The following is a 53,174-nucleotide window of genomic DNA, read 5'->3' on the forward strand; positions in this document are numbered from 1 at the left end:
GAGATCCTCTCCCTCCGCTTCGGCCAGGAACTGACCCAGGCCGAGATCGGCCGCCGCGTCCACCTCTCCCAGATGCACGTCTCCCGGATCCTCGCCCGCATCCTCGGCGAACTCAGGACCGGCCTCCTCACCGACGACACGACGGCCGAGGGCGCCGGGGCGGCGGCCGGGGCGGCCGACCGCTGAGGACCTCGGCCCGCCGGCCGCCCGGAGGGCGGTCCGGGGTCACGGGGCGGCGTCGGAGTCCCGGCAGGTCATGTCGGCGGCCGGGCGCTCGCCCGTCAGGAGGAAGCGGGTGACCGTCCGGTCGCCGCAGGCGTTGCCGTTGGCCAGGTACATGCCGTGGCCGCCGTGGTCGACGGAGACCAGCCGGGCGCGGTCGCCGAGGGCCGCGCGCATCTTCAGGCCCTCGGCGTGCGGGGTGGAGGGGTCGCGCAGGCCCTGGATCATCAGGATGCCGGACGGCCCGTCGCCGGTGATCCGGACCGGCTTCTCCGCCGGGCCGCCCTTCCAGAAGGAGCAGGGCGTGACGTTCGCCGGCATGCCCGCGGTCAGCGGGTGCGCGGCGCGGCCGGCGGCGACGGCCCGCTCGTAGGAGGGGACCGAACCGCGCCGGCGGACGTCGTTGCAGATGACGCCGATGGTGACGGCCGCGTCCTCGTCGGGCATCGGGCCGGTGAGGGCGGCCGGCAGCACGGGCGTCTCGCCGGGGGGTGCGGGCCTGCCGGATCAGCCGGGCCAGGTCCGCGAACTGCGCGTCGGAGTAGAGGGCGTTCTGGAGGGCCTGGCGCAGCAGGTTCCCGGTGAGCGGCACCCCGGGGGTGGTCGTCGGCTTCGGCGCGCGGTCCAGGCGGGCGGCGAGGCCGAGGACGAGCGGGCGGACGTCCTCGGGCCGTTCGGCGAGCCGCGGCCCCGCGTCCGCCCGGTCCGGCCGCGCCGCCCAGGCCGCGAAGTCGGGGAACCTGAGCTCCGTGCCGTACGCCATCGCCCGCAGCCAGCCCTGCGCGACCGTCCTCGGGTCCGGGTCGCCGCTGCTGTCGAGGACGACGCGGTCGGTGCGGTGCGGGAACTCCTGGGCGTACCGGGCGGTGACGTACGTGCCGTACGAGACGCCCCACACGGAGACCCGCTCCGCGCCGAGCGCCGCCCGCAGCCGGTCCATGTCCCGCACCTCGTTGGCGGTGGTCAGGCCGCGCAGCTCGGCGCCGCCGTGCGCGGCGCAGGCGGCGGCGACCCGGCGGGAACGCCCGACGTTCTCGCCGATGGAGCCGTCGCCGGCCGGCCAGGCGCGCAGGGTCACCAGGTGGCGGTCCTCGGCGGCGAGCCCGCAGCGCGCCTTCACGCTGCCGCCGACCCCGCGCGGGTCGAACGCCACCAGGTCGTACGTCCCGCCCAGTTGCCCGCCGAGCGCCTCGCCCTTCGCGGTCAGCCGCTGGACCCCGGAGCTGCCGGGCCCGCCGGGCACGACGAACAGCGTGCCGCGGCGCGCCTCGGGCGCGGTGCCACGGATCCGGGCCACGGCCAGCCGGACCTGTCGGCCGCCGGGCTCGGCGTGGTCGAGCGGAACGGTCAACCGCGCACTCCTGGCCGAGACCGGCGGGGCCGCAGGGGGACCACGGGGAGAGGGCGGAGGCGGAGGGAGAAGGGGAGGCGGAGGCGGGGACGGACACGGTCGCCGGGGCCGGAGGAGGGACCGGCGCCATGGGGGCGACGGAGGCGAGGGCGGTGAGGGCGAGCGCTGCCGAAGTCGTCATGCGTACAGCCTTGTTGACGGTGCGTCGGCTCTCCATCCGGGAGGCGGGCCGGTACGGGGTGGGGGCGGCCCCCGGCCCGGCCCGGCCGACGGAGGTCCGCCGGGCCGGGAACGTGCCGGTTCCGTCCGGGCGCACGCCGGGAGATCATCCTCGGCATGACCGCACACCACACCGACACCACCGCCGTCGGCGCCCCCTCCCCCACCGCCGAGGCGTCCGGGACCTGGACGCTCGGCGACCGGACCGTCCGCCGCATGGGCTTCGGCGCCATGCGGCTGCCGCAGACCGGCGAGGCCCTGGTCGAGCACGCCGTCCCGAGGGACCGCGACCAGGCGATCGCCGTGCTGCGCGGGGCCGTCGAGCTCGGCGTCAACCACATCGACACCGCCGCCTTCTACTTCTCGCCGCTGCGCTCCGCCAACGAGCTCATCAACAGCGCCCTCGCGCCCGGCGGCCGCTACCCCGACGACCTCGTCATCACCACCAAGGTCGGCCCCGCCCGCGACGCCTCCGGCGCGTGGGCCGCGCACGCCCGCACCCCGCGGGCGCTGCGCGCCCAGGTCGAGGAGAACCTGCGCCAGCTCGGCCGCGACCACCTCGACGTCGTCAACCTCCGGATCGTCGGCCCCGATCCGGTCGCCGAACGCTTCGGCGCCCTCGCCGAACTCCGCGAGGCCGGCCTCATCCGCCACCTCGGCCTGTCCAACGTCAGGCCCGAACACCTCGAAGAGGCACGGCGGATCGCGCCCGTGGTGTGCGTGCAGAACATGTACGGGATCGGAGTGCGGCCGGAGGACGAGGCGTTCGTGCGCCGCTGCGGCGAACTGGGCGTCGCCTTCGTGCCGTTCTACGCGATCGCCGCCGGCGGCCGGGAGAAGGGAGCGGCCTCCGCCGAGCCCGCGGAGGTCCTGACCGTCGCCCGCGCCCACGGCGCGAGCCCCTCGCAGGTCCGGCTCGCCTGGACCCTGCACCAGGGCCCCCACCTGCTGGCCATCCCCGGCACCGGCGACCCCGCCCACCTCGCGGCCAACGTCGCCGCGGGCGGTCTGCGGCTGTCCGCGGAGGACCTGGCCCTGCTCGACTCCGCCCACCGGGCCCCCGTCAGACGGGCGGCATCAGATCGCTCTCGCTGACGGTGTACGTCAGCGGGGGGTAGACGAAGTCCGTCTCGTCGTTCTCCCGGCGCCGCATCCGGTAGAACTCGCGGCTCTGCGCGTCGTCGGCCACCGTGAGGCGCGCGCCCCGCGGGAGGTACGCCCGTCCGTCACGGAACCGGACGAGGGTCTTCGACGTCCGGAACGTAACGCCCAGCCACGGGTTGTCCACGGCCCGGGCGGCCGGGTCCAGCACGATCTTGTGCCTGAGCCGCCGGTTCGCCGCGACGGAGAACACGACGACGCCGTGGTGGGCGAGGGGGATCTCGAACTTCTCGCCGCCCCACCCCTTCCGTTCGAAGACCAGCTTCCTCGGCGGGCCCGCTTCGGGATTCCGGTAGCAGGAGAAGACGGCGATGAACGAGTCGTCGGCCAGGTCGAGGGCCTGGTCGGAGTGGCTGCCCATGGTGGCGCAGGCGTTCGTGTAGTTCTCGATGAGGGCGTTGTCGAAGCCGGCCGGAAGCGCCGCGCGTTCCTCGATCCACCGCGCCAGCCGTTCGTGCACCGCCCGGAAGCGCTGCGCCGGCGCGGCGTAGCGGGTGGTGGTCCGTACGAGGGGCACGCCGCCGGTCTCGTCGACCTTGGTGAGCACGGCGCCGCGGCGGCCCTTGCCCGTGTCCTCCAGGAGGGCCGACGCGGACAGTTCCGCGAAGAGGTTCTCCTCGGCCGGCAGGGCGTACGAGAGGATCTCGTCCGGGATCCTAGATTCGGGGGGCACGGTAGTCTCCGGTGTTCATGCTGAAGAGGAAGTCGTCGCCGTAATCGACGAAGGACGAGGTCCGGTTCTCCTCGGCGTACAGCCTGCGCAGCTCGTCCATGCCGTCCTCCGTGGGCGGCCCCAACTCCACTCGCCCGCCCGCCGTTTCGAGGAACGTGCGGCCGTCCTTGTGGACGGCCTCGGTGCTCGAACAGCGCACCACGTACCCCAGGCGGGTCGGGATCAGCTCGGCGTCCAGCGCCGAGGGCCGGATCTCGTGGGTGTACAGGCGGTTGGTGGACAGCGGCATGAGGAACACGGAGCCGGGGTGGAGCGTCACGGTGAACCGGGCGGGAAGCCCGGCCCCGTCCCCTCCTCCGACCGGCCTCTTTTCCCCGGCCGGCTCCCCTTCCCCGAGCGGCTCCTTGAGGCGGAAGTGGAGCCTGGTCAGCCCGCTGACGCCCTTCACGCCGTAGTCGAAGGCGTCGTCGGCCAGGGGCTCCAGCCCGTCGAGCCGGTCGTAGAACGTGCAGAAGGCCATGATGCCGTTGACGGGCATGTCCTTGGTCTTGTCGGCGTGGGACGAGATCCTGGCCTTGGACTGCTTGCGTCCGGCCGTGGCGGCGGTGTTGTGGTAGATCTGCGCGAGGACGTGATTGAGCGGTGCCTGGTTCCGGAAGACGGCGGCGGCCTCGCGGTTCAGCTCCTCGACGATACGGGTGTCGGTCGGCCGGAAGTTCTCGGTCGGCCCGGAGAGGTTCGTGGAGCACCGGAGCAGGCGGAAGCGCAGCTCGTCGCCGTTCCGCGTGACGGGCGTCAGGTAGATGCCGCTGCGGTGGGCCGTTCCCGGCTTGGTGGACTCCGTCAGGGACTGGAACTCGTGCTCCGCACGGATCCGCCCGAAGAGGCCGTCGCCGAGTTCGAAGAAGCGGCGGTAGTACACGCCGGCGCCGTGCGCGCGGAGGGGAACGCGGCCGGGGCCGACGGAGGGCCAAGGCCCGTCACCGTCCCCGCGCCGGCCGTCCGACAGCTCACGGACCACGAACACCCGCTCGGCCGCTTCCAGTCGACGCTCACTGGCGCCGGAGGCGCCGCCCCACAGGTAGACGGTCCTCCCGGCGAGGTCGAGCGAACCGGAGGCCAGCTCCTCCGGCGTGATCACGGTCCCGAAGAAGTCCCTGACCGCGTCGTCGTCCTGCGACGCCGACGGCGCGACCAGGACGTTCCCCGCCTCCTCGACGCAGGCCTCTGCCGGCTCTGCCGCGTACATCAGACGGTACCCGCCCTTCGCAGTTCTCGATGGATCGCCCGAAACCGTGGACATGGCAACGGCCCGTCTCCTTTCGTCTCCGTCGTGAAGCGGAGACGAAAGGAGGCGGACCGCCGGACCGTGATGCTCTCACGGGGGCTCGACGACGGGCAACGGAGTTCCGGTGCCCCGCCCGTCACCGCGACACGTCGACGGGCAGGGGCTCGGCCCCGGCGGCTTCCGCGACGACCGGCCCGGCGTCCTCGCCTCGCGGCCTTGTGGGAGGGGTTCGGTGGCGGCGGCGTTGTCGGACCCCGGTGCTAGCTTCACCGCCATGGCAAACCGTTCGTATCTCTACTCCGCCGACTCGATGCCGACCGAGGCGGAGAACCCCCAGCGGATCCGCTGCATATCCGAGCACAACTGGGACATCCCGCTCGCGCACAAGCTCCTGGTGGGGCGCGGGACGACGATCGTCCCGTCCATGATCTGGAACCCTCCGATCGGCATCGCCGCGGACTACGCCGAGGGGGCGGCCCTGCTCCGCGACCTCCTGCGCGTGGTCGGCGAGGGGCTGGCGGACGACGCCGAGTTCGCCGACTGCGTCACCCGGACCACGGCCCACCTGGAGAAGCAGCGGGCGAAGTACTTCGTCCTCGAAACCGGCGAGATCGTCTCGATGACGGACGACGATCCGGCGGAGAGCGTGCGGCGCCTGGTGACCGGGGACATTCCCGACGCCGTCGCCGAGGCCGAGGCGGCGATCGCCGGTCAGAACGACGAGTGGCTCGCCTCGGTCCGAGCCGACTGGCAGCGGCACTTCGCGTCCTTCTACAGCGAGGCGCTCTACTTCTCCTTCCCCGACTGACGGGACCCGGGGCGTGGTTCCGGGCCGGGGATCGCCTCCGGCCCGGCGGGGAGGTCGTCCTCCGCCCCTGAGCGGCCGGCGCCCGCCGGTCAGGGGGAGGAGAAGTACCTGCGGAGGAGCTGGGGGAGGTAGTCCGCCGTCGGTCCCAGGGCGGCGGCCGTCGCCGGCGAGGCGACGAAAGCGAGCGCGTCGAGCTCCGGCCCCGTCCCGTGGCCGTCCTGCGCCGCGCCGGCCCGTGCCCCGCCGTCCCGTGCCGGGGAGAGAGCCGCGTGTCGCCGGCGGACGAGCTCGCCGGACGTGGTGGGGCACAGGAAGTGGAAGCCGAGGCTGCCGAACCGCCGTCCCCGGGTCAGGGCCCACGGCCTCAACTCCTCGGAGGGGACACGGAGTCCGGTCTCCTCCAGCAGCTCGCGGGCGGCCTGCCGGCGCAGCTCGGCCGCGTCCAGGGCACCGTCGGACGCGGGCGGTTCGACCGCTCCGCCGGGAAGCGTCCAGCAGCCGGGGTTCGCCGTGTCGGGCGAACCGCGCCCGACCACGAGCCCGCTCTCCGTCGGCACGAGCACGGTGACGTACAGGGAGCCGGGAACGCGGCCGGGCGGACGGAGACGCCGCAGCGCCCGGTACCGGTAGGGCATCGGCGCCCACCGCACCGACAGCGGCCCGGCGGGCGGCCGGTCGACCCCGAGAACGGCGGCGACCGGCCCGTCGAACACGGTCGGGTTGCGGGCCAGGCTCTCCTGCCAGGCGCGCTCCACCTCGCTCTGTTCCCACGAGGTGAGTTCCGGACGCGCCTCCTCGACGAATCCGACGCCGATGTCGCCGTCGCCGTCGAGGCCGGGGGCGATGTCGAGGAACTCGACGGCGTGCGGGTCCGACATGGGTTCCTTCACCTTCCGGTCGTCCGGCTCGGCGCCGGTCCGCTGCCCCGTACACGGGCGTGGACAGGAGCATCTCACGGCGCACCGGGAGGAACGCCTCACGCGGACGGACACCGGTGAGGATCCCGGCGACCTTCCCGGGGACGTCGGGCCAGGGTGTGGACGAGGTGCGCCATGTCCCGCATCGGGGAGCGCCAGGACACGGCCCACTCCAGCTCGACCGCCGCCGCGTACGCGTCCCGGTCGGGCGCCCAGTCCTCCGGGTGGTCGGTGAAGATCCTCACGCCCTGCCGGCGCAGCGGCGTCAGTCCGTGTCCGGCCGCCAGGCGGTCGAGGTCCTCGGCGGTGTCGCCGCGGGTCTCCAGGCCGAGGCGGCCCGGGCTGGCGGCGGCGTCGCTCTCGATGAGGCGGCGGGCCGCACCGTGGTCGCCGGTGAGGGCCTCACGCACTCCGATGGCACGGCGGTTCTTGGCCAGGACGCTCAACAGCCCGCCCGGTGCGACGAGTTCGGAGAGACGGGCGATCGCCGTGCCGGGTTCCGCCAGATACATGAGCACGCCGTGGCAGCAGACCGCGTCGAACTCCCCCTCGGCGAACGGGAGGTCCTCGACTCCCGCCTCGACCAGCCGTACGCGGTCGCGGAGTTCGGGTCGTTCGGCGAGGCGGTCGGCCGCGGCGGCCGGCATGCGGGGGGATGGGTCGGCGCCGGTCACACGGTGTCCGGCGGCGGCGAGGCGCAGCGTCATCTCGCCGGCCCCGCAGCCCGCGTCCAGGATCCGTACCGGGGTCGGGGGCAGTTCGGCGCGGAGGCGGCGCTCGACCAGGTCGTGGCGGAGCCGGCCGCGCGCGCCGGCGGAGTGGTCGGCATACGCGGCGCCGACCGCGGCGAAGTCGGTCATCGCCGCCGTCCCGTCCCGGCGCGGGGGCGGTCGACCACGTACGGGCCGTCCGGCGCCGGGCGGGGGGCCGGGGAGAGGAAAGGGGCGGGACGAGGGCGCATCACGGCTTCCGAACGGGCGGGGCGGACGGGCGGGGCGGACGGGCGGAGAGAGCAAGCGGGCCGGGCGGGGCGGGGCGGAAAGCTCAACGACGCGGTTCCCCGTGCCGAGCACATCCGATTCGGACAGCGTTCGAACCCCGGCAGCAGGCGAAAGCGAGTTCGTTCCGCGTGCATCGATCCGTGCGGGGCGCGGTTCGCGCCCGATGCTCGGGTGGCCGAAACGCCGACGCCCGACGAGCCGGCGGGGCACGACGGGGAGACGGCGGGGGTGCGGCGGTGCTCACCCCTGGGGGTGGAGCGGCGCCGTCCAGTAGGCGCAGTACGGCCCGTCGCGGGTCGGTCTCCTGACGCCGTGCCAGAAAGCTGTGGCCCCGCAGAGGATCCGACGGACGGAGTGGTCACGCATGTCCCTGAAAACCCCATGGCGCCGCGCCGGGCACGCCGGCGTGGTGAGCGCCGCGGCACTGGCGCTCGTCCTCGGCCTGCCCGCGGTGGCGACGGCCGCCCCCGGCGATCTGGACCCCGCCTTCGACGGCGACGGCAGGGTCGTCACGGACCTGGGCGGCTTCGCGGGCGCCCAGGACGTGCTCGTACAACCCGACGGGAAGATCGTCACCATCGGGGACAGCTACTCCTCCGAGACCTCCGGCGACTTCACGCTGACGCGGTACAACCCCGACGGCAGCCTGGACACGACGTTCGGCGGCGACGGCGTCGTCACCACCGATTTCGTCGGCGCCAACAACGACGAGGGCCGGGGCGTGGCCCTGCAGCCCGACGGGAAGATCGTCGCGGTCGGCGGCTCCACCGACTGGGGCGGCAACGGCGCGTGGGCGGCGGCCCGTTACCTGCCCGACGGCAGTCTCGACACGAGCTTCGGCGAGGGCGGCCGGGTGCTCACCGAGATCGACGTCGACGCGATCGAGACCGCCGAGGCGGTGGTGGTGCAGCCCGACGGGAAGATCGTCGCCGGCGGGTCGAGCAACGGCGTGTGGTCGCTGGTGCGCTGGGACTCCTCCGGCGTCCCGGACCCGGCCTTCAGCGGGGACGGCCGGGTCACCACCGCCCTCGGCCCCACCTGCTGCCACGGGGTCAACGACCTGGCGCTGCAGGCCGACGGAAAGATCGTCGCCGCCGGACGCGCCGCCGGTCTCACCGTGACCCGCTACAACCCCGACGGCGGCCTCGACACGACCTTCGACGGCGACGGCATCGTCACCACCGGCGCCGGGTCCGGCGAGGGCGTGGCCCTGCAGTCCGACGGCCGGATCGTCGTCGCAGGCAGGGACGGCAACGCCTTCCTGGTCTCGCGGTTCACCACCGGCGGCGCCCCGGACCCGAGCTTCGACGGCGACGGCCGGGTCATCACGTCCTTCGGTCCCGAGGACGGCGGCGCCTCGGGCGTGGCCCTGCAGTCCGACGGCCGGATCGTCGCGGCCGGCCACTACAACGGCGACTTCGCGCTGGCGCGGTACAACACCGGCGGCGGCCTGGACCCGGACTTCGGCGGCGACGGGCGGGTGACCACCGACTTCGGCGGACCCGACGACGCGGCCGCGCAGGTGGCGCTCCAGGCCGACGGCAAGATCGTCGCCGCCGGGCTCGCCGGCACCGTCGGCAGCTTCGAGGCCCACCGCGGGCTGGCCCGCTACCTGGGCGGGGGCGGCACCGAGCCGCCGGCCGGAGCGGACGTGTCGGTGACGAAGACCGGGCCGAGCGCGGTCAGCATCGGTGACACCGCCACGTACACCGTGCGCGTGACGAACAACAGCACCACGACCGCGGCGACGAGCGTCCAGCTCACCGACGTCCTGACGGGCACGGCCACCATCCTGTCGGCCACCACCGACCGGGGCACCTGCACCACGGTCCCGGGCCGGGTCACCTGTGCGATCGGCACGCTCAACCCCGTCGGTGGCCCCTCCGGCTCCGCCGCCACGGTGACGATCGTCGCCGAGCCCTCGCGCACCGGCACCCTCACGGACACGGCGACGGTCACCGCGGCCCAGACCGACCCGGCGACGGGCAACAACACCGCGAGCCGCACCACGACGGTGAACAACAACCGCGGGTGCACCCTCATCGGGACCAGCGGCGCCGACACCCTCAACGGCACGTACGGCGCCGACGTGATCTGCGCCCTCAGCGGCAACGACACCGTCAACGCGGGCTTCGGCAACGACACGGTCCACGCCGGGCCGGGCAACGACCGGGCGGACGGCAGCTACCACAACGACACGCTGATCGGGGGCCCGGGCGCCGACACGCTGCTCGGCAACTACGGCTACGACTCGCTCAACACCGTGGACGGCGTGGGCGGCAACGACACGGCGAACGGCGGGTACAACACGGACACCTGCACCACGGACTCCGGCGACGTCCGCGTCAGCTGCCCCTGACCGCGCGCCCGGCCACGCGCCCGAACGCGCCTGGTCGTGCCCCTGCCCCCTCGCCCGATCACGCTCCGGGCCGTCGCGGCGCACCGCGGCGGCCCGGCCGGCCGTGCGGCCGGTGGCCGATCCAGCGGTCAGGCCCCTCGGCCGCCGGATCCGCCGTGTCCGCCGGATCCGCCGTGGGGGCGGTCTTCCAGGAGGGCGCAGACGAAACGTTCCTCGACCGCGCGCAGGCGGGCGAGCAGGGCGGGGTCGAGGGGGACCTGGCTGGTGACGGAGACGGTCACGGTGCGCCGCCCGTCGCGGGTGGCGGCGGCGAACTGGGTGTACCCCGGGGTGTTGCCGGTGTGGCCGAGGACCGTGCCGCAGCGGGTGGCGTACCGGAAGAGGCCGAGGCCGACCGCGTTCTCGCCGGGTCCGGCCGGCTGGGACTCGCCGGGGACGAACCGGCGCTGCGCGTGCCGGGTGGGCGGGGAGAGCAGCGTGGGGCCGGTGTAGCCGCCGATGAAGGCGCTCAGGTCGGCCGGGGTGGAGACGATTCCGCCCGAGGCCCACGCGCCGGAGGCGCTGACCGCCTCGCTGACGTCCTCCGGTTCTTCGCCGGGGGCCGTGGCGTACCCGTGGAGGAAGGGGCGGGGCAGCCGGAAGCCGGAGGGGAGGCTGGTGTCGCGGAGGTCGAGCGGGCGGTACACCAGCTCGCGCAGGAGGTCCTCGTAGCGCCGTCCGGTGGCCTGTTCGGCCATCAGGGCGACGGCGATGTTGTCCGAGTTGGAGTAGGCGTAGCGGCTGCCGGGCGGGAAGGCGAGGCCCTGGTCCGCGACGAAGTCCAGCAGGCGCCGGGAGTCGAAGCGGTGCCGGGGGTCGGCGCGGACGATCGCCTGGAACCGCTCGCTGCGGCTGAAGTCGGGCAGACCGCTGGTGTGCTGGAGGAGCTGGCGCAGGGTCACGGCGTGCCAGGCCCTCGGCAGGCGCGGCAGGCGCTCGCCCAGGGTGTCGTCCAGTTCCAGCGCGCCCCGGTCCACCAGGCCGAGGGCCACGGCGCCGCTGAACGCCTTGGCGACGCTCGCGATCCGCATGTGGTCGTGGGCGCGGGGCGGGCGGGCGCTGCCGGTCTCGGCGGTGCCGGCGCGGTAGACGCGGGGCACGCCGTCCCTGGTCAGGACGGCGATCGCGCCGGGCGGCCCGCCGGGAGCGGCGACGAGATCGGCGAGGGCGCGCCGCAGTTCCCGCTCCGAGGTGCCGGTGCCGTACGGGGCGGCGGGGGCGGGCCCGGTGGCGTCGGCGCGCGGGGCGGGCCGCTCGCCGGCGGTGGCGTACGGGAGGACGGGGCCGGTCAGCGCGGCGGCGAGGAGCAGGGCGGTGACGGCGGCCCGGCGCGGCCGGTACGGGTGCGGGGCCGGGGCGGATCGGGGCATGCGGAACCTCCTGGACGGGCCGGCGAACGGACGCGCCGGCCCGTCCAGCTTCGGCGCGCGGCTCCCGGAGCGCCGGTCCGGAAGCCCGTTCCTGCGCCACCCGGCGTACCGGAACCCCCGGCGGGAAGGCTTCGGCGCTCCCGTCACCGCGCCGATCGGGGCGGCGACGGGGGCGGTGGGGCGAACGTCTAGCGTGGGCCGCATGAGCACGACGCGGATCTCCCTCCTCCCCGTACGGGCCCCGTCCGGGGGAGCCGCGCCGCTCGCCGACCTCCCTTCTCCTCTCCCCCGCCGCCTCCGCTCGCCCTGTCTCGCCAGAAGGACCCGTACCGTGCTCGTCGCCCGTTCCGTCGCCCTGTTCGCCGTCGCCGCCCTGTTCGAGATCGGAGGGGCCTGGCTGGTGTGGCAGGGGATCCGCGAGCACAAGGGCTGGATCTGGATCGGCGCCGGCGTCATCGCGCTCGGCCTGTACGGCGTGGTGGCCACCTTCCAGTCCGACGACGACTTCGGCCGCATCCTGGCCGCGTACGGCGGGGTCTTCGTCGCCGGGTCGATCGCCTGGGGCATGGTCGCCGACGGCTACCGCCCCGACCGCTTCGACGTCATCGGCGCTCTGGTCTGCCTCGCCGGCATGGCCGTCATCATGTACGCCCCGCGCGGTCACTGATCACCCCCGGGTCCGGCCCCCCTTCACTGGGACGGGTGATGTACGGGGTCCTGGCGCTACCTCTCGCGGCGGTGGGCCGTTGGGGTGCGGTGACGCCTTTGCAGTGACGGTTCTGCAACGGGGACCTGCGGGTTCCCGGCAGGATCCGGCGGCCCGCGGGCCGGCGTCGCGACGGTGAGGTCGATCCAACGGTGGGAGTGGCGCACGTGTGGGCAGCAGGCCAGGGTGACGGTGTCCGGTTCGCGGAGGCCGCCCACGGGCGCCGCGGACCGATCGAGCCGAGCGGGTCGATCGGTCCGGTCGACCCGGTCAGCCCGGTCAGCCCGACCAGTCCGACCGGAACGACCAGTCCGACCGGGACGACCGGGACGACCGGTCCGACCGGAACGACCGCTCCGGCCGTGTCTCCCGGTATGACCGAGCTGATCGGTCGGGAGTTCGAACTCGCGGCGCTGAGGGCGGCCCTGGCGGTGTGCCGGCTCGTCACCGTGACGGGCGCGGCCGGGGTCGGGAAGAGCCGGCTGGCGCTGGAGGCGGTCGCCTGCGCGCGGGGCGGTCCGCGGCAGGCCGCGGTGCGTGTCCGGTGGCACGACGGCGTCCCCGTGGGGCCCTGGGCGCCGGCGGCACGGATCGCCCGGGCGCTGGACGCGGCGACCGGCGCGACGGGCGGGCACGGGGCCCCGGACCTGGCGTCCGCCGTACGGTCCCTGCCGGGCGGCGGGCTGCTGCTCGTCCTGGACGACGTCGATCCCGTGCTCACCGAGTGCGCCGGGCTGGTCCGGTCGCTGCTGCGGGACGTACCGGCCCTGCGGGTCCTGGTCACGGCGCGCCGGCCGCTGGGGCTCGGCGGCGAGCACGTGCTGCGGCTCGGCCCGCTGGCGTCCGATGCCCCGCCGGGCGGCCGCTCGCCGGCGGCGGAGCTGTTCCACGCCCTGGCGGCCCGGCAGGGCCGGAGGGAGGAGCCGGACCACGGGGCGGTCGACCGGGTGTGCGCGCTGGTCGAGGGGGTGCCCCTGGCGCTCGAACTGGCCGTGGCACAGCTGGCGGACGTCAGCGTGGACGGGCTCGCCGACCGCCTGCGGGGCGGGCAGTGCTGGCTGTCGGCCCCCGGCACGCCCCTGAGGCGCCATCGTTCGGTCCGGGCGTCGATCGGCGCCGTGCACGCGCTGTGCGACCCGGCCGTCCGTACGGTCTGGCGGCGGCTGAGCGTGTTCGCGGGCGCCTTCACCGAACAGGCCGCGGTCTTCGTGTGCGAAGGGGCCGGGCTCTCCTCCGCGGACGTCCCTCCCGCCCTCGCCGAGCTGAGCGCGGTCGGTGTGCTCCGGGCCCTCGGCGAGACCGGCCCCGTCCCCGAGCCGCGCTATCTGATGGCCCGCGCCGCCCGTGACTTCGGGGCCGAGCGCCTCGCGGCGGCGGGCGAGTCCTCCGCGGGGCGGGCCCGGCACGCCCGGCACTGCCGGAGCACGGCGGTGGTCGCGGAGACGCTGTGGAACACCGGTCTCCAGCAGCAGGCCGTACGGCTCGTCCGCGACGCGCTCGACGGCGCCGGCGAACTCGCCGGCTTCCTCGGCCACGCCGTCCGGCACCCCGTCCACGCCGAGACGGCCGTGGAGACCGTCCTCCACCTCTGGTTCTGGTGGGCGGCGCAGAACCGCGGCGCGGAGGGCGCCGCCCGCCTCCTCGCCCTGCTCCCCCTCCTGCCCGAGGACAGTCCCCTGACGGCCCGCGGCCAGTGGCTGGCCGGCTGGCTCGCCGCCGACGCGGACTCCGCCACCGCCCGTCACCTCCTGGGCCTCGCCTGGCCCGCGGCCGTGCTCGCCGGGGACGACGCGCTCGTCGGCCGCATCGCGCACGCGCACGGCACGCTCGCCTGGAAGCGGCACGATCCGGCCGCGGCCGCCGCGTACTACCGGCAGGCCGCCGACACCGTCCCCGAGCACGCCCCGGGCGGCCCCGGTCCCATGGTCAGCCTCGCCGCCCTGGCCGTCGTCCAGGCGCACACCTCCCCCGCCCTGGCCGCCCGGACCGCGCGCCGGGCCCTCGCGCAGCCGGCCGGCTGCCACGACACCTGGGCCACGGCCCTCGCCCACTACGCCCGGGCCCTCGCGGACCACCGCGCCGGCCGGACCGGTCTCGCCCGCCGCCGGGCCCAGCGCGCCCTGGCGCACCTCGGGGCCCGGCTCGACGCCCCGCAGGCGCGCACCGCCCTGCGCCGCCTGCTCCACCACATCGACCACGGCCGCCCGGACCGCGCCACCCGGCCACCGGGCCCTCCGCGCGCGCTCCCGGCCGCGGCACCCGCGGTCCTCGGGACCTCGCGCGTCCGGTGAAGAGCGTGACGGTACCAGCGGCAAAACCGGTGGGCGAAGGGTTTCACGGACCGTCAGAGTGACCGGCGACGAGACGCCGACCCTTCCGAGCGGAGCACTGAACCATGTCCACCCTGCGCGTCACCGCCGAAGTCCTCACCGTCCATCCGCACCCGAACGCCGACGCCCTCGAACTGGCGCAGGTCGGGCTCTACCGGGCCGTGGTCGCCAAGGGCGCCTACCGCACCGGCGAGACCGCCGTGTACATCCCGGAGCAGGCCGTGCTGCCCGCCGCGCTCGTCGCGGAGCTGGGGCTCACGGGGCGACTGGCCGGGAAGGCGTCGGACCGGGTCAAGGCGGTGCGGCTGCGCGGGGAGCTGTCGCAGGGGATCGTCTGCCGGCCCGCCGCGCTCGCCGGCGTCGACCTCGACCGGGCCGCCGCCGACGGCACCGACTTCGCGGAGCGGCTCGGGATCACCAAGTGGGTGCCGCCGATACCGCCGACCATGAGCGGGGACGTCGAGGCCGCCCCCGACCTGCTCCCCTGGGTCGACATCGAGAACCTGCACCGCTACCCCGGCGTCTTCGAGCCCGGTGAGGAGGTCGTCCTGACGGAGAAGGTCCACGGCACGGCCTGCCTGCTCACCTACGTCGCCGACGGCGGACGGCTCCACGTCTCCTCCAAGGGCTTCGGCGCCAAGGGGCTCGCCCTGCGGGAGGACCCGCGCAACCTGTACTGGCGCGCCGTGCGCGGCCACGGGCTGCCCGCCGTCGCCGAGCGGCTCGCCGCCCGTCTCGGGGCCACCCGGATCGGCCTCTTCGGCGAGGTCTACGGCTCCGGCGTCCAGGACCTCGGGTACGGCGCCGACGCGCGCGGCGAGCGCGTCGGCTACGCCCTCTTCGACGTGTCGGCCGAGATCGACGGCCGGGTCCGCTGGCTGGACCCGGCCGAGGTCCTGGAGCCGGGCGAGGTGCCCCTCGTACCGCGGCTGTACGCGGGGCCGTACGACCTCGACACCGTCCTCGCGCACGCGAGCGGCGCCGAGACCGTGTCCGGGCGCTCCGCCCATCTGCGGGAGGGCGTGGTGGTCCGGCCGGCCGTCGAGCGGTACAGCCCGGTCACCGGCGGCCGCGCCGTCGCCAAGGCGGTCAGCCCGGCCTACCTCACCCGCAAGGGCGGCACCGAGTACGAGTGACCCGGCCGCCGGGCGCCCCCGACGGGGCGGCCGGCCGCTCCGGTCGCGTCCCGCCCGTGTCCTACCGCCAGGTCGCGGTGTCGGGGTCGACGCCGTGGGCGCGGGCGGCGGCGTCGATGACGCGGCGGAACCAGGCGGCGAGGCCGGGCCGGACGGCGTCGTAGTGGGCGGCGAAACCCGGATCGGTCTCGTACGTGCGGCCGAGGCAGACCTGCATCTCCCGGCTGAGGGGGAAGTACGAGGCGGTGAAGAGCGCGCGGTGCCGTTCGGCGAGCCGGTTCGCCTCGGGGCCGCCGGGGGCGGCGCCGGCGTCCATCGCGTCCGCGAGGGCGCGTTCGAGGCCGGTCATGGCGTCGGCGACGGCCCGCCACTCCTCCGGGCCCCGGGAGGCGGAGCGTTCGGCGTACTGCCGCCACTGCGGCGTGTCCCCGTAGCGCCGCCGGGCCCGGGCGGTCCACTCCGGGTCCCAGCGCGGGCCGAAGAGCGCGGCCTGCTGTTCGGCGGTCAGCAGCAGGCCGCGCTCGTGGGCGTCGATCATCCGGTCCAGTCCGGCGCCGAGCCGCTCCAGGCGCTCGATCCGTTCGGCGACCTGGGCGCGCTGGGCGCGCAGCGCGCCGGCCACGTCCGCGGCCGAGTCGTCCAGGACGGTCCGGATCCTGTCCAGGCCGAGGCCGAGCTCGCGGTAGACGACGATGCGGTGCAGGCGTTCCAGGTCGCCGGCGGTGTAGAGCCGGTACCCGCCGGACGTGCGCAGCGACGGCCGCGCCAGGCCGATCTCGTCCCAGTGGTGCAGGGCGCGGACGGTCACCGCCAGGCGGGCCGCGACCTGACCCACGGTCAGGCCAGCGCTGTCCGTCGTGCTGTCGTCGTCGGCGATATCAGTCATGCTTCCCATGGTCGCCGGATGCGCCGGCCGGCGGGGTGATCCCCATGGCCGCGAGGTTCCGCGCCTCCTGGCTGTCCGGGTCGAAGGGCTTCGCCGCGGTGACGACGATCCGGGCGTTCTCGGGGGTGATCACCTCCACGTCGCGGGTGTTCCAGGGGGTGTCCCGCGGGTCGCCGACCGCGTCCGGGCGCACCGCCCGGCAGGCGGCGACGAGCGGGTCGATCTCGCCGAGCACGCACGCGAAGGAGAAGCTCATCGCCGGCGGCTCCTCCGGCACGCTCTCCGCCGCGACGAGGAGCACGTCCTGGAACGCCCACCGGCGCAGGTGCACCAGCGTGCCAGGGATGCCGAACAGTTCGAAGAACCCGAGTCCGCGCGTCCAGAAGTCCACCGACTCCGCCAGGTCGCTCGTGGGGATCGTCACGAACGCGGGCATCCCGTAGATGCCGCGGAACGGCTCCGGGGGGACCGCGTCCGGGCCGGGGTCGGGGACGGGGCTGATCTCGAACGCGTCGTAGTGGTCGCTCATGGGCCCCACTCTTCAGCCTCACGCGGCGTGAGGGTCAAGTCCGTTCCCTGGCCGGTCCGCGCGGGCCCGCCGGCCTCCCCGCCCGAGGGCCGGGAGCCGTTTCCTCCCGGGCGGGCCCGCCGGCCTCCCGCGCCTCGCCCGGAGCGGCGCCGCGCCCGGCCGTCCGGTCCACCGACCGCCGCGGCACGCGCGGGGCGCCGTTCTCCGGCACCCCGCGGTGCGCGGCGAGCGCGGGGCCGTTCAGGCGGTGCGCTTCGCCCGGGCCGTCGTCCTCGTGCCGATCTCGTGCTCCCGCCGTGCGGCCTCCAGGAGCCTGGCCCAGGAGTGGACCGTGGGCCGGCGCTTCAGGAGGGCGCGACGCTCGCGTTCCGTCATGCCGCCCCACACGCCGTGCTCGATCCGGCGGTCGAGCGCGTACGCGAGGCACTCGGCGCGCACCGGGCAGCCGGTGCACAGCGTCTTGGCGCGGTTCTGGGCCGCTCCCTCGACGAACAGCTCGTCCGCACTCACCGTCCGGCACAACCCGGACGCCATCCAACTTCCTTCCACGAGCCCCCACTTTCCCCGCACGCCGCCCCTGTTCCGCCCGCGGCGTTCCACAGAGCAGGCACGCTACGGAGGCACGTGCCGCAGGTCTACAACTCGCACCGCGCTTCGCTCCATCGGGTGACACCGACCGTCGAAGGGCCGTGGCCGGAGAGCTGACGGCACTTCACGCGCGGGGCGGCCCGGGGGTGGTGGGCTGGTCTACGGTGGGAGCGGACGTCCGTTCAGAAGGCTCCGGCCGACCGGAAGGAGAGCCCGTCATGGGTGCCCTGCCCCGCTCCGACGAGCCCGGGATCCCCCGTACCGCCAACGCGATCGCGGCCGCCCTCACGCCGGGCCGGAAGGGGGCGTTCCTGGAGGAACTGCTCGCCGCCCAGGCGGGCGACGAGCAGTTGGCCGTGATGGAGCGCTGGCACCTGCGGGCGGTCGCGGACACCCGTCGCACGGACGCCGACCGCGCCCAGGCGGCCGCGCTGCGGACCGGCGACCGCGGCGGGGTGCGCGCCCTCGACGACGTCCTCGGCTCGCTGAGCGGGGCCTGGTGAGCCACGGCTTGACCGATCAGGCCGCCGCGGTCCTCTCGGCCATGTCCGCCAAGGCGCCCGAGACCTTCGCCGCCACCGTCCGGGTCCTGGCCGCCGTCGTGGCGGCGCACGGGCGGGGCACCGTGCCGCCCGGGGCGAGCCCCACCGACCGGTGGGGCGATGTGTACGACCTCGACGTCCCCGGTCACCCCGTGCTCGTCGAGTGGTTCACCGGGGACCCGGACGCGGTGACCGTCACCCGGGTCACGTGGTTGGAGGGCGTCCCGTAGCCCCGTCCGCCGAGGGGTTCCGGTACGTCCTCCGGCCCTCGCCGTCCCGGCCGGCGGCCGGGCGCGGCGCGGTCCGGCGAGGGCCCCGGGGCGGCGGGCGGGCCTGGACCCGCTGCCCCCGGCCGGGGCCGCGGCCCTCGGAACCCTCCTCGCCGGCCGGCTCGGCCGCCTCGAACCGCCGGCGCCGGGCCGGGACCGGCGGGATTGAAGCGAACGCGGCCGGGTAGCGGCGGTCTCGTACGGAAAGCGACCCACGCCGCTGCCGGAGACCGGGCGTGCCGGCGGTACGACAGCGGCCGGAAAGGGGTGTCCGCCATGACGGACGAGGCCATGGGCGACGAGGTGTACCAGCCGACGGACGGGAACGAGGAGCAGGAGGACGCGGCGGCCCTGGACCTCCAGAACACCCTGGACGAGAACGACTACGACGACGTGCTCGACCAGGGGTACTCGCCCCCGGAGAGGCCGCTCGGCGTGGAGAAGGCCGGGACGACCGCCGGGGAGCAGCGGGAGGGCGAGACCCTCGACGAGCGGCTCCGGGAGGAGGTGCCCGACGTCGGCGCCGGGGCCGGCGCGGACGCCGACGGTGTCGGCGACCTGCCGGGAGGCGACGGAGAGCCCCTCGACGGCGAGGTCGGCGACCGCAGGGCCGGGCGGCTCGTCGCCCCGGACGAGGGGGTGCGGGAGGACGTCGACCAGGCGCCCCTGGCCTCGGACGTCGGCATCGACGGCGGCGCGGCGGGAGCGGAGGAGGCGGCGGTGCACGTCGTACCCGATCCGGACGCGGCGGAGACCTGACGGCGCGCCGCGGACAACGGCGTACGGCCGCGTCGCGGGGCGCCCGCGCTTTTGCCGGATCGGCAACACGAGTGGCCCGGCGGGGAGGGGCTGCGTCACGGTGGGGCCATGCCTGACGACATCGCAGCAGCGCCCTTCCCGTCCGACCGTTCGCCGTCCGGCGGCTCCTCGTCCGACGAGGGCTTCACCGAGGGTTACGTCGGTGATCCCGCCGTGCGGGAGGAGTGGGACAACCGGTACGCCGAGCGGCAGCGGCTCTGGAGCGGGCAGCCCAACGGGGCGCTCGTGGCGGAGGTCGCCGGCCTCGCTCCCGGGCGGGTGCTCGACGTCGGCTGCGGCGAGGGGGCGGACGCCATCTGGCTCGCCCGCACCGGCTGGGACGTGACCGCCCTGGAGGTCTCGGGGGTGGCGCTGCGGCGGGCGGCCGCGCATGCCCGGGAGGCCGGCGTCGGCATCCGCTGGGTCCACGCCGGACTGGCCGAGGCGGCCCTCCCGCCCGCCTCCTTCGACCTGGTCTCCGCGCAGTACCCGGCCCTGCCGCGCACCCCCGGCTCCTCGGCCGAGCGGGCGCTGCTCGCGGCAGTCGCCCCCGGGGGCGTGCTGCTGCTCGTCCACCACGCGGGCATGGAGACCCGCTCCGCGTCCGACGGCGCCTTCGACCCCGCCGACTACGTCTGGCCCTCGATGGTCGCCGCGCTCCTCGACGACGACTGGCGGGTGGAGGTGGACGAGCAGCGGCCCCGCGTGGTTCCCGAGGGCGGCGCCGGCGCCCACCACGCCCACGACGTCGTCCTGCGGGCCCGCCGGCTGCGCTGACGCGGGCGGCACCGCCCGGGCCGTCGCCGTGACCGCGTCCGTGTCCGTGTCCGCGTCCGCGTCCTGTCAGCGGGGGAGGTCGCGCAGGTCCCGGACGTACCGGTCGAGCGCCGTGCCGCGCGCGGCGGGGGGCGGGACGGCGGGGGTGAATCCGGCCCGCCGGGCGACGGCCGCGGAGGCGGGGTTCGCCGGGTCGACCTGGATCACCGCCTCGTCGCCGCCCTCCGCGGCCGCGTACCGGACCGCCAGGAGGACCGCCCGGGTGGCCAGGCCCCGGCCCCTCCAGGCCGGGTAGAGGCCGTAGGCGACGTTCACCTGGCCGGGCGCCAGGCCGTCCGCCGCGAACCGCAGGTCGACCGTGCCCGCGAGGGTGCCGGCGGCGCCCGCCCTGATGCCGAAGGCGCGGAGCGGTCCGGCGGTCTCCCACTGCTCCCGGCAGTGCCGGAGGTACGCCTCGACGCCCTCGCGCGTCCCGGGGCCGCCGTTGAGCCAGCGGACCAGGGGCTCGTCCTCCCCCGCGAGGTGCGCCTCCGCGTCGTCCGGGCACAGCGGCGTCAGCGTGATCGTCCCGTCGGCCGGTGTCACTTCGCGCATCCGCCGATTCTCGGCGCCGGAGCGGCGGCGCGCCATCGGTTTCCGCCGGGCCGGGCCCGCCCTCCGGGCCGGTCCGCGGGACCGGGCGGACCGAAGCCCCGGCGGACTTCCTCCACACCTGCGACCACCACCGCCGCCCCACCGCAGCCGCGGGTCGACACACCTAGCGGGGGCCCACCCCCTGGACCTTCGGGGTCGGGGCGGGGCGGGCGCGGGAGAGCTTCGCGGCCGTGCCGCGGGCCGTTTCGAAGGCCGTGACCGGGTCGCCGTCCTTGCGCCAGGGCTGGGCGCCGCACCACGGTCCGATCAGGCGGAACTGCTCCAGGGCGGGCGCGTACAGCATCGCCCGGAGCATGTAGTGCGCCAGCAGGTGGCGCAGGGCCGGCAGGCGCTCGTCGTCGGGCGCGACGTGCTCGAACGAGGCGGCGACCCGCTTCAGGAAGATCCTCGTCAGGGGCGTAGCGGGCAGCGCGGGGGCGCCGGGGCGGTCGGTGAGCTCGTTCAGCGCGTGCAGGTAGATCCCGGCGAGCGGGCTGCCGGGCGGGGCCTTGCGGACCGCCCGGCGGGCGAAGCGCAGCATCCGCCGGTCGCTGCCGAACCACTTGGCGCACCAGTACTGGAGGGCCTGCCAGTGCCCCTCGTAGTGGTGGGGCGCGCGGGCCACGAGCTCTTCCCAGAGCGGCCTGAACCGCGCGCGGTCGTACTGCGCCCCGCGTGCCGCCGTGATCATGACGACCCAGGGGCCCGGGTTCGCGGGGTCGAGCAGTGCGGCCCGCCGCGCCTCCTCGATCGCGGCCGGGAGCATGGCGCGGAAGCGGTCCATGTCCGAGGACAGGACCTCGTGGGCGTACCCGCTCCCCCGGATCTCCCAGGCGCGGTGGACCATCATGCTCGCGTGGAGGGTGGCCGCGTCGCAGTTCCCGGGCTCGGCGGCGCGCCAGGCGTCGAGCCAGGCGTCGTCCTCCCGGGCGACGTGCTGCAGGAGTTCGAGCCGGTCCCAGCGCTCGTCCCAGTCCTCGCCGGCCGCCCGGACGTACCGCTCGGCCGGTTTCCAGTCCCCCGCCCACGCGGCGTCGGCGACGGCCTGCCGCTCCTCCGCGCGGTGCGCCGGCGCGGGCGGGCCAGCCCGCCGGGGGTCCAGCGCCTCGCGGGGCGGGAGGCCGTAGGCGGGGGCGACGAAGTGCTCTCCGACCCAGCGCTCGACGTTCCGGGGGGTGAGGAAGAGGCGGTAGAGCGCGTAGGAAAGCGCGCCGACCAGGGCAGCGAGGAAGAGGGTCACGGCGGGGAATCATCCCCCCTTCGGTCACTCTCCGCAATAGTTCAGGCCAACGAAAGGGGGAGGTCAGGGCACGGTTCGGGGGTCCGCTCGCCGGCCGACGCAGCGGTCGGTGACCGTCGGCGAACACCCCGGCGGCGGACACGGCCCCCGAACTCCCGCGCGTCCGTCCGGAGTTCGGGGACGGGCCGGGTCAGCCGGTCGTGCCGTCGAGCATCTCGCGCAGGATGTCGAGGTGGCCGTTGTGGCGGGCCGTCTCCTCGGTGAGGTGGAGGAGGATCCAGCGCAGGTCGACGCGGAGGCCGCCGCGGACGGTGCCCTCGGCCTTGGTGTCCAGGCTGTGGGCGGCGGCCAGTTCGCGGTACCGGACGCTCTGTTCGGCGTACTCGTCGAGGAGCCGCGCGAGCGGGAAGTCGACGGCGATCCGCATCTCCCGGTCGGGGTCCTCCTCGGTCCAGGGGCCCTGGTCCTCCTCGCCGAGGAAGACCACCTGGAACCAGTAGTACTCGACCCAGCGCAGGTGGTTGATCAGTCCGCTCAGGGTCATCAGCGGCGAGCCCGGCAGGAGCGCCTTGCGGGCGTTCTCCTCGGAGACGCCCGCGCACTTGGCGCGGGCGGTGTCGCGGGCGTAGTCGAGGAACGTGGTGAGCTGGGTGCGCTCGTCCCACGCGGGCGGCGTGTCGTCGATCTTGGTCGTCATCGCACGAAGCGTCCCCGATCCCGTGGCCGTTGTCGAGGCGTTTTACGGGGGCCGGGCGGTAGACGGCGACGGAGCCGGCCGGTGCGCCGCGCCGCTTCCGCCGGTGGTGAACAGCGGCCCGGACGGGCGCGGGCGGTGCTTACGGTCGGGGCATGACGACAGTGACGACACGCACGGTCACATATCCGGCCGACGGACTGACCATGGTCGGCCACCTCGCCCTCCCGGCCGGTGACGGCCGCCGGCCGGCGGTGCTGCTGGGGCCCGAGGGGCCGGGGCTGAACGACTTCCAGCGCAGCCGGGCCGACGCCCTGGCCGAGCGGGGGTACGTGGTGCTGGCCTTCGACATCAACGGCGGACGGTGGCTCGGCGACCCCCAGGAGATGCTGGCGTGGGCGACCCCCCTGCTCGCCGATCCGGACCGGATGCGGGCCATCGGGCACGCGGCGCTCGACGTGCTGCGCGCCGAGCCCCGGACCGACCCCGACCGGATCGCCGCCATCGGGTACGGCACCGGGGGCGCCATCGCGCTGGAACTCGGCCGGGACGGGGTCGACCTGCGGGCGATCGGGACGGTCAACGCGCTGACCACGGGCCGCCCGGGCGAGGCGGCCCGGATCCGCTGCCCCGTGTGGGCGGGGGTCGGGTCGGAGGACCCGATCATGCCGGACGCGCAGCGGGACGCGTTCATCGCCGAGCTGCGGGACGCCGGTGTCGACTGGCGGCTCGTGGTGTACGGCGGCGCCCAGCACGCCTTCCACCATCCGCCCGTCGACCACGCGACGCGCCCCGGCGTCGGCCACCATCCGCTCCAGGCCGAGCGGGCCTGGCGCGACGTCCTCGGCCTGCTCGCCGAGTGCCTGCCCCTGCCGGAAGCGGAGTGAGCCGCCGCCGGCGGTCCGCCGGCCCGCGCTGAGAGCGCGCCTGTCCGGCGGCCTCCCCGGGGGTGTCTCACGGTGCGCCGGGCGGGGTGTCCTCGCGGTCGCGGTGGTCTTCCGCCGCCGTCCGGCAGGCGCTCGGCCGCCGTCCCGTGTGGCGGACGAAGAGGGCGGTGAACGTGCCCGCGTCGCGGTAGCCGACGTCGGCGGCGATGGCGGCGACGGTCCGGTCGGTCGTCTCCAACAGGTGCCGGGCCCGGCGCACCCGCGCGGCGTGCAGGTACGCGAGGGGCGTCCGGCCGGTCTCGGCGCCGAAGCGGCGCAGCAGGGTCCTGGTGCTGACGCCGAACTCCCGGGCGAGGGCCGGCAGGTCGTAGCGGGCGGCGAGGTCCTGGTCGAGCCGGCGCATGACGCCGGCCGCGAAGCCGTGCCCCGCCGTCGGCAGGAGGTCCGTGTCGACGTACGGCGCCTGGGTGGACCTGGTGTCGTCCAGGAGGGCCAGGCGCGCGGTGCTCCGGGCGACCCCGGGGCCGTCGTGCTCGCGGACGAACCGCAGGGCGAAGTCGTACATGGCGGCGAACGCGGCCGTGGTCGTCACCCCGCGGTCGGTCACGACCAGTTCCTCGCGGCGCAGCCGCACGCCGGGGTAGCGGTGGGCGAGGCGGTCCGCGTACCGCCAGGAGGTCGTCGCGGCCCGGCCGTCGAGCAGTCCCGCCTCCGCGAGGAGGAAGGCGCCGACGCAGATCGACACCACGGCGGTGCCCGACGCGGCCCGGTCGCGGATCACGGCGATCTCGGGCCGGAGCTTCGCGAGGGCGGCGTCCGGGTCGAGGGCGGGGGGCGGTTCGAAGCCCGGCACGATCAGGACGTCGGCCGGGCGGACCGCCGTGACGTCGATGCGCGCGCCGCCGGAGGCGGTCACCCGGCGGCGCGGCGAGACCACGGACGTCGTGTACGAGGGCTCCGCCGCTCCCCGGGCCGCGGCGACGCGCGCGGCCATGGTGAGGACGTCGGGCACGCCGAAGACCTCGGAGGCGAAGCAGCCGGGATAGGCCAGCACGCTGACCCGCAGCGGGCTCATGGGACCTCCGGTGGCCAGTGGGGTGGCGGTATTCCCGGGAGACGTGGCGACATCGCCGGTTCTCCGGGGGTCCAGGGTCCCGTCATCCTTCCTGCCATGGCAACCACACGGCGGCAGTGCGACGACCCCCTGGACGACTTCGAGCGCAGGGAGGTCGAGGTGGAGGGCGTCGGGAAACGGGTGTACGTGACGGGGGCGGGGCCCGCGGTCGTCGTCATGCCGGAGATGCCGGGGATCAGTCCGGACGTGGCCCGGTTCGCGCGGTGGATCCGGGAGGCCGGGTTCTCGGTGTACGTGCCGTCGCTGTTCGGTGTCGACGGGGCCTATCCCCGCGCCGAGGCGGCCGCGACCGTCGTCCGGCGCGCCTGTGTCAGCGCCGAGTTCCGGGCGTTCGCCGGCGGGGGCACCAGTCCGGTGGTCGGCTGGCTGCGGGGGCTGGCGCGCGCTGCGCACGCCGAGCGGGGCGGGCCGGGCGTCGGGGCCGTCGGTCTGTGCTTCACCGGCAACTTCGCCCTCGCCATGGCGCTCGAACCCGCCGTCGTGGCGCCGGTGGTCAACCATCCGTCCCTGCCGCTCGACGACCCCGCCGGGCTCGAACTGGACGAGGCGGACGCCGCCGCCGTGGCCGAGCGGATCGGCCGGGACCGGCTGAAGGTGCTCGCCTACCGCTTCGAGAACGACCGGTGGTGCACGGGGCAGCGGTTCGCGGCGTACCGGGCGCTGCTCGGCGACGCCTTCGACGGCCGCGTGCTGCCCGACGGGGCGGCGAACACCGACCCCCCGCCCTTCTTCCGCGAGGTCGTCGGCTGCCCCCACAGCGTCGTGACGGCCCATCTCGTGGACGAGGCCGGCCACCCCACCGTGCGGGCCCGCGACGAGATCGTCGCCTTCCTGGCCGAACGGCTCAAGGGACCGGCGGCACGGTGAGGCCGGGGCGGCCCGGCCGTGCGGCGGCCGGAGGGCCCGGACGGTGCCGGAGGCGGGCTCCGCGTCGTGGACGCGGGGGTCCGCTCGGTGTCGCCGGGGACCTGGAACGACTCGGAGGACGGCGGCGGCGCGCCGGCCTGGCCGGCGGACTCGGAGGAGGCCAGGGAGCGGCTCACCGCGCGGGACGTCGCCGAGACCATCGGTTTCCTGGCGACGCCGCCGCGGGTGAACCTCCAGCAGGTCACCGTCATGCCCACCGGTCAGCCCTCCTGGCGGGAGGGGCCCCGCCCGCCCCGGGGAAGGGGCCGGCGGGCGGGGCCGTACGATCGCGGTGTGACGATCACGTACGAGTGGCGGGGCCCGTTCGACGACGCCTCCCTCGACGCCCTGCACGCCGACGGCTTCGGGCACCCGGTGACCGGGACCGACTGGCGGACGCAACTCGAACGGCACAGCCTCGGCTGGGTCTGCGCCCGGGAGGACGGCGCGCTGATCGGCTTCGTCAACGTCGTCTGGGACGGCGGGGTCCACGCCTTCCTCCTGGACACGGTGGTCGCCCGGCGGTGCCAGGGCGAAGGGGTGGGCGCCGCGCTCGTCACCACGGCCGTCGAACGGGCCCGCGCCGCGGGGTGCGCGTGGCTGCACGTCGACTTCGAGGACCACCTCCGCCCGTTCTACCTCGACGCCTGCGGCTTCGAGGAGACGACGGCCGGGCTGATCGCCCTCTAGGGACGCCCGCCTGTCCCCGCCCCCGGGGGCGGGGCGACCGGCCGCGCGGCGCCGTCCTCGCCGTGGGCCCGGCGCCGGCCGCGGGTCAGGAGACGAGGCGGGTCTCCACCTCCCTCAGCTTCACCGTGCACAGGCCGCCGCGCTCGGCCTTCACGTCCATGACCTCCAGCTGGGTGCCGGGGGCGAGGATGTACTCCTCCTCGCCGGTGAAGGCGGAGAAGCTGCGGATGCCCACCGCGCGGGCCGGGGTCACCTCGAACAGGGTCCGCCTGCCGCGGCCGCCGAGGAAGGCGCGGGCGACGCCGAGTTCGGAGGTGCAGGAGGAGACGCCCCACCAGGTGACCGTCGAGCCGACGGGGTACTGGCTCCGCAGGTCCAGCGCGACGCCCCGCCACAGGGGATCGGTCCGCACGGGCAGCGACTCGACCGCCGAGAACAGCAGCCGGAGGTACGGCAGGTAGGGCACCACGCGGTCGCGGTCCGGGGAGCGCAGGACCGCGTTGATGTTCCGGTAGAAGCCGGACTCGCAGGTGTAGAGGAAGAGCGCGGCGATGGCGTCGGCGGAGAGTCCGGCGCCGGCCTGCTCGTCGGCGCGCCGCTTGCCGAACTCGCGGGAGCGGTCGATGTGCCGGCCGAGGCCGCGCAGCACCTGGGTGACGGGGGCGACGGCGTCCTCGAAGGACATCAGCGGGGTGTCGAAGACGCCGGTGAGCGGCGGCAGGACGTGCCCCTCGTCGCGGACGCTGGTGAGCCGCTCCAGGTACAGCTGGTGGAGCTCCATCGTGGAGGCGATGAAGGCGCCCATGCGGCCGGCGACGTCGGCGTCCGGGCCTCCGCCCGTGGTGGTGCCGGTGCCGGCTGCGGCACCGGCCGGGGGCTTGTTCCAGCCCTTGCTGGGCAGCCAGTCGATCGCGTCGGCGCCGAGGGACAGCAGGGCGTCGTTGACGGTGGCGAGGTGGTCGCCGTCGCAGAAGACGTCGCCCTGCGCGGCCGGGTTGGCGTGGTCGATGTGGCGGACCTCGACGCCCGGGTAGTTCTTCTCCAGGCGCTGCACGGTCTTCTTCAGGCTGCGGGCGTGGGCGCCCCACCAGGCGAAGACGACGCCCCGGTCCTCCGGGTCCTCGGCGTCCTGCTTGGCGCGGAGGATCTCCTCGACGATCCGCTCGGCGACGGGCCGCCAGAAAGCGGTGTGCCGGTCGGTGGCCATGGCGCCGTCGGCGCTGGCGGTCAGCGAGGCGTTCAGGAGGAGGACGCCCTGGGTGAGCATGGCCTGGAACCACTCGGGCGGCTGGACCGCGTCCCGTTCCCTCAGCAGGGCGCGGACGTCGGCGATGGGGGTCTTCTTGACGATGCCGTACTTCCACATCGCCGCCGCCTTGATGAGGCAGCGGATGCTGACGACCCGTCCGAACTGGCTGTCCTTCCAGTCGTTGAAGGTGTTGTCGAACATGGCGATGCCGGTGGCGCTCTCCGGCCGCGGGTAGGGGTTCTGGCCGAAGACGACGACCTTCCACTTGTGCGGCGGGTGGGGCTTGAGCGCCTGGAAGGTGAGCTCGCGGACCGGGACGACCTGCGGGCTGCGGGTGGGCCCGATGAACCGGTCGGCGTCCGGGCGGGCCTCGATGACGGGCTTGAGGAGGGGCAGCCACGGTTCGCCGCCGCCGGTGAACAGTTCGGCGAGGGCGAGGGGGTCGTTCGGGTCGGGCTGGGTCGACGGCGCGGCGGCGTCGGTCATGGCGGGGGAGCTCCCGGTGGTCGCGGCTTCGGGCGTCTGGTGCGGGGTGGGCTGCTGGGCGGGGGCGGCCTGGTCAGCGGGGAGACCGGTCGGGCCGGCGGGCGTGCCGGCCTGGTCAGCGGCGAAAGGAACGCCCTTTGGCCGGTGCTCCTTTCGGCGGCGTGATCCGCACCCGCGTCGTGGGCGGGGTCTGGTCGATGCCGGCGAGCTGGGCGGTGATGGTGGCGCGCAGCTCGTCGTCGTCCTCGAACCAGTGGTCGTGGAAGAGCGTGTAGCCGGTCCACATCAGGTTGGCGCACACCCGGGCCGGCACCCGGCCGGTGCGCGCGCCCATCCCGACGAGCGCCACCGAGCGGATGCTGCCCGGGGCCTTCCGGTTCTGCCGGTGCACGGCCTGGAACGCGGCGGCGCAGGCCATGGCGACGTTGAGCGTCTCGCTCACGTTCTGCGAGGAGCCGACCATGGTCGGCGTCGAGATGACGAAGCGCGGCACGGTCGCCCCCGAGGGGACGCACACGGCGCTGCCAACCGGCATGCCGCCGGCGAACCGGTCGCGGATGGCCCGCTGGACCCGCATCTGGATCCCGGCGCCCAGGTGGCGCTTGATCGCGGCGTCCACGCCGCCGTCCATCCGCCCGGCCGCGTTGGTCGGCGTGACCCAGGCGTCCACGTCCTCGTCGAGGATCGAACCCCGCCGGATCTCGACGCCCGGCACGTCGGCGAAGGCCGCGCGCCACGCCTCCACCACCGCGGCGCTGACGTCCGTCAGCACCACCCGCAGCGCGGTCTGCACACGGTTGTCGGTCATCGAAGCCCCCTGTCGGAACGGTTCCTTGTGACGCCTCCGAAGCTAGTGGGCACCACTGACAACGGCCGTCGGCCGCGTCCGCCGGGCCCTTCTTCCGCCCCGCCCCGTCCTATGCCCCCGGCATCGTCTTCCGGCGAAAGCCCCTCGCGCCCCGCTCCTTTGGTGTCTAGTGGGAGAGTCCGCGATCACCACCCGGCCGTGCGCGCGGCGCCGGGCCGGGGCCCCGACGACCAAGGGAGCATGTACAGATGGCGAGTGTGGAGACGTCTCTCAAGGAGGCGATGACCTCGATCGAGGGGAGTGTGGGGGCCGCGCTGGTCGACTACACGAGCGGCATGGCCCTCGGGACACTGGGCGGGGGCAAGGACCTCGACCTGGCCGTCGCGGCGGCCGGCAACACCGATGTGGTCCGGGCGAAGATCCGGACCATGGAGATGCTGGGCATCAACGACGGCATCGAGGACGTCCTGATCACCATGGACACCCAGTACCACCTGATCCGGCTGCTCAAGGGCCGTGGCGGGAACGGCCTGTTCCTGTACATCGTCCTGGACAAGAGCAGGGCCAACCTGGCCATGGCCAGGCACCAGCTCAAGCGCATAGAGGCGGAGCTGGAGCTGTAGACCGTCCTCTCGTCCCCCGCCTCCGCACGCCCTCGACTTGAAGAACTCTTCAACTCGGCACATCTGAAAGTGATCAGTCGAGGGAGTCGGAACCCGGGAGGCGGGAGAATGGCCACAGCCGTGGATCGAGGAGCGGGCGGGTCCGGCCACCGGGGTCCGGACCCGCCGTCCCAGGGGGAGAGTCGTCGCATGCAGGTGCCGCTGTACCAGGCCAAGGCGGAGTTCTTCCGCATGCTCGGGCACCCCGTCCGGATCCGCGTGCTGGAGCTGCTGCAGCACGGCCCCCTCCCCGTGCGCGAACTGCTGAAGGACATCGAGGTCGAGCCGTCCAACCTCTCCCAGCAGCTCGCGGTGCTGCGCCGGTCGGGCATCGTGGTCTCCATCCGGGACGGCTCGACCGTCAGCTACGCCCTCGCCGGCGGCGACGTGGCGGACCTCCTGAGGGCCGCGCGGCGCATCCTCACCGAACTGCTGGCCGGCCAGAGCGAACTGCTCGCGGAGCTCCGCCACGCCGATACCGCGGCCTCCCCGCCGTCGGGGTGAGCGACGGCACGCCCGCCGCCCCCACGGGGCGTCCGTCCGGGAATGTCACCGTCCCCTTGTCGCCGAAGGGCGGCACGAGGGGTTCGCCGGGCGTACAGCGGGAAGTCACGGGACGGCCGTGGGGCGGTGGCTCCCGGGCGCTCTCCTTGGGGCGCCCCCGCGCCGGTCTCCGGCCACCGTCCGATTCCGTTCCCGTCCGCTCACCTTCCGGAGGACTGCTCCCCCATGGCCGATCTCGATCGCCGCCGGTTCCTTCAGCTCGCCGGCGGCGCCGTCGCGTTCAGCGCGCTGAACGCGTCCATCGCGCGTGCCGCCGCCATCCCCGCCCAGGGCTCCACCGGCACGCTCCAGGACGTCGAGCACATCGTCGTCCTCATGCAGGAGAATCGTTCGTTCGACCACTACTTCGGGGCGATGAAGGGCGTCCGGGGCTTCGGCGACCCGCGCCCGGTGACGCTGCCGAGCGGGAAGTCCGTGTGGAACCAGTCCGACGGCTCGAAGGTGACGCTGCCCTTCCGGCCGGAGAGCACCAAGCTCGGCATGGAGTTCCTCCAGGGGCTCAACCACGACTGGGCGGGCGGCCAGAAGGCGTTCAACAAGGGCCGCTACGACCAGTGGATACCCGCCAAGACCAAGGCGACGATGGCGTACCTGACCCGGGACGACATCCCCTTCCACTACACGCTCGCCGACGCGTTCACGATCTGTGACGCCTACCACTGCTCGTTCATCGGCTCGACCGACCCGAACCGCTACTACCTGTGGTCCGGTCACACCGGCAACGACGGGACCGGCGGCGGCCCGGTCCTCAACAACGCCGAGGCGGGGTACGGCTGGAAGACGTACCCGGAGCGGCTGGAGGCGGCCGGGATCTCCTGGAAGGTCTACCAGGACGTCGGCGACGGACTGGACGCGGCCGGCCACTGGGGCTGGATCAGCGACGCGTACCGCGGCAACTACGGCGACAACTCGCTGCTGTACTTCAACACGTACCGCGACGCCCGGCCCGGCGACCCGCTCTACGAGAAGGCCCGCACGGGCACGAACGCCAAGGCCGGCGAGGGGTTCTTCGACCGGCTCCGCGCCGACGTGCAGGCCGGCCGGCTGCCGCAGGTCTCCTGGATCGCGGCGCCCGAGGCGTTCTCCGAGCACTCCAACTGGCCGTCGAACTACGGCGCCTGGTACATCGCGCAGGTCCTGGACGCGCTGACGTCGAACCCGGACGTGTGGGCGCGCACGGCGCTGTTCGTCACCTACGACGAGAACGACGGCTTCTTCGACCACGTCGTCCCGCCGTACGTCCCCGCCTCGGCGGCGCAGGGCCTGTCGACCACCCCCACCGCCCTCGACCACTTCCCCGGGAAGACGGGGTACGTCGCCGGTCCCTACGGCCTCGGCCCCCGCGTCCCCATGATCGTCGTCTCGCCCTGGTCCACCGGTGGTTACACCTGCTCGGAGACGTTCGACCACACCTCGGTGATCCGGTTCGTCGAGCGCCGCTTCGGTGTCCAGGAGCCGCAGATCTCGCCCTGGCGGCGGGCCGTCTGCGGTGATCTGACCTCGGCCTTCGACTTCACGCGCTCCGAGCCGCAGCCCGTCGCGCTGCCGTCCACGGCCGGCTACTACCCGCCGGACCGCGACCGGCACCCCGACTTCCCGGCCACCGCGCCGGCGGTCGGCTCGATGCCCCGGCAGGAGCCCGGCGCCAAGCCCACCCGGCCGCTGAAGTACGCACCGTACGTGGACGGTTCCGCCGACGTCGCGGCCGGCACCTTCCGCCTCGTCCTCAGCGGCGGCCCGGCCGCGGGCGCCCAGTTCTACGTGACGTCGGCGAACCGCACCGACGCGCCCTGGACCTACACGGCGGAGGCCGGGAAGTCGATCGCGGACACCTGGAACACCCGGTACTCCAAGGGCGTCACCGACCTGACGGTGCACGGCCCCAACGGTTTCCTGCGCCGCTTCCGCTCCCCCGGGAAGACCGCCGTCCCCGAGGTCACCGCCCGCCACGACGCCGCCACGGGCGACCTGAACCTCGTCCTCACCAACGCGGGTCCGGCGACGACGGTGACCGTCACCCACGCCTACACGGGCACCTCGCGGACGCTGACGGTGGCCACGGGGGCGACCGTCACCCACACCGTCCCCCTGGCGGCCTCCGGCCGGTGGTACGACGTCACGATCACCTCCCCCGCCCACGCCGACTACCTGCGCCGCCTGGCGGGGCACGTGGAGACGGGCGCGGCGGGAGTGACGGACCCCGGCATCCTGACGTACTGACGCACCGGCGCGCGGAAGGAGGGGGCGGCGCCCGCACGCGGGTGCCGCCCCCTCCGGTGGTCCGTCAGTGACCGAGGGCGTCGATCCCGGCCTGGGCGAACTGCTCGTCCTGCAGGCCGCTGGGGGCGCCCGCGACGCCGATGCCGGCGATCGGGGAGCCCTGGTACCGGATCGGGAGGCCGCCGGCGAGGAAGAGGGTGTCCGGGATGTCGGCGAGCGTCGGGTTCTGCTCCAGGCGGCCGACGAGGACCGAGGTCGGGGCGTTGAACGAGGCCGCCGTGTACGCCTTGCGCTGCGCCGACTCGTAGGTGTGCGGGCCCGCGCCGTCGCCGCGCAGGACGACGATCGCGTTGCCGCTGCGGTCCAGGACGGCGACGCTGACCCGCTGGCCGGCGGCGACGGCCGCGGCGAGCGCGGCACGGGCGGCCTTCTCCGCGGCCTTCTCCGTCAGGTGCGCGGTCATGAGCACGTTGTGGGGCGCGACACCGCCGTTCGTCGACGGCGCGGTGCACGCCGTGCCGCACGCGGTGACGCCGGCCTGCGCGGGGCCGGCCAGGCCCAGGCCCAGGCCGATCGCCATCAGGCCGCCGCAGGCGGCGACGCGTACACGCAGCGTGGATCTCTTCACGGACACTCCCGGCTCGGGGCGGCGGCCGCCGGGTCGGGGCCGCCTTCGTCACCGCATTGCAGCCCCCGCCCCGGCCGGCCCCGGGACATCGACACGGCCCGCTGGGCCGGACGGCCGAAGCCCCTGACCCGCCCGGCGGCGGAGATCGGACCGGGCCGGCCCGGGGCTCAGCGGGGGGCGCGGAGCCGGCGGAGGTAGGTCGCGGTCAGGGCCACGGCGCTGTCCTCGTCGCGGGTCAGCTCCGCGAGGGCGCGGGAGGCGACGGGGCCGGGGACGTCGGCGAGCGCCTGGGTGAGGCGGCCCCGGGCGGGGGGCGCGGTGGCGGGGTCGGCGAGGCGAGCGACGAGTCCGGCGGCGATCCCGTCCGCCGCGGCGGCGTCGCCGGCCAGGACGCCGAGCGCGTCGGCCGCGTCGGTGTCGTTCCTGCCGTCCACGACCATCTCGACGAGTTCCGGGATCGCGGCGGCCTCCCCGCGGGCGCCGAGGGCCAGGGCCGCCTGACCGCGCACCACGGGATCGGGGTGGGCGAGGGCGTCCCGGAGCCGGGAGGCGGCCTCGTCGCCGGGGAGCCCGGCGAGGGTCCGGGCGGCTCGTTCGCGCACCGCCGCCGCCGGGGAGTCGAGGCCCCGGGCGAGGAGGGCGGAGCCGTCGGCGCCGGAGCGGGCGAGCGCCCACCGCAGGGCTCCGGCGACGTTGGGCTCGGTCTCGCCGAGGACCGCCTCGACCAGGGCCTCCACCGGTACGGGGACCTCGTCGGCCGAGGACAGGGCGGCGCGCTGACGGGCGTCCTCGTTCTTCGAGCCGAGCGCCCGGAGGAGCGCGACGACCTGGAGGACGTCGTCCCAGCTCGCGGGCGCGGCGGCGTCGATGCGGCTCAGGCGCGTGAGCAGTTCGGTCTCGGCCGCGATGCGGGCGCGGGTCTGGTCGACGAGGTCGCCGACGAGCTGCGCGGGGGTGAAGCCGGGGTCGTCGAGGGCGCGGGCCACCTCCCGCAGGGAGAGCCCCAGCGAGCGGAGGCTCTCGATGTGGAAGATCCGCCGGATGTCCTCGTCGCGGTACTCCCGGTAGCCGGAGCCGGTGCGGCCCGCGGGCCGCACCAGGCCGAGCGACTCGTAATGCCTGAGCATGCGGGCACTGACGCCGGAGCGGCGTGCCACCTCACCGATCAACACGCCCCAGTGTCCCTCAGGTTCCGGCGCCGCCGAGCGCCACGACCCGCTTCGCCTCCTCGATCGCGTACCCGAATCCGGCGTCGGGGTCGCGCAGGAGCCGCCGGGTGGCGAGCGCGTGGGTCCGGACCCGCGGGTCCGGGCCGGCCTCGGCCGCGTCCAGGGCCGGCAGGATCGCGTCGCCGAGCTCGATCAGCGCGCGGCTGAGACTGAGCCGGGTCTCCCGCCCGCCGCGCCCGAGCTGGGTGGCGAGGACGGCGGCGAGGTCCGCCTCCCCGCCGTCCGGCACGAGCAGGACCGCCGTCCGCCACGCGGCCCGCGCCACCTCGTCGTCGCCGTCGGTCAGGTGGCCGCGGGTGATCGCCGGCCAGGCCCGCCGGTCTCCGAGCTTGGAGAGCGTGTGCAGGGCCTGGCTCCGCGCCCGTGCCCGCGCGGAGCCGAGCTCGCGGAGCACCCGGGGGAGCGTCAGGTCGACGGGGTGGCGGGTCAGGGCCCAGGTCAGCATGTCGCGGACGAAGAACTCGGGCTCGACCGCGCACCGCTCGACGAGCGGGCCGACGAACCGCGGCTCGGGTGCCGTGCCGGCCGCCAGCGCGGCCTTCAGCCGCACCGACGGGTCGCCGTCCTCCAGCGCCCGGAGCACCCGTCCGCCCGCGTCCTGATCCGTCATGGTCATCGGGACCACCTCCTCGGCGAGCAGTCAAAGGCTTGTCACCGTGTCAAGGTCAAGCGGCCCCCGCGGCCGCCCCGGGCGGGGGCCGGGGCGACGAGCCGGTGGACCCGCCCCTGTCGGGGCCGGCGGAGGAGGTGGAGGGCGCCGCTCCCCCGGCTCCGCACGGCTGTCGAGCCCCCGAGCGAGCCGCCGTGCGCCTTTGCGCGCCGGGCGCGCCGCACGGTGGGACAACCGCGGCGCGCGCTCGCCGCATCCGGTGAACCCGGCCCCGGGTATGTGGGGCCGACACGTGCGCCGGGCACGTTCCCGCCAGCGGTTCTCGCCGTTGAGAGGGATGGGCATGACGAGCCACGCCACCGAAGCCGTACTGGAAGACCTCCTCCACCGGGCACTGCGCGCCACGGGCACGGGCGGGCGCTGGAGGACCGAGTCGGACGACACGTGGTGCCGGGTGGCCCCGCGGTCCGGGGAACAGCGCCGGCAGGGATGGAAGCTGCACGTGTCGGCGACGGCGGCCTCCGCGCCCGCCGTCCTCTCCCGGGCCCTGGAGGTGCTGCTGCGGGACGCGTCGGGGTTCAAGTTCGCGCGCTCCCTGGAACGGGTGAGCGCCCTCAACTCCCGTGCGACGCCGCGCGGGAGCTCCGGCAAGTTCCTCACGGTCTATCCGCGCTCCGACGCCGACGCGGCCCGGCTCGCCGGGGAGCTGCACCGGGCGACGGCGGGGCTGGCCGGCCCCCGGATCCTGTCCGACCAGCCGTACGCGGTGAACAGCCTGGTGCACTACCGGTACGGCGCCTTCGTCGGCCGCCGGCGGCTGTCGGACGACGGCCTGCTGGTGTGGTACATCGAGGACCCCGACGGCAACCCCGTGGAGGACCGGCGGACCGGGCGGTACGAGCCGCCGCCGTGGGCGGTCAGCCCGTTTCCCGCCCCGGTGCCCGTCGCGCCGCGCGCGGCGGAGGCGGAGAGCCGTCCGGTGGTGCTCGGCGGCCGGTTCGCGGTGCGGGAGGCGATCCGGCACACCAACAAGGGCGGGGTCTACCGGGGCAGCGACGTCCGCACCGGCGCCCCGGTCGTCATCAAGGAGACCCGGCCCCACGTGGAGGCCGACGCCTCCGGCTGCGACGTCCGCGACTGGCTGCGGGCCGAGGCCCGGACGCTGGAGAAGCTGAGGGGGACGGGGCTCGCGCCGGAGCCGCTCGCGCTGTTCGAGCACGGCGGGCACCTGTTCCTGGCCCAGGAGGAGGTGCCGGGCGTCCCGTTGCGGACCTGGGTCGCCGAGCGGTTCCGGGACGCTGGCGGCGAGCGGTACGGGGCGGAGGCGGCGGCGCAGGTCGCGCGGCTCGTGGACCTGGTGGCGGACGCCCACGCGCGGGGCTGCGTGCTGCGGGACTTCACGCCGGGCAACGTGATGGTCCGCCCGGACGGGGAGCTGCGCCTGATCGACCTGGAGCTCGCCGTCCTGGAGGAGGACGCCCCGCTCCCGACGCGGGTGGGGACGCCCGGTTTCAGCGCCCCCGAGCGGCTGGTGGACGCGCCGGTCTCGCCCACGGCCGACTACTACAGCCTCGGCGCGACGGTGTGCTTCGTCCTGGCGGGCAAGGTGCCGAACCTCCTGGCCGAGGAGCCGGCGGACCGGCCCGCGCAGGAGCGGCTCGCCGCGTGGCTGGACGCCTGCTCCGCCTCCGTACGGTTCCCGGACGGCACGCGGGAGCTGATCCTCGGCCTGATGCGGGACGATCCGGCCGAGCGCTGGGATCCCGTGAGGGCCCGGGAGGCGCTCCGGCGGGCGGGGGCGACCCGGCGCGGGGGACCCCGTGGGGAACCGTGCGGGAGCGCCTCCGGGGACCCGCGCGAGGACCCCCGGGAGGCGGTCGAGGTCGCGGTGGCCGGGATCGTGCGGCACCTGCTCGACACGATGACCCCCGGCGACGACCGGCGGCTGTGGCCCGTCTCCACGGCGGCCGGCGAGACCGACCCCTGCACCGTGCAGCAGGGCGCGGCCGGTGTCCTGGCGGTGCTGACCCGGTACTTCGAGCTCACCGGCGACCCCCGCCTGCCGGGGGCGTTGACCGCGGCGGGCCGCTGGATCGCCGACCGTGCCGACCCCCGCTCCGCCCGGCCCGGCCTGCACTTCGGCACCCGGGGCACCGCCTGGGCGCTGTACGACGCCGGGCGCGCCGTCGGCGACCGGGCGCTGACCGACCACGCGCTGGCCCTGGCGCTGGCGCCGCAGGAGCCGACGCCGAGCCACGACATCACCCACGGCACGGCGGGCAGCGGCCTGGCCGCCGTCCACCTGTGGCAGCGCACCGGCGACCCGCGCCTGGCCGGGGCGGTCGCCGACGCGGCCGACCGGCTGACCGCCGCCGCGCGGCGCGAGGCGGCGGGGGCGAGCTGGCCGGTTCCGGCGGAAGCCGTCGCGGAGGAGGCGGGCAAGCGGTACCTCGGTTTCGCGCACGGCGCGTCCGGCATCGGCTGCTTCCTCCTCGCCGCCGCGTCCGTCACCGGCCGCCCGGAGCACCGGGAGGCGGCCGTGGCGGCGGGCGAGCTGCTGGTGGCCCACGCCGTGGACGTGGGCGGGGCGGCGCAGTGGCCGGCGCAGGCCGGGGACGTGCCCACGGCCCCGTACTGGTGCCACGGCTCGGCCGGCATCGGCTCGTTCCTGGTCCGGCTGTGGCGGGCGACCGGCGACGACCGGTACGGCGACCTCGCCCGGCGCGCCGCCCGGGCCGTGGTGGAGCGGGCCTCCCGCGCCGCGCTCACCCAGTGCCACGGCCTGGCGGGCAACGGCGACTTCCTCCTCGACCTGGCCGCGGCGACGGGCGACCCGGCCCACCGCGCGGCGGCCGGGGACCTGGCCCGTCTCGTCGTCTCCGAACGGTCCCACCGCGGCGGCCACGTCGTCTTCCCCAACGAGTACGGGGACGTCTCGACGGGCTGGAGCGACGGGTCCGCCGGAATCCTGGCGTTCCTCCTGCGGGTCCGCCACACAGAGCCCCGGCACTGGATGGTCCAGCAGCCGGTCTGAGCGGCAGAGAGCCTGCCGCCGCCTCACAGAGAAGGAGAATGCCATGGAGAACCAGGACCTCGAACTGCTGGCCCGACTGCACGCCCTTCCGGAGACCGACCCGGTCGGCGTCGACGGAGCGCCCTTCGCCGCGACGTGCGAGTGCGTCGGCCTGCTCACGCTCCTCAACACCGTCTGCATCGGTGTGAGCTGCGCGTAGCCCCTACCGCCTCCCCCGGTCGGTGGCTGTCCCGGGGCAGCCACCGGCCGGGGCGAGGCCGCGTACCGCCCTCCCGGGCGGTACGGACGGCCGGGTGTGCCGGGGGCGGGCGCCACTCCGTCCCGTTCCCCGCGCGCCCGGCCGGTCCCCCACGGCGACCCCTGGACGAGGACGACGCATGCAGTTGCACGCCCGTGACCACGACTCCGCCCGCGCCACCGCCCCGCACGCGCCGGCCGCCCCACCCGTGCCCGCCATCAGCACGCGCGGCCTGGTCAAGAGCTACCGCGGCCCGGACGGCACCACCACCCACGCGGTGCGCGGCCTGGACCTGGACGTGCACCGGGGCGAGACCTTCGCCTTCCTCGGGCCCAACGGCGCCGGCAAGTCCACGACCATCGCGATGCTGTGCGCCCTCACCCGCCCCACCTCGGGGCACGCCACGGTGGCGGGCGCCGACGTGCTCGCCGAACCCGAGCGGGTCCGGCGCCGGGTCGGCCTGCTCTTCCAGCACAGCGCCCTGGACCCGGACCTGACGGTCGAGCAGAACCTCCGCGTCCACGCCCGCCTGTACGGGCTCCGCCGCGCCGAGGTCCGCCGGCGCACCGCCGAGGTGCTCGACCTCGCGGACCTGGGCGACCGGGGGCGCTCCCCGGTCCGCACCCTGTCGGGCGGCATGCGGCGCCGGCTGGAGATCGCCCGCCAGCTGCTGCACTCCCCCGGCGTGCTGTTCCTGGACGAGCCGACCACCGGTCTCGACCCCCACGCCCGCGCCCGGATCTGGGAGCACCTGCGGAGCCTGCGCGACCGGCACGGCAGCACGCTGTTCGTCACCACCCACTACCTGGACGAGGCGGAGCACTGCGACCGCCTCGCCATCATCGACCGGGGCCGGCTGGTGGCGCAGGGCACGCCGCAGGGCGTGAAGGCGGAGATCGGGGACGACCGGGTGGTGCTCCGCACCGGCGACGACGAGGGCGCCCGGCGGGTGGTCGGCCCGCTCACCCCGCCGGACCGGACCCTCACCGTGGACGGGGACGGGCTCTGGCTGCGGGTGCCCGGGGGGAGCTCCTGGATCCCCCGCCTGTGCGCGGCCCTGGAGGCCCACGGCATCGCCGTCCACGCCGCCTCCGCGACCCCGCCCACCCTCGACGACGTCTTCTTCCACCACACCGGCCGCAGCCTGGCCCGTCCCGCGGAGGCCGGCCGATGACCGCGCTCACCCCGCCGGTACCGGCCCGCACCGGCCCTGGCACCGGCACCGCCGCCACCGACGCCGCCGCCGACGGCCGGGCGTCCCGTCTCCGGCGCGAACTGCGCGCGGTCCACGCCCTGGTCCACCGCGACCTGCTCCGGCTCGCCCGCCAGCGCACCTCCACCGCGCTGATGCTGCTCCAGCCGGTGCTGTACCTCTTCATCCTGGGCGGCGGCCTGGCGGCCCTCATCCCCGCCGGTGCGCTGGGCGTCGGCTACCGGACGTACCTCTTCCCCGGCATGCTGATGATGACCGTGCAGGCACCGGCCATCATGGTCGGCGTCCGGCTGATCACCGACCGCCAGAGCGGCTACCTCCGCGAGCTCCTGATGGCCCCCGTCGGCCGCGCCACCCTCCTGCTCGGCAGTTGCGCCGGCGGGACCCTGGTGGCCACGGTCCAGGGCGCCGTCCTCCTCGGCCTGGCCGGCGCGGTCGGCCTCCCGTACGACCCGGTCCTGCTGGCGCTGCTCCTCGGCGGCATGGTCCTCGTCTCCTTCGCCATCACCGCGCTGTCCCTGGCCCTGGCCCTGGGACTGCGCGCACCGGAGGCGTTCCACACCCTGCTGGGCCTGGTGATGATGCCGCTCCTCTTCCTCTCCGGCGGCTTCTTCCCCCTGGCGTCGCTGCCCGGCTGGACCCAGGCCCTGGCCGCCGTCAACCCCCTGGCGTACGGCGTGGACGTCCTGCGGCGTTCCATCGCCCTGCGGGTCCCCGGTCACGAGGCCGCCGGCGGCGTCGAATGGTCCGGCGGGCGGCCTCCTCTCCCCCTGGAGGCCGGCGTGCTCCTGGCCTGCGGGGTCCTGGCCCTGCTGTGGGCGGCCCGCCGCTTCAGCCGCCCGGAGTGAGGGCGACCCGTCCCGGTCCGGTGCTCCCGGGCCGGGCCGGGGCCGCTCCGCAGGAGGGGAAGTCCCGGCCGGCGGCCCTGGCGGACGATTCCAGTTCGAGGGTCTCGGAGACGGTCCGGGAGCCCCGCTTCACCCGTACGACCACCGTGCCGACCGTCAACTCGGGGAACTCGACGGCGTGGACGGTGCGGCGGCCGTCCGCCATCACCCCGACGTTCCGTACGGGCACCGGCACGCCGTCGCAGGTGACGGACTCGACCGTCTCGTGCTCCGCGCCGAAGACCACGTTCCAGCCCGTGGCCGTCATCCGGACCAGGGGCACCAGGCGCGGTTCCTCCCCCACCGGGGGTGAGTTCGGGCGGGAGAAGCACGCCACGGTCGTCATCCCGACCCGCATCGCGGCGCCGTGGCAGAACCGTTCGTCCGCGCTCTCCCAGACGAAGAGGGCCCCTCCCGTCGACGCGCCGGCGACCAACAGGCCCGCCCCGGAAGGGGCGTTCTTCCCGGTGGCGGCGGCCCGCATCCGGTCGTTCGCCCCGGCCACGGCGTCCTCCACGCTCCAGGAGGCGGTGGCCGAGGGCGTCGGACGCGCCGACGCCGTCACGCCCTTCCCCGTTCCCTTCCCCGTCGGGGCCGTCGCCCGCCCGGGGCCCGCCGGCCCCGCGCAGGAGGCCGCCGACAGGACGACGCACCCCATGACCACGGCGGCGGCCGGTCTCCGCATCGCCATCCCCCCGATCCCCGCCGTTCCCCGTCCCGCTCGTCCGCGGGCCGGCCCCCGGCCGTGCTCTGCCGCCCAGGACGTCACGCGCGCCGCCCCGGTTCCCTCCCGCCCCGCCGTTCCCGGAGACGGCGGGGCGCTTCCCGGCGGCCCGGGGGTCAGGCCGCGTTGAGGCAGTAGTCGGCCTGGCCGGTCTCGGTGTACGCGAGGCTGCTCGTCTCCGAGAAGGCGAAGCTGCCCTCCTCCGGCCCCCAGGCGGAACCGCAGTTGAGGGAGACGCTGTCGTTCCGGCCCTCGGTGGAGTCGACGACCTGGAGCACCAGGAGCTGCCGCTTCCCCGACGCGCAGGGCTCCTCGCTCCACAGGACGAGCTCCGGGAGGGAGCCCCTGTCGCCGAGTTCGGTGCCGAGGCAGTCCCCGGCGCGTACGTCCGGTGCCACGCAGAGCCGTTGCGCCTCCCAGTACTCGGTCGGCGTGGTGGCCTCGGGGCAGCTCCCCTTCTGCTCCACGGCGGTGACGACGGTCCGGGCGTCGGGACCGGCGCAGTCGACGGCCTGCGGGGCGGAACCGGAGTCGTCCCCCGGACGGGAGTTGGACAGGCACGTGCCGACCGCGACGGCCCCTCCGCCGCCGCCTGTGCTCCCGAACCACTCCTGCCGGTGTCCCACATAGCCGACGGTCGCCACCACGGCGAGCGCGACCGCGCCCGCCACCACGGCGCGCACCCGCCCCGCCCGCCGTCGCGGCCCGCCGTTCGAGGAGACGGGCGGCACCGGCGCCGGCGCCGGCATGGGGGCGGGGGCCCGGAACGGGGCGGTCTGGGTGGGGGCGTGGTGCGCGGGAGGCACGGCCGGCGCGGGCGTCCCGTACGCGGGATACGCGGACGGCGGCGCCGGGGCCGGCATCGGCTCCGGCGCCGGCGTGGACGGAGGCGCCGGCGCGTGCGTCGGCACGTGTGCGTGCGTCGGCACGTGTGCGTGCGTCGGCACGTGTGCGGGAGGCGCGGCCGGTGCCGGTGCCGCGTAGTCCTGGTGGGCCCGGATCGCGGTCACCCACGCGGCGGGGAGGAGTTCGCCGCCGCCGGTCGGCTCCCGCACGAAGTGGTCCAGGAGGGCCGCGGGGGCGGGACGGGCGGCGGGGTCGCCCGCCAGCAGCGGGCGGATCAGCCCGTCGAGCTCGGGCGGCAGCCCTGTGAGGTCGGCGTCGGCCTGCTGGACGCGGGCCAGGAGCTGGAAGGCGTCGGTGACGTTCCCGTACGGCGCCCGTCCCGTGGCGAGGTACAGCAGCGTCGCGCCCGTCGAGTACAGGTCGGAGGCGGTCGTGGACGCCTCGCCCCGCGCCTGCTCGGGCGAGGTGAAGGCGATCGTGCCCAGCGTCAGGGTCGTCCGGGTCAGGTCCTGGGCCTGGGAGATGCCGAAGTCGATGAGGCGGGGGCCGGACAGCGGCAGCAGGACGTTGCCGGGCTTGACGTCCCGGTGCGTGACGCCCGCCCGGTGCAGGTCCGCCAGCGCCTCCGCCACGCCCGCCGCGATCCACCGCACGGCGGGGGCCGGCAGCGGGCCCGCCTCCCGCACGAGGTCGGCGAGCGAGGGCGCCGGGACGTACTCGGTGGCCATCCAGGGCCGTTCGGCACCGGCGTCCGCGTCCATGACGGCGACCGTGAACACCCCGGTGACGCGGCGCGCCAGCTCCACCTCGCGGGCGAAGCGCCGCCGGTCGGACTCCTCCGGCACCCCTTCGGCGAGCAGCGTCTTCACCGCCACCAGCCGGCCGCTGACCGTGCGTCCGAGATAGACCCGTCCCATGCCGCCGGAGCCGATCCGTCCGAGCAGCCGATAGGCGCCCAGCTGCCGCGGATCCTCGCTCCGCAACGGCTCCAGCCGTGGCCCGCCCATGCCTCGTACCCCGCTCTCCCCGTGGAACCCGGGACCCTCGTGGTCCCGACCCGCCGACGGTACGCGACCCGGACGACACCGGGGGCCCGTTCAAGCCGGAACCCGGCGGCCCCGGGCGGCCGGAGGGGGCACCGGTTCTCCGCGTCCCGGCCGCCCGGGCCGGTCGCGTACGCCCGCGGAGGGGCGATCGCCCGGGCGCCGGCGCCCCCGCCGCCCCCAGCCCGGTGAAGAGCGCGGCCGTCGCCTCCCAAAGGCCGGCCCGTTCGAGTCCGCCGCCGGCCGCGGGGTCACAGCCGCGCAGGAGGCGGCCCGCGGGCACGGACGGGTGGGCGGGGGCGGGCCGTTGTTCTACGCTGCCCGCATGATCGCCACGTTGCAGTGCGTCGTGCTGGACTGTCCGGACGTCCGGGAGCTGTCGGAGTTCTACCGGTCGCTCCTCGGCGGGGAGGTGGACCGGCCCGATCCCCGCTGGTCGGTCGACGACGACTGGTCGACCCTGCACACCGACGGCGGGCTCGTCCTGGCCTTCCAGCGGGTAGCGGACCACCGGCCGCCGCGCTGGCCGGACCCCGCGCACCCGCAGCAGTTCCACCTCGACCTGGGGGTCGAGGACCTGGACCGCGCGCAGGCGGAGGCCCTCGGCCTGGGGGCCACCCTGCTCGACGGCGGTGACGGCGGGCGCGGTTGGCGGGTCCTCGCCGACCCGGCGGGCCATCCGTTCTGTCTCGTACGGGACTGAGGCCGGACCCGGTCCGGTCCGGCTCTCCGCGGGGTCGGACGGTGACGAGTTCTCGCCAAGGAACCGGGGGTTCCGCATGGGCGGGGCGAGAGGGGGGAGTCATGGCGGAGAGCGTCGTTCCGCCGTCCGTCCGCCATCCACCCGCCGCCCGCCGTCGTCGCCCTCGGGACCTCTGGAGCCGCCATGCCCTTCCCTCCCCTCCCCGACGAACCTCCGCTCACCGATGGACCGGCTCTCCCCGGTGGACCGACTCCCCCCGGTGGACCGTCCCTTCCCGGTGGACCGACTCCCCCCGGCGAGCCACCCCTTTCCGGCGAGCCGGTGCTCACCGCGGACTTCGGGTCGCCCGAGGAGTGGGTCGCCGGGCGGTCCTGGGCCTATCCGGGGGGCGGGCCGGTCAATCCCCGCGACAACAAGCTGGACCACCTGGTGGCGGACCCCGCGTACAGCCGTTCCGGTGTCTTCCGGGCGACCCGGCGCCGTGACGGGCTGTGGGACACTGGGCTGCTCACCACGGAGGGCAGCGACCGGGCCTTCGAGGTGCGGACCGGCGACGTGCTGGAGGCGCGGGTGCGGCTGCCCGAGGAGACGGGGGCCTGGCCGGCCGTCTGGACGTGGCGCGACGGCGGGCAGGAGGTCGACGTCTTCGAGTACCACCCGGACAACCCCGACCTGCTGGAACTCTCCAACCGGGTGGCCGGCACCCACCACTACCACCGCTCCCCCGCTGTGCGCCCCGGCGGCTGGGTGGAGCTGCGGACCGAGTTCGGCGCCCGGTCCGTGGTGTGGTGGGTGAACGACACCGAGGTGTTCGCCGATGGACGCGGGGTCGGCCGGTCCTGGCACGCCTTCCTGATCGTCAACCTCTCCGTGTGCGCCGGCCGGTACCACCCCGCGCCCGATCCGGAGACCCGCGAGATGTCGTTCGAGGTGGCCGACCTGCGGGTGTTCCGCCGCCGTTGACGGCCCGGCCGGGACCCGGCCGGGCGCGGGCCCGGGCGGTCCGGTCGTGGACCGCGGCCGGGCCGGCGGCCCGGTGTTCCCCCGGCTGGACGGCGGGCACGCTCACAGGTCGAACTCGATGTGCTCGACGTTCAGCATGCGCACCTCCTCCAGGCTCGCGGCGCGGGTGCCGCGCTGCTGGAAGTAGACGTCCTTCAGGGCGTCGGCGACGGCCCGGCGCATGTCGTGCTCGCCGCGTTCCTGGGCGGCGAAGATCCGCTCGGCGTGGTGCGGGGGCAGGGCGAGGGTGAGGTGGCGTTCGCGGGCCTCGTCGGTGGTGCCGGCGGGGGCGTCGTAACCGAGGCTGGCGCGGAGGTCGATCATCAGGCCGTCGGTGGTGCCGGCGGCCTTCCGGGCCTTCGCCTTCACCCTCGGCTGCCAGCGTCTGCGGGTCTCCTCCCGCAGGCGGGCCGCCAGTTCCGGGCGGGGCTTCCTGATCTGGTCCTTCACGTACCGCTCGACGGTGCGCTGGGAGATCCCGAGCGCTTCGGCGACCGCCTTGGTGCCCTTGAGCTGTCTCACCAGGAACCGCATCTGCGCGCCCGCGGACCGCGGCGGCCTGCGGGTGACCGCCTTGTCGAGGACCCGGTCCAGGCCCTCGCCGACCGATGTCACCACCATGGGTCTACTCCCCCGAGTCCGGGCCGGTGCTGACGCCGGTCTTGATGTAGCGGGCCAGGTTCAGCAGCGGGTCCCGGGTCTCCTCGCGGAGTTCCTCGGCCCACAGCGGCGTCCGGGTGCCCTCGTGCTTGACCATGCCCGGGGAGACCCCGACGCGGAAGGAGCCGGGGATCGTCCTGCCGTCCGGGGTGTACGGCAGGAGGTCGAGCGGGGAGGGGCCGTCGGCGGCGTACACGGCGCAGTCGGAGAGGACCGCGACCGGGTAGCTGCCGGTGGCGGCGGCGAGCGCGAGCATCTTGCGGTGCATGTTGGTCCGGGCGCGGGAGATCACGACCGCGCGGATGTCCGGCCGCCAGGTCGGGCGGGCCAGGGCCGGCCAGGGCCGGCCCGGCCGCCAGCCGCCGCCGCGGGCCTTCTCCTGGAGCTTGCCGATGCCGCCCTTGACGGTGTTCTTGATGGCGTCGAGGACGATCGCCGCCTCGGGGTCGCGGCCCTTGTGGCCGTCCATCGCCGCCAGGTAGTCGGCCGGGCTCGTCTTCTCCCCGACGCCGAGGTCCGTCATCGTCGCCACGTACGCGTCCCGCAGGCGCTTGTACCAGTCGTCGAGGTAGCGCCCGGCCGACGGGCGCAGCCACGCCTCCACGGGGGCGACCTCGTAGCCGAGTTCGACGGCGTAGGCGACGGTGGGGGTGGCGTACCAGGCGGGGCCGGCCGGGGTCTCGCCGGTGGGGGTGAAGGGGCTGGGCAGCAGGTCGCCGCGGAGCCGCGTCCACTGCTTGCCCACCTTGACGTGGGAGAGGTCGACGTGGGAGAGGTCGACCAGCCACGCGCCCGGCACCGCCGGGTCGAAGGCGGGGGCGGTGACGTGGACGGGCGGCTGGGCGAGGCCGACGACGGCGCCGTTCGCGGCGGCGCCGAAGGCCATGTTGACGTCGATGCCGACGAGGTGGGGCTTGAGGCACTCCTCGTCGGTCAGCTCCCGCGCCCAGTCGTACGCCTCCTCGAAGATCCGCTCCCGGGGACCGCGGACGTGGAAGCGCGGGAGGCCGGCGAGGACCGGGTGGCCGTCGATCGCCTCGCACGGCGGCGGGTCCATCGGGTCCTTGCCCAGCGAGCCGGGGTTGTGGACGCTGTGGCGGCGGCCGTCGGCGTCCGGCTCGGAGGCGCGGGTCGGCGGGCGCAGCGCGGTCATCAGCTCCAGGCCGGTGACGGCGGTGGAGCCGCGCGGGGTCATCACCCGCGCGGCGTACAGGCCCAGGACGCGGGCGAGTCCGGCGGGCGGCAGGTCGGCGGCGTGCCCCCACGAGCGGGTGTCGAGCGCCCGCCAGGACGGGAGGCACAGCTGGACGCAGAGGCGGCGGCCGCCCTGGGCGGGCCGGTAGATCCTGGCCCACGGGCCGAAGCCGCGCCGGGTCAGCCGCCAGTCGGCCCGCTCGATCTCCTTGACGGCCGGGTGGTCGGCGGGGAGCCGGCCCGCGATCCGCTCGTCGTCGGTCAGTTCGGCCGGCAGGCCGTAGAACTCCAGCGCGGCCGGGGTCAGGACGAGCAGCGGGTCCGCGTCCCGGCCCCAGCCGTCCAGCCGTTCCGCCCCGAGACGGGCCTCGGTGAGGGCCCACTCCACGAGTGCGGGCAGCGACCGGGCGGGGACGTCGAGGACCAGGCCGTCGACGCAGTACGCGGACGCCTGCCCGCCGGCGTCGGCATCGGTGTCGATGTCGACGACGGCGAGGGGGCCGTGGGCGAAGCGGGGATCGGCGGCGCGCGGCGCCGTTCCCGCCGCGGTCTTCCTGGCGGCGGCCGGCCTTCCGGTCGCCGGCGCCTTCCTGGCGGCGGGTGCCTTCGGGGCCGTCGGCGCCTGCGCCGCGGCCGGTGCCCCGGGCCGGGCGGTGCCCTCCGCTACCGGCTTCCGCGCCTCCGCCGTCTCCACCGCCTCCGCCGGGGCCGGTACGCCGGCCGTCACCGTGCGCGAGGGCTCCGCGGGCGCGGAGGGCGCGGGCGACACCGGGGGCGCGGGGGTTTCGGTCGTGCCGCCGTCCGCCGGGTACCTCTGGGCCCAGCCCTCCAGCAGGGCCAGGTACGGGCCGCGGCGCGGCGGGCGGGGCTCGCTGCGCCCCGACTCCCAGTTCTTCACCGTCTGCGTCGTGGTGTCGAGCACGCCGGCGAGCGCGGCCTGCGTGACGCCGGCCGCCTCGCGCAACCGGGCGCGCTCGGCGGGGGCGGGAAACTCCGGCCCGCCCGCCAGCAGCGCTTCCACGGCCTTGAACAGGTCCTCTTCCTTGGGCACCGGGCCACCTCCACTCCGACCCTATCGGATTTAGCCCTGGATATAGCCGCGGCTTTGCCGCCGTCCGGGTGAGGTGACGTCCGCGTCAGGCCGTGCGCTCCGGCCCCGCGAGCTCCCTCCCCCGGGCGGCGGCGAGGGCCGGCGCCTCGTCGGAGGCGAGGAGGCCGAGGACGGCGCCGGTGCGGATCGGCCGGACGGGGCCGGTGGGCCTGGTGCCGGCGCACCTGGTCGGCCGCGCCGGGGTCGAGACGGTCGTCGTCGACACCCGTACGCGCCACGGGATCGGGACGACCCGACGGGCCGGGATCCTGTGAGACGGACGCGGCCGGGACGCGGTCAGGACCGGGGTGTCGGCGCAGGTGCCGTCTTCCCGGTCGCCGACGAGGGGTACGGCCCCGCCGGTCCCCGCCGTCGGGGGCGATCCGGAGCCGGCCGCGCACACCGTCGACCTCTTCGCGTACCGGCCCGCGCCGCCCCGGCCCGCACGCTCACGTGTTCCTCAAGTCGCTTGCGCCCCACGGTCCGTGACGGGCAGGGTCGGGGCAGCCACCGACCATGGCGCCACGGGGGGGACCTCATGACCACGACGATCACGCGGAACACGAAGCGGCGGTGGGCGGCCCGCGCCGCCCTGGCCGCGCTGCTCGCCGGCACGACGGCCTGCACGTCCGGCGGCGACGACCGGGCCGCCGCGCCGCAGCGGCCCGCCGCGGGCGGGATCACCGCGCCCGCGGCCTGTGCGGACGGCACGTACGACTGGTTCGACATCGCCCAGCGGGACGTCCTCACGGGCGTCGCGGAGAAGCAGACGCTCGGCGAGGGCGGCGGAAGGCTCACCAACCCGGTGCGGCGCCTGCACACCCCGCGTACCGCCGTGACGACGGAGACGGGCCCGGCGGTCCACGCCGCCGCGGCGCTGCGCTCGCTCGGCGCCCGCGTCGGCGGCGGCGAGGACGGCGCCTTCGCCGAGGCCGGCCGGCGCGCACCCGGCCTCGACGACTCCCGCACCGACGTCGACGGCCCCGGCACCCTCGTCGACTACGCCTATGTGCGCGAGGTCGTCGCCGGCTTCCGCCACACCTGCCCGGGCGGTGCCGTCTCCACGGGCCGTGCCGTCGGCTGGACCGTCGCCGGCACGGGCGTCCTCGACTGCGGCGAACCGGCGGAAACGCTGGAGGACAGCGGTCCCGCGCAGGCGGCGGCGCGCCTCTCCTGCGGCCCGGACGACCCGGCCTCGAAGGCCTGAGGCCCGCACGGTGGCGGAGCGAGCGGCCCTCGGGCATGATCACCGGCATGATCTCGGTGGTGCAGAACGTGGCGGTCGACTGTGCGGATCCGTATGAACTGGCCCGGTTCTGGAGTGCGGTGACGGGGGGTCCGCTGCATCCGGAGGACGCCCCGGGCGCCCGGGAGACGCAGGTGCTGCTCCCGGAGGGCCCGGTCCTGTACTTCAACCGGGTCCCGGAGCCGAAGACGGTCAAGAACCGGCTCCACCTGTGCCTGCGCCCGACGACCTCGCGCGACGCGGAGGTCGAGCGGCTGCTGGGCCTCGGGGCCACCCTGGTGAACGACCTGCGGGAACCGGACGGCGCCGGCTGGGCCGTCCTGGCGGACCCCGAGGGCAACGAGTTCTGCGTCCTGCGCAGCGACTCCGACCGCGCGGCGGCCGGTTAGCCGCCCGGGCGGGCGCAGGCGCGCGCCCTCAGGTGCCGCTCCGCCGCCCAGCCCTCCGTGCCGGCGCGCAGTCCCGCGCGGGAGCGGGCGTCCAGGACGACCCGGTACCACTCCCCCGACTCGCGCAGCACCGTGACCTCGTCGCCGGGCCGGAGCGTTCCGAGGGACCGGTGGGACGCGCTCGCCCCGGTGCGGAGGGGCGTCGCGCCGGTGGCCTCGTGCCCACACGGGTCGGGTCCTTCCGGCGCGGCGGGCGCGGGGGCGACGGCCGCCAGGAACACGGCGGTCAGCGTCACCCCGAGAATCGGCGTCATGCGCATGCCCCCGCAACCGCCCGCCCCCTCCGGGTGTCACGGCCCCGGCCCGGCTGTCACTCCTTCGGGTTCACGCCAGGAGCCGCAGGACCTCTCCGCTCGCGGCGGGGATCGGGCCGACGACCGGGACCGGGGAGCGGTGGCGGAGGGCTTCGGCGGCTTCGCCGAGGGGGCCGCCGCCGATGACGACCGCCTCGGCGCCGTCGTCCTCGACGCAGCGGTCGACCGCCGCGGCCAGACGCTCCGTCATCTCCCCGGGGGTCGCGGCCAGTCGGCGGGGGTCGCCGGGGGTGAGGCGGGTGCCGGTGTACTGCGCGGACCAGCCGAGGCGGGCCACGCGGGCGTCGACGGCGGCGGCCAGGCCGGGGGTGGTGGTGACGATGCCGAAGCGGCGGCCGTCCGCGCCGGCCTCCCTCAGGGCGGCTTCCGCGATGCCGACGACGGGGACGGCGGTGCGGGCGCGGAGTTCCTCGACGCCGGGGTCCCCGAAGGCGCTGACGACGAACGCGGCCACGCGGTCCGGGCCCGCGAGGAGGCGGTCCGCCGCGTCGAGGACGTGGCGGACCGAGGCGCGCAGGGCCTCCTCGTCGACGAGCATCGGCGGGCCGGCGGCGACGGTGACGCCCCGGACCTCGTAGCCGTCCTCGGGGCGCAGGGTGCGGCGGGCGATGGCGGCCATCATCGCGGTGGTGGCCCCGTCGGTGTTCGGGTTGAGGAGGGCGACGAGGGTCACGCGTCCGTCTCCTTCCCGGTCGGGGCCGTCCTCCGGTCGGCGGTGACGGGGGCTCGCCTCCGTGAGGACGGTTCTGGTGGGGAGGCTTCCATGGGGGTCCTTCCTGGCCGGGCACGGCGCTCCGGAAGGAACACCGGGCTTCGATATGTGGAATTCTCCTTCCAGCCTACGGAAGGTGGATTGCGTTGCCGCGACCGCGCCAAGAGTTCCGGGAGCTCGCCCTCCGGGGCGCATGCCGTTTCCCCCGCGTGCCGGCGCACGGGCGCGGGTGGGCGCATCCACCGATCGGTCGACCCGCGCCTCGGCCGTCCGCCCGCATCATGGAGCCGCCGGGCCGACGCGAGCGGCCGGGGCGCGGGCCCACGATGGAGTGCGGAGCGGGACGGCCTGGCGGCCTCCGGCCGCCGCCCGCCCCCTCCCCCGTACCAGTCCGAGGAGTGACCGACCGTGCAGCAGTTCCCGAGGCGCGCCCGTCTGCTGACGGGCGGTGCGGCCCGGCCGGCACCGGCTCCCCGCTGATGCGTTCCCCGGACGAGACCCCCGCCCCCGCACCGGCGGCGCGCACGGCCCCCCGTGCCGCGCGGCCCCCGCTCCTCGACCCCGCCCGGCTGCGCGCCGGCGTCCGGGCCGGCTGGGCGGTGGCCGTGCGGACCGGCGTCAGGACCGCCGTCCACGCGCTGCACCGCCCGACCCTCCTGAGGAGGAACCCCATGTCCGCTGCCGACCTGGCCCTTCGGGCCGCCGTACGGAACGACGACGCCGACGCGGTGCGCGCGGCCCTCGCCGACGGAGCCGCCCTCGAAGGCCGCGACGAGCACGACCGCACCCCGCTGCTGATCGCCGCGGCGGAGGACCGCGTGGCGGCCGCCGCGGCCCTGGTCGCCGCCGGCGCCGATCCGAACGCGCGGGACGACCGCGAGGACACCCCGTGGCTGGTCACCGGCGTGACCGGCAGCGTCCCGATGATGCGGGTGCTGCTGGCCGCCGACCCCGCCCCCGACGTGACGCTCACCAACCGCTTCGGCGGCACCAGTCTCATCCCCGCCGCCGAACGCGGTCACGTCGACTACGTGCGGGCCGTGCTCCGCGCCACCGACATCGACGTCGACCACGTCAACCGGCTCGGCTGGACCGCCCTGCTGGAGGCGGTCGTCCTCGGCGACGGCGGCCCCGCGCACCAGGAGGTCGTGGAGCTCCTCATCAGCGCCGGCGCCGCGCCCCACCTCCCCGACCACGACGGCGTCACCCCGCTGCGGCACGCCGAGCGGCGCGGCCTCCGCGAGATCGCCGGCCTGCTCTCCGCCGTCCGCCGGCCCGGCGGGCCCCCGGGGCCGGCGGCCGCGCCCGTGTCCCGTTCGTGACGCGCGGCCCCCTGCCGCCCGGCCCTACCGAACGGTAACGTGCGGGCCCGTCCACTGCATCGGGGGGAGAACGCATGGGTGTCGTCACGGCTTTCGATCCGGTGGCCGAGCACGGGCGGGCGCGGGCCGCGCTGGAGGCCGCGGTCGGGCGGCTGGTGGAACTGGTGGGCGGGATCGGCGACCTGGAGGTGCCGTCACGGCTCCCCGGGTGGTCCGTGGGGGACGTCGGCGCGCACCTCGCGGCCGTGTACCTCGCCTACGGGGCGGCCGTGACCGGTGACGGGAGCGTCGACTGGGACGCCCTGCCGAGGGGGCGGGAGGGGACGTTCGGCGAGCGGATCGCCGCCGTGAACGCGCTGTCCGTCGGCCTCGTCGCCGGGGACGAGCGGAAGCGGCTGGGGACGCTCCTCGCCGAGCACGGCGCGGCCTTTCTGCGGGACTCGGCGGGGCTCGCCCCCGAGACGCCCGTCCCCGCGCCCTGGTACGGGCCCGGCCGGACGGTGCCGCTGGCGGCGGCGACCGGCCTGATGCTCGGCGAGACCCTGGTGCACGGCCTCGACATCGCGCGCGGCGCGCGGCGGCGGTGGTCCATCGCCCCGGCGGAGGCGTCCCTGGTGATCGGGCAGGCGCTGGTGACGATGATGCCGCTCGCCCTCGACGCCGAGAGGGCGAAGGGCGTGCGGATCGCCTTCGACCTGGCCGTCAAGGGAGGTCCGCGGCTCGCCGTCGTGGTGGCGGACGGCGCCGCCACCGTGACCCGGGACCCCGCGCCGCGCCCGTACGACTGCCGGATCACGGCGGAACCGACGGCGTTCCTGCTCGTCTCCTTCGGCCGCGAGCCGGTCTGGAAGGCGGTCGCGCTGGGCCGGATGCGGGCCGGCGGCCGCAGGCCGTGGCTCGCCCCGCGGCTGAGCGAACTGGTCCCGGCGCCCTGAGACCCCGTCCCGGGCCGTCGTCGTCCGGGTCCGGCCGGGGGTCAGGCGCCGGTGAACGGCCAGGAGACGATGTCCTGGTAGCGGACCGGGGCCGGGCCCCGGGCGTCGTCGCTGCCGACGAGGTGGAGGCGGGCGGCAGGCCAGGGCCGGCCCTCGAAGCCGTCGAGGACGCCAGCCGCGGCCGGGACGCCGGTGAGGTCGCCCCGGCGGGCGCGGGCCAGGGTGAGGTGGGGGCGCAGCGGCCGCCCCTCGTACGGGATGCCGGCCTCCTTCACCAGGGCGCGCACCTCGTCGGCGAGGCGGTGGAGGCCGGGGACGTCACCGGCGACGCCGCTCCACAGGACCCGGGAGTCGAAGTGGCCGCCGCCCCGGAGCGAGAGGCCGAGGGGGCGGCGGGCCGCCGCGAGCTCCGCGAGGGGCGCGTGCAGGCACGGCACGGCGGCGACGGGCAGCTCGCCGAGGAAGGCCAGGGTGATGTGCCAGTCCTCGATGCGGTTCCAGCGCATGCCGGGGTGGGCCGCGTAGGCGGGGGCGAGGGCGCGGGCGAGCTCGTCCTTGGCCTCGTCGGGCGGTGCCAGGGCGATGAAGACGCGGATGGTCGCGGGCGGGGGCGTGTCGTTCACAGGTGTCTTCGTACCGTGCCGGGTGCCGGGCCGTGCGGGCGGGTCCCGGTACGGGGCCGGTGCGGCCGCGCGTACCGGGACCCGCCCGGCTCACCAGTCTCCGTCGGCGACCGGCGCTCCGCCCGGCGGCGGGCCGAGGGGCTTGATCTGGTGGGGGGCCGGCGGGGTCCACGGGTCGAGGTCGTCCCCGAGCCACTCGCCGACGGGCTTGACGCCGGCCAGGGTGTCGGAGGGGTCCGGGACGCCGAGCGGCGGGCCGGGTACCGGCACGTGTACTCGCCCGTGCTCGGCAAACGGGAGCTGTACGAGCTCTCGGGGCACTGGGCGCA

General features: G+C 75.8%; 52 protein-coding genes and 2 pseudogenes (1 of these 54 only partly in view). 27 read left to right on the forward strand and 27 right to left on the reverse strand.

Annotated features, from left to right (window positions below):
- A protein-coding gene (locus AB0E83_RS07940; protein WP_362107563.1) for a SigB/SigF/SigG family RNA polymerase sigma factor crosses the window boundary here: on the forward strand, positions 1-186 show its end. The gene continues 711 nt to the left of window position 1, outside the view; only the last 186 of its 897 coding nucleotides appear in the window; the start codon falls outside the window, past its left edge; its stop codon occupies positions 184-186.
- A 39-nt stretch (positions 187-225) separates the two neighbouring features.
- Here AB0E83_RS07940 and AB0E83_RS07945 read toward each other — a convergent pair.
- Positions 226-1,703, reverse strand: a pseudogene (locus AB0E83_RS07945) (alpha/beta hydrolase).
- 206 nt (positions 1,704-1,909) lie between these two features.
- Between AB0E83_RS07945 and AB0E83_RS07950 the strand changes: the two are divergent.
- Positions 1,910-2,887, forward strand: coding sequence for an aldo/keto reductase (locus AB0E83_RS07950; RefSeq protein WP_362107565.1), 978 nt, complete (start codon positions 1,910-1,912; stop codon positions 2,885-2,887).
- Here AB0E83_RS07950 and AB0E83_RS07955 read toward each other — a convergent pair.
- Both AB0E83_RS07955 and AB0E83_RS07960 read right to left on the reverse strand, forming a co-directional pair.
- Positions 2,856-3,626, reverse strand: a complete 771-nt coding sequence (locus tag AB0E83_RS07955; protein WP_362107568.1) for a hypothetical protein — start codon at positions 3,624-3,626, stop codon at positions 2,856-2,858. The two genes, AB0E83_RS07950 and AB0E83_RS07955, sit on opposite strands and share 32 nt — an antisense overlap.
- Positions 3,610-4,875, reverse strand: a complete 1,266-nt coding sequence (locus tag AB0E83_RS07960) for a hypothetical protein (RefSeq protein WP_362107571.1) — start codon at positions 4,873-4,875, stop codon at positions 3,610-3,612. Before AB0E83_RS07960 ends, AB0E83_RS07955 begins: the two co-directional genes overlap by 17 nt.
- 313 nt (positions 4,876-5,188) lie before the next feature.
- On the opposite strand from AB0E83_RS07960, the gene AB0E83_RS07965 reads away from it, so the two are divergent.
- Positions 5,189-5,722: a hypothetical protein gene (locus tag AB0E83_RS07965; RefSeq protein ID WP_362107573.1), complete on the forward strand. Its 534-nt coding sequence runs from the start codon at positions 5,189-5,191 to the stop codon at positions 5,720-5,722.
- A gap of 89 nt (positions 5,723-5,811) precedes the next feature.
- Here AB0E83_RS07965 and AB0E83_RS07970 read toward each other — a convergent pair whose 3' ends face one another.
- Together AB0E83_RS07970 and AB0E83_RS07975 are read right to left on the reverse strand one after the other, a co-directional pair.
- The gene (locus tag AB0E83_RS07970; RefSeq protein ID WP_362107576.1) at positions 5,812-6,600 is read right to left on the reverse strand and encodes an NUDIX domain-containing protein; all 789 of its coding nucleotides are present in this window, start codon (positions 6,598-6,600) and stop codon (positions 5,812-5,814) included.
- 98 nt (positions 6,601-6,698) lie between these two features.
- Positions 6,699-7,499, reverse strand: a complete 801-nt coding sequence (locus AB0E83_RS07975; protein WP_362107579.1) for a methyltransferase domain-containing protein — start codon at positions 7,497-7,499, stop codon at positions 6,699-6,701.
- A 505-nt stretch (positions 7,500-8,004) separates the two neighbouring features.
- Between AB0E83_RS07975 and AB0E83_RS07980 the strand changes: the two genes are divergently transcribed.
- Complete coding sequence (locus tag AB0E83_RS07980; protein ID WP_362107582.1) at positions 8,005-9,999, forward strand: calcium-binding protein; 1,995 nt, start codon at positions 8,005-8,007, stop codon at positions 9,997-9,999.
- 128 nt (positions 10,000-10,127) lie between these two features.
- Here the strand turns inward: AB0E83_RS07980 and AB0E83_RS07985 are convergent, their stop codons facing one another.
- A complete protein-coding gene (locus AB0E83_RS07985; RefSeq protein ID WP_362107584.1) occupies positions 10,128-11,408 on the reverse strand; it encodes a serine hydrolase domain-containing protein in 1,281 nt (426 codons plus the stop codon).
- 331 nt (positions 11,409-11,739) lie between these two features.
- On the opposite strand from AB0E83_RS07985, the gene AB0E83_RS07990 reads away from it, so the two are divergent.
- The 3 genes from AB0E83_RS07990 to AB0E83_RS08000 all read left to right on the forward strand — a co-directional run bounded on the left by AB0E83_RS07990 (position 11,740) and on the right by AB0E83_RS08000 (position 15,580).
- On the forward strand, positions 11,740-12,075 hold the full coding sequence (locus AB0E83_RS07990) for a YnfA family protein (protein WP_362107708.1): 336 nt from the start codon (positions 11,740-11,742) through the stop codon (positions 12,073-12,075).
- 413 nt (positions 12,076-12,488) lie between these two features.
- Positions 12,489-14,405: an AAA family ATPase gene (locus AB0E83_RS07995; RefSeq protein ID WP_362107587.1), complete on the forward strand. Its 1,917-nt coding sequence runs from the start codon at positions 12,489-12,491 to the stop codon at positions 14,403-14,405.
- Positions 14,406-14,509: 104 nt separating this feature from the next.
- Positions 14,510-15,580, forward strand: a complete 1,071-nt coding sequence (locus AB0E83_RS08000; RefSeq protein WP_362107590.1) for an RNA ligase (ATP) — start codon at positions 14,510-14,512, stop codon at positions 15,578-15,580.
- A gap of 61 nt (positions 15,581-15,641) precedes the next feature.
- On the opposite strand, the gene AB0E83_RS08005 is transcribed toward AB0E83_RS08000, so the two are convergent.
- The 3 genes from AB0E83_RS08005 to AB0E83_RS08015 form a co-directional block, all read right to left on the reverse strand.
- Positions 15,642-16,466, reverse strand: coding sequence for a MerR family transcriptional regulator (locus AB0E83_RS08005; protein WP_362107593.1), 825 nt, complete (start codon positions 16,464-16,466; stop codon positions 15,642-15,644).
- A complete protein-coding gene (locus tag AB0E83_RS08010) occupies positions 16,459-16,995 on the reverse strand; it encodes a VOC family protein (RefSeq protein ID WP_362107596.1) in 537 nt (178 codons plus the stop codon). The genes AB0E83_RS08005 and AB0E83_RS08010 overlap by 8 nt, the downstream gene beginning before the upstream one ends.
- A 240-nt stretch (positions 16,996-17,235) precedes the next feature.
- Positions 17,236-17,529 (reverse strand): WhiB family transcriptional regulator, encoded by a 294-nt coding sequence (locus tag AB0E83_RS08015; protein ID WP_362107599.1) that lies wholly within the window; start codon positions 17,527-17,529, stop codon positions 17,236-17,238.
- 272 nt (positions 17,530-17,801) lie between these two features.
- On the opposite strand from AB0E83_RS08015, the gene AB0E83_RS08020 reads away from it, so the two are divergent.
- The 4 genes from AB0E83_RS08020 to AB0E83_RS08035 all read left to right on the forward strand — a co-directional run bounded on the left by AB0E83_RS08020 (position 17,802) and on the right by AB0E83_RS08035 (position 19,969).
- On the forward strand, positions 17,802-18,086 hold the full coding sequence (locus tag AB0E83_RS08020) for a hypothetical protein (protein WP_362107602.1): 285 nt from the start codon (positions 17,802-17,804) through the stop codon (positions 18,084-18,086).
- An 8-nt stretch (positions 18,087-18,094) separates the two neighbouring features.
- On the forward strand, positions 18,095-18,355 hold the full coding sequence (locus AB0E83_RS08025; RefSeq protein WP_362107605.1) for a hypothetical protein: 261 nt from the start codon (positions 18,095-18,097) through the stop codon (positions 18,353-18,355).
- A gap of 315 nt (positions 18,356-18,670) precedes the next feature.
- Positions 18,671-19,153: a DUF5709 domain-containing protein gene (locus AB0E83_RS08030; RefSeq protein WP_362107607.1), complete on the forward strand. Its 483-nt coding sequence runs from the start codon at positions 18,671-18,673 to the stop codon at positions 19,151-19,153.
- 108 nt (positions 19,154-19,261) lie between these two features.
- Positions 19,262-19,969 (forward strand): methyltransferase domain-containing protein, encoded by a 708-nt coding sequence (locus AB0E83_RS08035; RefSeq protein WP_362107610.1) that lies wholly within the window; start codon positions 19,262-19,264, stop codon positions 19,967-19,969.
- 66 nt (positions 19,970-20,035) lie between these two features.
- Here AB0E83_RS08035 and AB0E83_RS08040 read toward each other — a convergent pair whose 3' ends face one another.
- The 3 genes from AB0E83_RS08040 to AB0E83_RS08050 all read right to left on the reverse strand — a co-directional run bounded on the left by AB0E83_RS08040 (position 20,036) and on the right by AB0E83_RS08050 (position 22,539).
- Positions 20,036-20,563, reverse strand: coding sequence for a GNAT family N-acetyltransferase (locus AB0E83_RS08040; protein WP_362107613.1), 528 nt, complete (start codon positions 20,561-20,563; stop codon positions 20,036-20,038).
- A gap of 163 nt (positions 20,564-20,726) precedes the next feature.
- Entirely contained in the window at positions 20,727-21,842 is a 1,116-nt protein-coding gene (locus tag AB0E83_RS08045) for a hypothetical protein (RefSeq protein WP_362107616.1), read from the reverse strand.
- A 190-nt stretch (positions 21,843-22,032) separates the two neighbouring features.
- Positions 22,033-22,539, reverse strand: coding sequence for a DinB family protein (locus AB0E83_RS08050; RefSeq protein ID WP_362107619.1), 507 nt, complete (start codon positions 22,537-22,539; stop codon positions 22,033-22,035).
- Between the two features lie 152 nt (positions 22,540-22,691).
- Here AB0E83_RS08050 and AB0E83_RS08055 point away from each other — a divergent pair, with 152 nt between their 5' ends.
- The gene (locus tag AB0E83_RS08055; RefSeq protein WP_362107622.1) at positions 22,692-23,423 is read left to right on the forward strand and encodes a dienelactone hydrolase family protein; all 732 of its coding nucleotides are present in this window, start codon (positions 22,692-22,694) and stop codon (positions 23,421-23,423) included.
- Positions 23,424-23,490: 67 nt separating this feature from the next.
- On the opposite strand, the gene AB0E83_RS08060 is transcribed toward AB0E83_RS08055, so the two are convergent.
- Positions 23,491-24,498, reverse strand: a complete 1,008-nt coding sequence (locus AB0E83_RS08060; RefSeq protein WP_362107625.1) for a helix-turn-helix domain-containing protein — start codon at positions 24,496-24,498, stop codon at positions 23,491-23,493.
- Between the two features lie 96 nt (positions 24,499-24,594).
- On the opposite strand from AB0E83_RS08060, the gene AB0E83_RS08065 reads away from it, so the two are divergent.
- Entirely contained in the window at positions 24,595-25,425 is an 831-nt protein-coding gene (locus AB0E83_RS08065) for a dienelactone hydrolase family protein (protein ID WP_362107628.1), read from the forward strand.
- Between the two features lie 333 nt (positions 25,426-25,758).
- Positions 25,759-26,154, forward strand: a complete 396-nt coding sequence (locus AB0E83_RS08070; RefSeq protein ID WP_362107711.1) for a GNAT family N-acetyltransferase — start codon at positions 25,759-25,761, stop codon at positions 26,152-26,154.
- 85 nt (positions 26,155-26,239) lie between these two features.
- Here the strand turns inward: AB0E83_RS08070 and AB0E83_RS08075 are convergent, their stop codons facing one another.
- Positions 26,240-27,889: an ADP-ribosyltransferase domain-containing protein gene (locus AB0E83_RS08075; protein ID WP_362107631.1), complete on the reverse strand. Its 1,650-nt coding sequence runs from the start codon at positions 27,887-27,889 to the stop codon at positions 26,240-26,242.
- Positions 27,890-28,004: 115 nt separating this feature from the next.
- Positions 28,005-28,697, reverse strand: a complete 693-nt coding sequence (locus AB0E83_RS08080) for a macro domain-containing protein (protein ID WP_362107634.1) — start codon at positions 28,695-28,697, stop codon at positions 28,005-28,007.
- Positions 28,698-28,945: 248 nt separating this feature from the next.
- On the opposite strand from AB0E83_RS08080, the gene AB0E83_RS08085 reads away from it, so the two are divergent.
- From AB0E83_RS08085 to AB0E83_RS08095, 3 genes are all read left to right on the forward strand, one after another.
- A complete protein-coding gene (locus AB0E83_RS08085) occupies positions 28,946-29,320 on the forward strand; it encodes a hypothetical protein (RefSeq protein WP_362107637.1) in 375 nt (124 codons plus the stop codon).
- A 189-nt stretch (positions 29,321-29,509) separates the two neighbouring features.
- Complete coding sequence (locus AB0E83_RS08090) at positions 29,510-29,863, forward strand: metalloregulator ArsR/SmtB family transcription factor (protein WP_362107640.1); 354 nt, start codon at positions 29,510-29,512, stop codon at positions 29,861-29,863.
- A 225-nt stretch (positions 29,864-30,088) separates the two neighbouring features.
- Positions 30,089-32,143 carry a phosphocholine-specific phospholipase C gene (locus tag AB0E83_RS08095; protein WP_362107642.1) on the forward strand — a complete coding sequence of 685 codons (2,055 nt, stop codon included), beginning with the start codon at positions 30,089-30,091 and terminating at the stop codon, positions 32,141-32,143.
- A 64-nt stretch (positions 32,144-32,207) separates the two neighbouring features.
- On the opposite strand, the gene AB0E83_RS08100 is transcribed toward AB0E83_RS08095, so the two are convergent.
- From AB0E83_RS08100 to AB0E83_RS08110, 3 genes are all read right to left on the reverse strand, one after another.
- The gene (locus AB0E83_RS08100; RefSeq protein ID WP_362107645.1) at positions 32,208-32,771 is read right to left on the reverse strand and encodes a heme-binding protein; all 564 of its coding nucleotides are present in this window, start codon (positions 32,769-32,771) and stop codon (positions 32,208-32,210) included.
- 167 nt (positions 32,772-32,938) lie between these two features.
- Positions 32,939-33,943 (reverse strand): MerR family transcriptional regulator, encoded by a 1,005-nt coding sequence (locus AB0E83_RS08105; RefSeq protein ID WP_362107648.1) that lies wholly within the window; start codon positions 33,941-33,943, stop codon positions 32,939-32,941.
- 13 nt (positions 33,944-33,956) lie between these two features.
- A complete protein-coding gene (locus AB0E83_RS08110; protein WP_362107651.1) occupies positions 33,957-34,616 on the reverse strand; it encodes a HEAT repeat domain-containing protein in 660 nt (219 codons plus the stop codon).
- Between the two features lie 337 nt (positions 34,617-34,953).
- Here AB0E83_RS08110 and lanL point away from each other — a divergent pair, with 337 nt between their 5' ends.
- From lanL to AB0E83_RS08130, 4 genes are all read left to right on the forward strand, one after another.
- Entirely contained in the window at positions 34,954-37,644 is a 2,691-nt protein-coding gene (gene lanL, locus AB0E83_RS08115) for a class IV lanthionine synthetase LanL (protein ID WP_362107654.1), read from the forward strand.
- 43 nt (positions 37,645-37,687) lie between these two features.
- A complete protein-coding gene (locus tag AB0E83_RS08120; RefSeq protein WP_167352188.1) occupies positions 37,688-37,843 on the forward strand; it encodes a VenA family class IV lanthipeptide in 156 nt (51 codons plus the stop codon).
- Positions 37,844-38,021: 178 nt separating this feature from the next.
- Positions 38,022-39,056 (forward strand): ATP-binding cassette domain-containing protein, encoded by a 1,035-nt coding sequence (locus AB0E83_RS08125; RefSeq protein ID WP_362107658.1) that lies wholly within the window; start codon positions 38,022-38,024, stop codon positions 39,054-39,056.
- Entirely contained in the window at positions 39,053-39,943 is an 891-nt protein-coding gene (locus AB0E83_RS08130) for an ABC transporter permease (protein WP_362107661.1), read from the forward strand. Before AB0E83_RS08125 ends, AB0E83_RS08130 begins: the two co-directional genes overlap by 4 nt.
- Here the strand turns inward: AB0E83_RS08130 and AB0E83_RS08135 are convergent.
- Both AB0E83_RS08135 and AB0E83_RS08140 read right to left on the reverse strand, forming a co-directional pair.
- Complete coding sequence (locus AB0E83_RS08135) at positions 39,927-40,673, reverse strand: hypothetical protein (RefSeq protein WP_362107664.1); 747 nt, start codon at positions 40,671-40,673, stop codon at positions 39,927-39,929. The genes AB0E83_RS08130 and AB0E83_RS08135 overlap by 17 nt on opposite strands.
- A 149-nt stretch (positions 40,674-40,822) precedes the next feature.
- A complete protein-coding gene (locus AB0E83_RS08140) occupies positions 40,823-42,559 on the reverse strand; it encodes a serine/threonine-protein kinase (protein WP_362107666.1) in 1,737 nt (578 codons plus the stop codon).
- Positions 42,560-42,920: 361 nt separating this feature from the next.
- On the opposite strand from AB0E83_RS08140, the gene AB0E83_RS08145 reads away from it, so the two are divergent.
- Positions 42,921-43,298, forward strand: a complete 378-nt coding sequence (locus tag AB0E83_RS08145; RefSeq protein WP_362107669.1) for a VOC family protein — start codon at positions 42,921-42,923, stop codon at positions 43,296-43,298.
- A 321-nt stretch (positions 43,299-43,619) separates the two neighbouring features.
- Positions 43,620-44,261: a beta-glucanase gene (locus tag AB0E83_RS08150; protein ID WP_362107672.1), complete on the forward strand. Its 642-nt coding sequence runs from the start codon at positions 43,620-43,622 to the stop codon at positions 44,259-44,261.
- A gap of 102 nt (positions 44,262-44,363) precedes the next feature.
- Here the strand turns inward: AB0E83_RS08150 and AB0E83_RS08155 are convergent, their stop codons facing one another.
- The 3 genes from AB0E83_RS08155 to AB0E83_RS08165 form a co-directional block, all read right to left on the reverse strand.
- Positions 44,364-44,915 carry an XRE family transcriptional regulator gene (locus tag AB0E83_RS08155; protein WP_362107714.1) on the reverse strand — a complete coding sequence of 184 codons (552 nt, stop codon included), beginning with the start codon at positions 44,913-44,915 and terminating at the stop codon, positions 44,364-44,366.
- Positions 44,916-44,925: 10 nt separating this feature from the next.
- A complete protein-coding gene (locus AB0E83_RS08160) occupies positions 44,926-47,205 on the reverse strand; it encodes a helix-turn-helix domain-containing protein (RefSeq protein WP_362107675.1) in 2,280 nt (759 codons plus the stop codon).
- An 85-nt stretch (positions 47,206-47,290) separates the two neighbouring features.
- Positions 47,291-47,470: a hypothetical protein gene (locus tag AB0E83_RS08165; protein WP_362107678.1), complete on the reverse strand. Its 180-nt coding sequence runs from the start codon at positions 47,468-47,470 to the stop codon at positions 47,291-47,293.
- 312 nt (positions 47,471-47,782) lie between these two features.
- Between AB0E83_RS08165 and AB0E83_RS08170 the strand changes: the two genes are divergently transcribed.
- Both AB0E83_RS08170 and AB0E83_RS08175 read left to right on the forward strand, forming a co-directional pair.
- Positions 47,783-48,451 carry a hypothetical protein gene (locus tag AB0E83_RS08170; protein ID WP_362107681.1) on the forward strand — a complete coding sequence of 223 codons (669 nt, stop codon included), beginning with the start codon at positions 47,783-47,785 and terminating at the stop codon, positions 48,449-48,451.
- A gap of 47 nt (positions 48,452-48,498) precedes the next feature.
- Positions 48,499-48,879 (forward strand): VOC family protein, encoded by a 381-nt coding sequence (locus AB0E83_RS08175; protein WP_362107684.1) that lies wholly within the window; start codon positions 48,499-48,501, stop codon positions 48,877-48,879.
- Here the strand turns inward: AB0E83_RS08175 and AB0E83_RS08180 are convergent.
- Positions 48,876-49,193: an SH3 domain-containing protein gene (locus AB0E83_RS08180; protein ID WP_362107687.1), complete on the reverse strand. Its 318-nt coding sequence runs from the start codon at positions 49,191-49,193 to the stop codon at positions 48,876-48,878. The two genes, AB0E83_RS08175 and AB0E83_RS08180, sit on opposite strands and share 4 nt — an antisense overlap.
- Positions 49,194-49,263: 70 nt before the next feature.
- Complete coding sequence (locus AB0E83_RS08185) at positions 49,264-49,926, reverse strand: aspartate/glutamate racemase family protein (protein WP_362107690.1); 663 nt, start codon at positions 49,924-49,926, stop codon at positions 49,264-49,266.
- Between the two features lie 710 nt (positions 49,927-50,636).
- Between AB0E83_RS08185 and AB0E83_RS08190 the strand changes: the two genes are divergently transcribed.
- The gene (locus AB0E83_RS08190) at positions 50,637-51,287 is read left to right on the forward strand and encodes an ankyrin repeat domain-containing protein (protein WP_362107717.1); all 651 of its coding nucleotides are present in this window, start codon (positions 50,637-50,639) and stop codon (positions 51,285-51,287) included.
- Between the two features lie 74 nt (positions 51,288-51,361).
- Positions 51,362-52,222 carry a maleylpyruvate isomerase family mycothiol-dependent enzyme gene (locus tag AB0E83_RS08195; RefSeq protein WP_362107693.1) on the forward strand — a complete coding sequence of 287 codons (861 nt, stop codon included), beginning with the start codon at positions 51,362-51,364 and terminating at the stop codon, positions 52,220-52,222.
- Positions 52,223-52,263: 41 nt separating this feature from the next.
- Here AB0E83_RS08195 and thpR read toward each other — a convergent pair whose 3' ends face one another.
- Together thpR and AB0E83_RS08205 are read right to left on the reverse strand one after the other, a co-directional pair.
- On the reverse strand, positions 52,264-52,845 hold the full coding sequence (thpR, locus tag AB0E83_RS08200) for an RNA 2',3'-cyclic phosphodiesterase (RefSeq protein ID WP_362107696.1): 582 nt from the start codon (positions 52,843-52,845) through the stop codon (positions 52,264-52,266).
- Between the two features lie 90 nt (positions 52,846-52,935).
- Positions 52,936-53,174, reverse strand: a pseudogene (locus AB0E83_RS08205) (hypothetical protein); the annotation flags it as partial.

Source organism: Streptomyces sp. NPDC035033 (assembly GCF_040636735.1).
Classification (GTDB): Bacteria; Actinomycetota; Actinomycetes; order Streptomycetales; family Streptomycetaceae; genus Streptomyces.

Excerpts from the sequence above, each read along its gene's own strand:
- AB0E83_RS07950 (WP_362107565.1), top strand. The coding sequence starts at position 1,910 with ATGACCGCACACCACACCGACACCACCGCCGTCGGCGCCCCCTCCCCC.
- AB0E83_RS07960 (WP_362107571.1), bottom strand. The coding sequence starts at position 4,875 with ATGTACGCGGCAGAGCCGGCAGAGGCCTGCGTCGAGGAGGCGGGGAAC.
- AB0E83_RS07965 (WP_362107573.1), top strand. The coding sequence starts at position 5,189 with ATGGCAAACCGTTCGTATCTCTACTCCGCCGACTCGATGCCGACCGAG.
- AB0E83_RS07970 (WP_362107576.1), bottom strand. The coding sequence starts at position 6,600 with ATGTCGGACCCGCACGCCGTCGAGTTCCTCGACATCGCCCCCGGCCTC.
- AB0E83_RS07975 (WP_362107579.1), bottom strand. The coding sequence starts at position 7,499 with ATGACCGACTTCGCCGCGGTCGGCGCCGCGTATGCCGACCACTCCGCC.
- AB0E83_RS07980 (WP_362107582.1), top strand. The coding sequence starts at position 8,005 with ATGTCCCTGAAAACCCCATGGCGCCGCGCCGGGCACGCCGGCGTGGTG.
- AB0E83_RS07985 (WP_362107584.1), bottom strand. The coding sequence starts at position 11,408 with ATGCCCCGATCCGCCCCGGCCCCGCACCCGTACCGGCCGCGCCGGGCC.
- AB0E83_RS07995 (WP_362107587.1), top strand. The coding sequence starts at position 12,489 with ATGACCGAGCTGATCGGTCGGGAGTTCGAACTCGCGGCGCTGAGGGCG.
- AB0E83_RS08000 (WP_362107590.1), top strand. The coding sequence starts at position 14,510 with ATGTCCACCCTGCGCGTCACCGCCGAAGTCCTCACCGTCCATCCGCAC.
- AB0E83_RS08005 (WP_362107593.1), bottom strand. The coding sequence starts at position 16,466 with ATGACTGATATCGCCGACGACGACAGCACGACGGACAGCGCTGGCCTG.
- AB0E83_RS08010 (WP_362107596.1), bottom strand. The coding sequence starts at position 16,995 with ATGAGCGACCACTACGACGCGTTCGAGATCAGCCCCGTCCCCGACCCC.
- AB0E83_RS08015 (WP_362107599.1), bottom strand. The coding sequence starts at position 17,529 with ATGGCGTCCGGGTTGTGCCGGACGGTGAGTGCGGACGAGCTGTTCGTC.
- AB0E83_RS08020 (WP_362107602.1), top strand. The coding sequence starts at position 17,802 with ATGGGTGCCCTGCCCCGCTCCGACGAGCCCGGGATCCCCCGTACCGCC.
- AB0E83_RS08030 (WP_362107607.1), top strand. The coding sequence starts at position 18,671 with ATGACGGACGAGGCCATGGGCGACGAGGTGTACCAGCCGACGGACGGG.
- AB0E83_RS08035 (WP_362107610.1), top strand. The coding sequence starts at position 19,262 with ATGCCTGACGACATCGCAGCAGCGCCCTTCCCGTCCGACCGTTCGCCG.
- AB0E83_RS08040 (WP_362107613.1), bottom strand. The coding sequence starts at position 20,563 with ATGCGCGAAGTGACACCGGCCGACGGGACGATCACGCTGACGCCGCTG.
- AB0E83_RS08050 (WP_362107619.1), bottom strand. The coding sequence starts at position 22,539 with ATGACGACCAAGATCGACGACACGCCGCCCGCGTGGGACGAGCGCACC.
- AB0E83_RS08055 (WP_362107622.1), top strand. The coding sequence starts at position 22,692 with ATGACGACAGTGACGACACGCACGGTCACATATCCGGCCGACGGACTG.
- AB0E83_RS08060 (WP_362107625.1), bottom strand. The coding sequence starts at position 24,498 with ATGAGCCCGCTGCGGGTCAGCGTGCTGGCCTATCCCGGCTGCTTCGCC.
- AB0E83_RS08065 (WP_362107628.1), top strand. The coding sequence starts at position 24,595 with ATGGCAACCACACGGCGGCAGTGCGACGACCCCCTGGACGACTTCGAG.
- AB0E83_RS08075 (WP_362107631.1), bottom strand. The coding sequence starts at position 27,889 with ATGACCGACGCCGCCGCGCCGTCGACCCAGCCCGACCCGAACGACCCC.
- AB0E83_RS08080 (WP_362107634.1), bottom strand. The coding sequence starts at position 28,697 with ATGACCGACAACCGTGTGCAGACCGCGCTGCGGGTGGTGCTGACGGAC.
- AB0E83_RS08085 (WP_362107637.1), top strand. The coding sequence starts at position 28,946 with ATGGCGAGTGTGGAGACGTCTCTCAAGGAGGCGATGACCTCGATCGAG.
- AB0E83_RS08090 (WP_362107640.1), top strand. The coding sequence starts at position 29,510 with ATGCAGGTGCCGCTGTACCAGGCCAAGGCGGAGTTCTTCCGCATGCTC.
- AB0E83_RS08095 (WP_362107642.1), top strand. The coding sequence starts at position 30,089 with ATGGCCGATCTCGATCGCCGCCGGTTCCTTCAGCTCGCCGGCGGCGCC.
- AB0E83_RS08110 (WP_362107651.1), bottom strand. The coding sequence starts at position 34,616 with ATGACCATGACGGATCAGGACGCGGGCGGACGGGTGCTCCGGGCGCTG.
- lanL (WP_362107654.1), top strand. The coding sequence starts at position 34,954 with ATGACGAGCCACGCCACCGAAGCCGTACTGGAAGACCTCCTCCACCGG.
- AB0E83_RS08120 (WP_167352188.1), top strand. The coding sequence starts at position 37,688 with ATGGAGAACCAGGACCTCGAACTGCTGGCCCGACTGCACGCCCTTCCG.
- AB0E83_RS08125 (WP_362107658.1), top strand. The coding sequence starts at position 38,022 with ATGCAGTTGCACGCCCGTGACCACGACTCCGCCCGCGCCACCGCCCCG.
- AB0E83_RS08130 (WP_362107661.1), top strand. The coding sequence starts at position 39,053 with ATGACCGCGCTCACCCCGCCGGTACCGGCCCGCACCGGCCCTGGCACC.
- AB0E83_RS08135 (WP_362107664.1), bottom strand. The coding sequence starts at position 40,673 with ATGGCGATGCGGAGACCGGCCGCCGCCGTGGTCATGGGGTGCGTCGTC.
- AB0E83_RS08140 (WP_362107666.1), bottom strand. The coding sequence starts at position 42,559 with ATGGGCGGGCCACGGCTGGAGCCGTTGCGGAGCGAGGATCCGCGGCAG.
- AB0E83_RS08145 (WP_362107669.1), top strand. The coding sequence starts at position 42,921 with ATGATCGCCACGTTGCAGTGCGTCGTGCTGGACTGTCCGGACGTCCGG.
- AB0E83_RS08170 (WP_362107681.1), top strand. The coding sequence starts at position 47,783 with ATGACCACGACGATCACGCGGAACACGAAGCGGCGGTGGGCGGCCCGC.
- AB0E83_RS08175 (WP_362107684.1), top strand. The coding sequence starts at position 48,499 with ATGATCTCGGTGGTGCAGAACGTGGCGGTCGACTGTGCGGATCCGTAT.
- AB0E83_RS08180 (WP_362107687.1), bottom strand. The coding sequence starts at position 49,193 with ATGACGCCGATTCTCGGGGTGACGCTGACCGCCGTGTTCCTGGCGGCC.
- AB0E83_RS08190 (WP_362107717.1), top strand. The coding sequence starts at position 50,637 with ATGTCCGCTGCCGACCTGGCCCTTCGGGCCGCCGTACGGAACGACGAC.
- AB0E83_RS08195 (WP_362107693.1), top strand. The coding sequence starts at position 51,362 with ATGGGTGTCGTCACGGCTTTCGATCCGGTGGCCGAGCACGGGCGGGCG.